Source organism: Streptomyces sp. LZ34 (assembly GCF_053890475.1).
The window spans coordinates 6981204-7035308 of the sequence record NZ_CM132680.1; the positions used below are offsets into that span (position 1 = coordinate 6981204).

The window sequence follows — 54105 nt, forward strand, 5'->3', positions numbered from 1 at the left end:
CGGGTCACAAAGCCGTCGCCGTTGGCCACGTGCTTGAGCAGGGTGCCGAACCGATCGACCAGCGCCTCCTGGTCCTCGCTGTCCCGCAGCCCGACGCCCGGGCCCTCGATCTCGATGGCGGCGGTGACGGTGCGGCGGTCGGCGTGCAGGAGCACCGCGATCTCGTCCGGGCCGAACGGGGCCGCCAGCCAGTTGATCCTGCCGATGCCGGGCGGCGGGCCGACCTCGACCTCACGGCCGTCGAGGCGGGTGCCGGCCTCGGCGGTGGTGGAGCGGTAGGCGGCGCCGTTGCGCACGATGCGCTTGTAGGAGCGGTTGATTTCGAACCACCTGTAGAAGGTGCGGCCGTTGTACGGGACGTAGACGGCGGCCAGCGCGAGGGTCGGGAAGCCCACCAGGGTGACGATGCGCAGCATCAGCACCGGGACCAGCAGCCCGCACATCATGCCGAGGAACGCGCCCCCGATGATCAACGCGATCTCGCCGGTCTCGCGGTTCTTGCCGACGATCGCGCTGGGGCGGGCGCGCCCGATCAGATATGTGCGGCGAGGCGCGATGTGAGACGGGGCCTCGATCGTCACCGCCGGTCACCTCCGGGGTTGTTGCTGGAACCACGGTTCTGCGCGCGGGCCGCGGAGGCGGCCCCGCCGCCTCCGCCACCGGCGCTGCTGGGGCGTGCGGCGCCGCCCCCGCCTCCGCCGCCTTGACCGCCCCCGCCTCCGCCGCGGGAGCCGTGCGCGGCGACGCCGCCGGAGACCGGGTTGGCGGGCTTTGCCTGCGTGGGGCCGGACGCGCCGCCCCCGCCTCCGCCGTCGCCTCCGCGGGCGCTGTGGGTGTTGATGCCCTGCTTCACCAGGGCGGCCGGAGAGCTGATGATGGCGGCGGCCTGGCGGGACGCCGGGTCCGCGCTGGCGCTGCGGGCCTTGACGATCTCATCGCCGAAGCCGGGCACGAAGCGGTAGATCATCGCGCTCGCGAAGATGGCGAGGATGATGATCGCGAGGCCGGAGACAACGGCCGAGAAGGCGTCAGGTCCCTTGTCGGACGCGGACAGCGCCCCGGCCAGGGCGAGCACTATGACGACCACCGGCTTGACGAGAATCACCGCGATCATGATCCCCGCCCAGCGGCGTACATGCCCCCACATGTTCTTGTCGACCAGGCCCGAGTAGACGGCGGTGCCCAGCAGCGCGCCGACGTAGAGGAGGGCGGCGCGGATGACGAGCTCGAGGCAGAGCACGCCGGCGGCGAGGATGGTCACCAGCGACACGACGATGAGCATGATCGGCCCGCCGCCGATGTCCTCGTCCCTCTTCAGGGCCTGGGCGAACGAACCGAAGAAGGCGTCGTTGTCCGCGCCGGTGCCCGAGGCGATGGCCTTGGTGACGGCGTCGGTCGCCGTGACGACCGTATAGAGGATGAGCGGCGTGAAGGCGGAGGCCAGGACCGTCAGCCACAGGAAACCTATGGCCTCGGACAGCGCCTCGCCGAGCGGAACCCCGCGGATGGCGCGCTTGGCGACGGCGAGCAGCCAGAGGATGAGGGTGAGGACGGTCGAGGCGGCGAAGACGACGGCGTACTGGCGGAGGAAGGCCTCGTTGGTGAAGTCGACGGTCGCGGTCTCTTTGACGAGGTCGGAGAGTTTGCCGACGAGCCAGGAGGCGGCGTTGGCGCAGCCGCGGGCGAGGGAGGCGGCGGGGTCGAGGGGGGAGGTGGGGTCGGAAGTGCCGCCCCCGTCACTGTTGCCGTCACACAGATCGCTGTACTGGCCGTCAAGTCCGCAGTCGTCACTGCCGGAGGGGGTTGGGGTGGGCGACGGGGCGGCGGCAGCGTGACTCGCGAGAAGGACGACTGCGGCTTGGATGACTGCCGCTGCGGAACTGATCAAGAGGGCGCGACGGCGGTTAGCGGGCATATGTGAACCCTCCGAAACCTTTTACAGCGTTCGCCATGTCCTCGGCGGAGGCGGCGGCTTGGTCGCGGCCGACAGGTGCCGGGCCGTCCTTCTGGGTGTACTTGGTTACCTTCCAGTCACCCTTGATCCATTGCAGTTCGAACGTGTCCGTGTACCAGCCCTCGGAGACAGGTTTGGTCGACCCTTCACCTGCGATGCCGAAGAGGAGGGATTGCCATACCGCGATTTGGGCCGTGTCGCCCTTGAATTTCTCCACCTTGGTGCCCACCGGGTTGGCACGGGATACGAATGTCATGCCGTCCGGAGGGTTGCCGTTGGAATCAAGGCCTGCGCTCGGCAAGATCTTGGTACCCGAGAAGGCCTTGTCGAGGCGCTTCAGTCGGGCGGTCGCGGCGTCCGGGGCATAGATCGCGCTCACGATCTGCCGCCGACTGGCGGTCTTGAACATGTCGGCCGACCCCAGCGCCACCGCGTAATTCGCCGCCGCACTCTGCGCCCCCTGCTCCGTCTTGGCGAACCCCGACGCGATCCCCGTCGCGTCGTTCTTCCCCTCCACGGGCCGCTCCCCCGTCGGGGCTGTCGCCCGGCTGTGCGTGCTGGTGCCGGAGTCGTTGTTGGTGTCGCCGTCGGAGGAGCTCTTTCCGCCGCCGCGGTTGGCGAAGGCGATGGCCGCGATGAGGAGCACGACGACGCCCACCACGGTGACCAGGTTCCGGCTGGGCTTGCCGGGGCGGGTGGCGCCTCGGCGGGGTGGGGCGAAGGGGTCGTCGTCGCCTTCGGGGAGGCGGGTGCGCGTCAGGTGGCCTCTGGAGGACGCGCCGCCCGTACGGATCGGGTCCTGGCCGTAGTCGCCGCCGTATCCGTCATCGCCGCCCAGACTCATCGCACGTACGCCCCTTCAAACGTGTCAACCGAGACAGCCTCGCCCCTATACGACGGTAGCGGCGCGGACTGACTCTGGAGCGCGACGGTGTGAGTGGACATCAAGCTGACACGACCTCAAGGGGCGAAGCGGGCATCAGGAAGCAGCCTCGGTGGGGGAGGGGACCGGTAGGGGGCTCGGGGGCGGAGGCTTGGGGACGGGGGTGCGCCGCGCGTGGGGGGTCGGCTGTGTGAGCGGGTGGTGCGCTAGACGGCCATGCCGTACACGATCGTGAAGACAGTGCCCAGTGAGCCGATGATGAACACACCGGTCAGCCCGGCGACGATCAGACCCTTGCCCTGTTCGGCGCTGAAGGTGTCGCGCAGCGCGGTCGCGCCGATCCGCTGCTTGGCCGCGCCCCAGATGGCGATGCCGAAGCAGAGCAGCAGGGCTACGGCCATCACCACCTCGATCATGACGCGGGCCTCGCCGCCCAGGTCGCCGAAGGGGCCCCAGTCTGGGGCGATTCCGCCGATGATGGTGTTGATATCGCCCTTGTCGGCCGCTAGAAACATTAGAACTCACCGCCCCTTATGGGTAGTTGTGTGCCATCGTCGGTTGGCACATGCCAGCCTCTATCTTCGCTGACGATCCCGCTTCCGCATGTCGACTTGGCGGCATTTCTTGGCGGATCTCGTACGTGTTGTGGACCACGATGACCTGACCGGCGTACAAAAGCGTCAACGTAGGGCTCTCTGGTCACTGTGTGTATCACGCACGTGGGCGCTGGGCAACGATCAGTGGCGGGGGCCGGAGATCGGCGAGCCCCTCGCCGCTCGCGCTCCGCCCCGGCTCTCTCGCCGCTCGCGCCGCCTTACTCCTCCGCGAAGTCGTCGAACTCGCCGGCCTTGACCCCCTTGATGAACGCCTCCCACTTCGCCTGGGTCGTCACCACGATGTTGTCGGGGTCGTTGCTCTCGCGCATGTAGATCCGGCCATCGGGGCCCGCGGCCACCTCCAGATAGGCCTCCTGCTCTCCGTCCTCCGGGGTCGCGGCCCGCTGCCAGTCGAGCTGTGTCATCGCAATGGTCCTTAAGGAGTGTGAGGTGCTCGGACGCGCCGGACTTTACGCGCTTCGTGCCCGTACGGGAGGCGGTCGAGGGGTGGGGCCGGGCGTACCGGGGGCAGGGGTGGGGCGCAGAGGTGGGGAGGGCCGGGGCATGCGGTGCGGCGGCCCTGCCCCGTCCGTATGGTTTCGGCTGGCGGGCGGCGGATTTTCGCCGTACGTGCGGAAACACGTTCGTATGACGGGCTGATGGGGGAGGATGGGCGGGTGCGTAAGGTCTGGCTGGGCGTCAGTGTCGGTCTCGGGGTTTCCTTTTCCTTCGTCGCGCTCCTCGTCGTCGGTACGTACATGGTCGCCGCGGACCTCGCGGGCGGTAACAGCGGTACGACGGTCGGGCTGGCCAGGGGTGCCGTCCCCGCCGCGTACCAGCCGCTGGTCCAGAAGTGGGGGAATCTGTGCCCCGCGATCAACCCCGCCCTGCTCGCCGCGCAGCTGTACCAGGAGAGTGGCTGGAACCCGACGGCGCAGAGCCCGGCGAACGCCAAGGGGATCGCGCAGTTCATCCCGAGCACCTGGGCGGCCCATGGCGTGGACGGCGACAAGGACGGCGACCGGGACATCCTGGACCCGAATGACGCGATCCCGTCGGCGGCCGCCTATGACTGCTCGCTCGCGAAGTACGTGAAGGACGTCCCGGGCGATCCGACGCACAACATGCTGGCCTCCTACAACGCGGGCGCGTACGCGGTGATCAAGTACTCCGGCGTGCCGCCGTACCGGGAGACCCAGAACTATGTGAAGACCATCACCACCCTGGCCAAGAGCTTCGCGGCGCCCGTCCAGAAGGTGCGGCCCTCGCGGCAGTCGGCCGGGGCGATCTACTTCGCGCAGAAGCAGCTCGGGAAGCCGTATCTGTGGGGCGGTAACGGGACCCCGGAGGACGGCGGGCGGTTCGACTGCTCCGGGCTGACGAAGGCGGCGTACAAGACCGTCGGGATCGAACTGCCGCGGGTCGCCAACGATCAGTGGAACGCCGGGCCGCATCCCAAGCGGGACGAGCTGCTCCCGGGTGACCTGGTCTTCTTCGCGTACAACCTCAACGACCCGAGATCCATCCACCACGTGGGGATCTACGTCGGCGGCGGGCAAATGATCAACGCCCCGTACACTGGGGCGGTGATCCGGTTCGACAAGATCGACACGCCGGACTACATCGGTGCGACGCGGGTGACCAAAGATGGCGCAAAAGCGTTGCCGACGGCGAACTCCGCGTAAAGGCTCCGCGCTGAGCTGCGACGATGGGTCACCCTTCGATAACGTCCTGGTGATCGTTGGGTAGAGAGCGGAACGCCTCGCTCGATGAGGGCGTTTCCTGGAAGTGGATCGGCAGCGGACACAATCGGCATCGATCGCGTTCACCAACGGGGGCCGGCAGCCGCATGTAGCGACAGGCAAGAGATAAGGGGCCACGGCACATGGCTGGACTCGCACTGGACGGGTCGAACCCTGATGTCAGCCTGCTCTACGACATCAATGGACTCGCCAAGGACGCTCCGCACTGGTTCGACCGCGTCATGGAGTTCGTCGGCGAGTACGGGATCATCATCGGGCTGGTCCTGGTCCTGCTCGGCGCCTGGTGGAGCGTGCGCAAGCGCCCGCAGGACGCGCCGTCGGCCGTCGCCGGGCTGGTGTGGGCGCCGCTGGCCGCCGGTCTCGCGCTGCTCGCCAATATCCCGATCAGGGAGTTCGTGGAGCGGCCGCGGCCTTTCAAGGACCACCAGGGGCTGGACGTCCTGGTGGCGGGCAAGTCCGACTTCTCCTTCGTCAGCGACCACGCGACGCTGACCATGGCGATCGCCGTGGGCGTGTTCATGGCCAGCCGGACCTACGGAGTGGCCGCGATCGGCCTCGCGCTGCTCGAAGGGTTCTGCCGCGTCTATATGGGCGTGCACTACCCGACGGACGTCATCGGCGGGTTCGCGCTGGGCACGGCGGTCGCGCTGCTGCTGGCCCCGCTCGCGATGATGCTGCTGACCCCGCTGACGACGGCCATCGCGGGCTCACGGGCGGGCTGGCTGGTCCGGGCCGGCGCGGCCCCCGCGGCAGGGGAGGCCGCGGAGGAGGACGTGCCGGAGCTGTCCGGGCCCCGCTCCTCGGGCGGCGGCAGCGAGTGCCGCGGCAAGGACCTGGCGGCCTGAAGTAGTCCTAATGGCCCCAAATGGGGCGATGGGCCTCAGGGGCCTGAGGGCCCCAGCGCTCACAGCGCCTGCGGGAAGTCGAACAGCCGGTTCGGGTCGTAACGTTTCTTCAGCTTGGTCAGCCGGTCCGCGGCCGACCCGTAGTACGCGGTGCGCCAGTCCTTGAGGGACGCGTCCGTGTAGTTCTGGTACGCCGCCCCCGACGCATGGCGCCGCATCGCCGTATGGGCGCCGTCGAGCCAGGAGAGCTGTGCTGTCCCGGCCCCGCCGGCCGCCCAGGAGGCGGTGTACTGCGCCAGGAAGCGCGAGCGGCGGTGTACGAAGGCGGTGGCCAGCGGCGCGACGCGGTTGACGGCCCCGCCGAGCGCGGTGAGCGCGATGCTGACCCCGCCCCCGCCGCCCGTACGGCGCCCGTACGCCTCCACCTGGCCGAGCATCGCGCGCACGCCCGCCTCGCTCAGGGACCGGGCGTAGAAGTCGGAGCGGGCCGCGTAGGTCTCCCGCTGGAGGACGCCGGACGAACTGCGGCCCGGCGTGCTGCCCGGGAGGTGGCACTGGGTGGTGCCGGTGTCGCCGCATCCGGCGTACATCCGCATCGCCTCCACATAGCCGCGCCGGCGCAGCGTGACTCTCGAGGCGGGGCCGGGCCCGCCCGGGCCGTCGGCGAGCCGGTCGACGGCGTTCTGCAGCTCGCCGTACGTGCCGAGCGAGAAGCAGCTCACCGAGACGGTCGGGGTGCGTCCGGGGGAGGCATCCAGGTGGAGCGCCGACCAGATCTCGTCCGGCTGGTCCGGGCCCCACTTCTGCCAGGCCCGCAGCACCGTCGCCGCCTTGGCCCACGGCCAGGTCATATAGCAGGTGACGCCGTCGGCGGCCCGGTGGGTGCGGAAGCGGAGCTCGGTGACGACGCCGAAGTTGCCGTTGCCGGCGCCGCGCAGGGCCCAGAACAGATCGGCCTCGCGGTCCTTGGACACCTGGAGGGTCCGGCCGTCGGCGGTGACGACGCTGGCGCCGGTGAGGTTGTCGGAGGTGAGCCCGTATGCCCGGGAGACGACGCCGTGGCCGCCGCCGAGGGTCAGACCGGAGATGCCCACGGTGGGGCAGGAGCCGCCGGGTACGGTCACGCCCGACGCGCCCAGGGTGGTGTAGACATCGATGAGCTTGGCGCCCGCGCCGATCCGGGCCTCGCCGGAGGAGGTACGGATCGACTTGAGCGCGGAGACGTCGATGACGAGGCGGCCGTCGCCGCTGGACCAACCGGCGTAGCTGTGGCCCCCGTTGCGGATGGCGACGGGGGTGCCGTGGCGGCGGGCGAAGTCCAGGCACTCGGAGATGTCCGAGGTGTTGGCGATGTAGGCGACGGCGGCGGGCCGCAGCCGGTCGAAGCGGGTGTTGTAGAGCTGGCGGGCGGTGGCGTAGTCGGAGTCGCCGGGGCGTATCAGATCGCCCTGTAGGCCCTTGCCCAGCGCGGTCCAGTCGGCGGCCCGCGGTTTGCCGTCGGAGCCGCCGGCGGAGGCCGAGGCGGAAGCAGAAGCGGAGGACGAGCGGGTGGACGGGTCGTCGTCGGCCGCCGCCTGTCCCGAGTCCTTGTCACACGCTGTGGCCCACGCCCCCGTGGTCGCCAGTGCCGTGCCCGCTGCCAGTAGTGTCCGCCGGTTCATGGCGGCCTCCCGTCCCACTTGACGCTGCTGCCCCACCAGTTGGCCGGGCGGTCGCGCGCAGGCCCGGTCCCCTACTCAGAGGGCGAGGCGGTGCATCCGGTTCCGTTGGCATGGCCGGCCGCGTCGGTGCGGGCCTTGTCCCGGGACCGGCGGGCGGGGCCGTGCCAGCCGCAGGAGCAGCGGGCGGTGCAGAAGGAACCCTTTTCCACAGTGGTGGTGCGGTGTTGGTCGGGACGGGAAAAGCCGGAGTCGAGCACATGACCACGCTACCCGGCCGTGACGGGCCCTAGGGGCGAGTCGTTAAACGAACAAGTACCAAGGCGTGGACGAGCGTGGCCAGGGGGTCGGCGGTCGATGGAAATCCAGCGGCGTACGGGCGGTGCCCGGACGAGGCGCATGGCGGCCGCCGTGGCGGGCGCGCTGCTGGCCGGGCTGATGGCGACCACGACCATGGCGACCTTGACCGGCTGTTCCGCCGAGACGGCCGCCGACGAGCTCCCCGGCGGCGAATCGCGCGCGGCCGCGGTCGCCGCGCTGCACCACGCCGCCGATGTGCTGGTCCGGTCGGGCAGTTCCCGGGTCCGTACGACCATGGAGACGGCGACGGGCGGCACGCGCGTGTCGATCCGGGGCAGCGGCGCGTACGACTTCGTCAGGCGGATGGGGCGGCTGCGGCTGGTGCTGCCCAGGGACGCGATGGGGGCCGCCGAGCATGAGCCGATCACCGAACTGCTGGCCTCGGGCGCGCTGTTCATGCGGAACCGGGGCGCGGGCATTCCGCCGGACAAGTGGGTCCGGGTGGACACGGCCGGCATCCCGGACGGAAATCTGGTCACGGGCGGGGCGACCGATCCGCTGGCCGCCGCCGAGCTGCTGCGCGGGGCGCGGCGCGTGAGCCTGGTGGGTGAGGAGGGGCTGGGCGGGACGGTGGTGCGGCACTATCGCGGGACGACCGACATCGGGCGGGCCGCGCGGGTCGCGTCGCCGGGCGTGCGGGGCCCGTTGGCAGCCGCCGCTCGGGGGTTCACCGAACACGCGGTGCCCTTTGACGCCTATCTCGACCGGCAGGGGCGGCTGCGCGAGGTGCGGCACCACTTCACGGTGACCAGAGAGGCCAGCGGTCAGGGCGGTCAGGGCCGTCAGTCCGGTCAGGGCGGTCGGGACGGTCAGTCTGGTCAGGACAGCCAGGGCAGTCAGTCCGGTCAGTCCGGTCAGTCCGGTCAGGACAGCGCAACCGGAACCGGAACCGGAGGCGGGACCGCAAACGGAAGCGGGAGCGGCACTGGACGACCGGGGCAGGGCGCTCCGGGACACCCGAGCACCCCCGGCCCCCAGGGCGTACGGCGCACGCTGGGGGTGGCCTCCACCATCGAGCTGTACGACTTCGGCGCACCGGCCGCCGTAACGCTCCCCAAATCATCGGATATTTACACAGGAAGGGTTGGATCCCCCCAGACCTAGCCAGCGCATGCCGTTCAGCCCCGTGAAATGGTCCATCCGTGCCATGCGCGGAGTGTGTGCCGATCCCTACGCTGGGAAGCCGCTGCTCGGAAGTGCTCGCAGATGCTCGCAGGAGGAGGTGAAACACGTGGTTGCGCGTCGCGGCTCGTCGGGCCCGGACCCCGTGGCCCTCGTCGAGATCGATCTCTACGGTGAGTTGATGATCGCTGCGTCCAGCGCGGACGAGGAAAGGCTCAGTCCGGACCGTATCGACGAGGTGCTCCAGGTGGCGGAGGACCGATCAAATCCAGCCGAGGGCGACGGCGAGGGCGCCCGGCCGTAGCGCCGGCGGCGGCGGTCGTCCGCCGACGAGGGCCGGAGGGTCGGCAGGCCCAGAGGCCCGGCGGGCCGGAGGGGCGGGGGCCCAGCGGGTCGGAGGGGCGGGCGGGTGGCGTCGTCAGGTCCGCAGCAGGCGGGCGATGGCGGCGGTGGCCTCGGCGACCTTGGCGTCGACCTCTTCGCCGCCCTTGACGGCGGCCGCCGCCACGCAGTGGCGCAGGTGCTCCTCCAGGAGCTGCAGTGCGAAGGACTGGAGCGCCTTGGTGCTCGCGGAGACCTGGGTGAGTATGTCGATGCAGTAGACGTCCTCCTCGACCATCCGCTGCAGGCCCCGGACCTGGCCCTCGATGCGGCGCAGTCGCTTGAGGTGCTGGTCCTTCTGCTTGGCGTAGCCGTGGCCGGTGTGCTCGGCGAGGGGGGCCTCCGCCCCGGGCTCGGACGCCTGGCTCCGCTCCTCGCCCTCGGTGGGGGCGGTGCTGTCGGCTGCCGTGGTCGTCATGGCGTCCTCCCGTTGTTCGCACTATATCCGCATATACCCCAGCTGGGTATATGGTACCGGGTCTGCCTGGTTGGACCGGGTCCCTGTGATAAGCACTCTGCCCTATGGGTCACACTGGGGAACGCCGGTTACCGTGGCCGGATGATGCACCTAGCATCAACGAGACAGACCCCGATGCATTCCGAGGATCCCCAGTGCGCTTTCGTCTGACCCCCAGGGAGACGAGCTTCTACGACATGTTCGCGGCTTCCGCGGACAACATCGTTACCGGCTCGAAACTCCTGATGGAACTGCTCGGGGCGGACTCCTCCGCTCGTACCGAGATCGCCGAACGCATGCGGGCCGCGGAGCACGCGGGGGACGACGCGACACACGCGATCTTCCACCAGCTGAACTCCTCCTTCATCACGCCGTTCGACCGCGAGGACATCTACTCCCTCGCCTCCTGCCTCGACGACATCATGGACTTCATGGAGGAGGCCGTCGACCTGGTCGTCCTCTACCAGATAGAAGAGCTGCCCAAGGGGGTCGAGCAGCAGATCGAGGTACTGGCGCGGGCCGCGGAGCTGACCGCTGAGGCGATGCCGAACCTGCGCACCATGACGAACCTCACCGAGTACTGGATCGAGGTCAACCGTCTCGAGAACCAGGCGGACCAGATCCACCGCAAGCTCCTGGCGCACCTGTTCAACGGCAAGTACGACGCCATCGAGGTGCTCAAGCTCAAGCAGATCGTGGATGTGCTCGAAGAGGCGGCCGACGCCTTCGAGCACGTGGCCAACACGGTCGAGACGATCGCCGTCAAGGAGTCCTGAGCCTCGGCATGGACACCTTCGCGCTTGTCGTGACCATTGCGGTCGCGCTCTTCTTCACGTACACCAACGGCTTCCACGACTCGGCGAACGCCATCGCCACCTCCGTCTCGACCCGGGCGCTGACCCCGCGGGCGGCGCTCGCGATGGCCGCGGTGATGAACCTCGCGGGTGCCTTCCTGGGCAGCGGGGTCGCCAAGACCGTCAGCGAGGGCCTGATAGCCACCCCCACCGGCAAACAAGGCATGATGATCTTGTTCGCCGCGCTGGTGGGCGCGATCACCTGGAACATGGTGACCTGGTATTTCGGTCTTCCGTCGTCTTCCTCGCACGCCCTGTTCGGCGGCTTGGTGGGGGCGGCCCTCGCCGGGTCCAGCACCGTCCACTGGAGCGGGGTGGTGGAGAAGGTCGTCATTCCGATGTTCCTGTCGCCCGTCGTGGGCATGGTGCTGGGCTACTTCGTCATGGTGGCCATCCTGTGGATGTTCCGGAACGCCAACCCGCACAAGGCCAAGCGCGGCTTCCGCATAGCCCAGACCGTGTCCGCGGCGGCCATGGCGCTCGGCCACGGTCTGCAGGACGCCCAGAAGACCATGGGCGTCGTGGTGATGGCCCTGGTCATCGCGGGTGTGGAGGACGAGAGCGACGCGATCCCGGTATGGGTGAAGATCGCCTGCGCCGCGATGCTCTCGCTCGGTACGTACGCGGGCGGCTGGCGCATCATGCGCACGCTGGGCCGGCGGATCATCGAGCTCGACCCGCCGCAGGGGTTCGCGGCGGAGACCACGGCGGCCTCGGTCATGTACAGCGCGTCGTTCATGTTCCAGGCGCCGATCTCCACGACCCATGTCATCACCTCGGCGATCATGGGCGTCGGCGCGACCAAGCGGGTGAACGCGGTGCGCTGGGGCGTGGCGAAGAACATCATCCTCGGCTGGTTCATCACCATGCCCGCGGCGGGCGGTGTCGCCGCGCTCAGCTACTGGATCGTCAACCTGGCCTTCGGCTGACGGCGGTACGCACTACACAAAAACACACCGCACAAACGCGGCGGGCCCGCCCCCTGAGTGATCGGGGGGCGGGCCCTTCGTCCTGTGGTGGCACCGCCATGCAGCACCACAGGACGTTCCTCGTCCGCGCCGGCGCACCGGCGCGGGAGGCGGTGGGTCAGCCGAAGCGGCCCGAGATGTAGTCCTCGGTCGCCTGGACGGACGGGTTGGAGAAGATCCGCTCGGTCTCGTCGATCTCGATGAGCTTGCCCGGCTGGCCGACGCCCGCCAGGTTGAAGAAGGCCGTGCGGTCCGAGACGCGCGCCGCCTGCTGCATGTTGTGCGTCACGATGACGATCGTGAAGCGCTCCTTCAGCTCACCGATCAGGTCCTCGATGGCGAGCGTGGAGATCGGGTCGAGCGCCGAGCACGGCTCGTCCATCAGCAGCACCTGCGGCTCGACCGCGATGGCACGCGCGATGCACAGCCGCTGCTGCTGGCCGCCGGACAGGCCCGCGCCCGGCTTGTTCAGCCGGTCCTTGACCTCGTTCCACAGGTTGGCGCCCTTGAGGGACTTCTCGACGACGCCCTCCAGCTCGCTCTTCTTGTACGAGCCGTTCAGCTTCAGCCCCGCCGCGACGTTCTCGAAGATCGACATCGTGGGGAAGGGGTTCGGGCGCTGGAAGACCATGCCGACCGTACGCCGCACGGACACCGGGTCGACGCCCGTGCCGTACAGATTCTCGTCGTCCAGCATCACCTTGCCCTCGACCCGGCCACCGGGGGTGACCTCGTGCATCCGGTTCAGGGTGCGCAGGAAGGTGGACTTGCCGCAGCCGGACGGGCCGATGAAGGCCGTCACCGAGCGGGGCTCGACGGTCATCGAGATGTCCTCGATGGCCTTGTGGCTGCCGTAGTAGGCGGTCAGGCCGCTGACGTCGATGCGCTTGGCCATGTGAATCACTTCTCTTCTTCGTGGCGTGGCCTCAGCGGCCGGTCTTCGGGGCCTTCCAGCGGGCGATGCCGCGGGCGAGCAGGTTGAGGATCATGACGAAGGCGATCAGGACGAGCGCCGCCGCCCAGGCCCGGTTGTACGAGGCGTCGTTGCCGAGTTGCCACTGCTCGTACACGTAGTACGGGAGCGAGGACTGCGCCCCGTCGAAGGGGTTGTTGTTGATCCCCTGGGCGCCGAACACCAGCAGCACGATCGGGGCCGACTCACCGGCGATACGGGCGACCGCGAGCATCACACCCGTGATGATGCCGCCGATCGCGGTGGGCAGCACCACCTTGAGGATGGTGCGCCACTTGGGCACGCCCAGCGCGAGGGAGGCCTCGCGCAGCTCGTTCGGGACGAGCTTGAGCATCTCCTCCGTCGAGCGGACGACGATCGGCATCATCAGGATGGCCAGGGCCATCGCGCCCGCGAAGCCGGAGTAGTCGAAGTCCAGGATGATGATCCAGAAGGTGAGGATGAACAGACCGGCGACGATCGAGGGGACGCCGGTCATGACGTCCACGAAGAAGGTCACGGCCTTGGCGAGCCGGCCACGCCCGTACTCCACCAGGTAGACGGCGGTCAGCAGGCCGATCGGGGCCGCGATGACGGTGGCGATGAGGACCTGCTCCAGCGTGCCGATGATCGCGTGGTACGCGCCGCCGCCGGGGAGGATCGTCTGCACGCCCTCCATGGAGTGGCCGAGGAAGTAGCCGTCGAGGACCTTGCTGCCCCGGTCGATGGTCTCCCAGATCAGCGAGATCAGCGGGATCACCGCCGCCAGGAAGGAGACCCAGATCATGCTGGTGGCCAGCCGGTCCTTGGCCTGGCGGGAGCCCTCGACCCTGGCGGTCAGAACGAAGGAGATCAGGACGAACAGCAGCGCGGCGATCAGGCCCCACTGGACCTTGCTGCTCAGATCGCCGGCGACGCCGATGCCGATGCCCAGGCCGGCCGAGAGCAGCGCCAGGGCGATCGGGGCCCACTTGGGCAGCCGGGGCTGCTGGAGGGCCGGACGCGGCGCGTCCCCGGCCACCTGGCTTTTGTCGATGACTGCGTTACTCATGCGCCGCCCCTTTCGTTCGCCCCGCTGCGGCAGCAGCTGCTCGTTCCATCAGCGGCTCCGCCGCGGGCACTGTCGCCCGCGCGGCGCAGAGGCGCGGCTTTCGCGGTCGTCTGCGGCCCGGCGGCCGCGCGTGCGTCGCTCACGCCGCGGCTCCCGAGTACTCCTTGCGGCGGGCGATGATCAGCCGCGCGGCGCCGTTCACCAGCAGGGTGATGACGAACAGCACCAGACCGGAGGCGATCAGCGCGTCACGCGCGGGGCCGTCGGCCTCCTTGAAATGGCTGGCGATGTTCTGGGCGAAGGTGCCGCCGCCCGGGTCCAGCAGGCTGGGGATGATCTCGTAGTTGGGGGAGAGCACGGTGGCCACGGCCATCGTCTCGCCCAGCGCGCGGCCCAGGCCCAGCATGGAGGCGCTGATGATGCCGGAGCGGCCGAAGGGGAGGACCGACATCCGGATGACTTCCCAGCGGGTCGCGCCGAGCGCGAGCGCGGCCTCCTCGTGCATCTGCGGGACCTGGCGGAAGACCTCGCGGCTGACGCTGGTGACGATCGGGATGATCATGATCGCCAGCAGGATGCCGATGGTGAACAGGGAGCGCGCGGCGCCGTCGTTGTACTCGAAGATCTTGGTCCAGCCCAGGTAGTCGTCGAGCCACTTGTACAGGCCGGTCAGGTGCGGGACGAGGAAGAGCGCCCCCCACAGGCCGTAGACGATGCTGGGGACCGCCGCGAGCAGGTCGATGACGTAGGCGACCGGGGTGGCCAGCCGGCGCGGCGCGTAGTGCGAGATGAACAGTGCGATGCCGACCGCGACCGGGACGGCGATCAGCATCGCGATGATCGAGCTGACGACCGTGCCGTAGGCGAGGACGGCGATGCCGAAGACCATCGGGCGGCTGCTGGTGTTCCACTCGAAGGTGGTCAGGAAGTTGCCGTGGTCCTCGGAGATGGCAGAAACCGCGCGCACGGTGAGGAAGACCGCGATGGCGGCCATGATCACCAGCAGCAGTATGCCGGAGCCCCGGGAGAGGCCGAGGAAGATCTTGTCGCCGAAGCGGCCGGTGCTGCGAGACCTGGCCTGAGCCGGCGGCTCTGTGGGGGATGTGGGTTCTATGTCCGTTTCCATGGGTTCTCCGGTCTGCGGAGCCGGTGGGGCGTGGCTCCTTGCGCGGCGGTGCACCGGACGGTGCGGCCGGCTCCGTGTCGTCGGAGCCGGCCGCACTCAGATCAGGAGAGGCTCGCGACGCTCTCGCGGACCTTCGTGGCGATCTCGGTCGGCAGCGGGGCGTAGCCCAGGTCCTTCAGAGAGGCCTGGCCGTCCTCGCTCGAGACGTAGGTCAGGAACGACTTGGTGGCGGCGAGGGTGTCGGACTTGTTGCCCTTGTCACAGGCGATCTCGTACGTCACCAGCGTAATCGGGTACGCGCCCTCTGCCTTGGTGTCATATGCCAGGTCGAGGGCGAGGTCCTTGCCGGTGCCCTTGACCTTGGCCGCGGAGATGGCCTTGGAGGCGTTGTCGACGGTGGCCTGGACCGGGGCGGAGGCGCCGGTGTTCAGGTCCACGGTCTTGATGCTACTGGCGGTCGCGTACGACAGCTCGAAGTAGGAGATGGCACCGGAGTTCTGCTTCACCTGCGAGGAGACGCCGGCGGAGCCGTCCGCGGCCTGGCCGCCGTCGCCCTCCCAGGCCTTGCCCGGCTCGTGCGGCCACGACTGGGGGGCGGCGGCCTTGAGGTACTTGGTGAAGTTGTCGGTGGTGCCGGAGTCGTCCGAGCGGTGGAAGGCCTGGATCTTGAGGCTCGGCAGGCTGACGCCCTTGTTGAGCTTCTTGATCGCCTCGTCGTTCCAGTTCTTGATCTTGTTGTCGAAGATCAGGGCGAGGGTCTTGGCGTCGAGGGTCAGCTTGTCCACGCCGGGAACGTTGAAGCCGACGGCGATCGGGCCGCCGACCATCGGCAGGTTGATGCCCTGGCCGCCGCCCTTGCACATCTTCTTGGAGGAGGCGACCTCTTCGGGCTTGAGCGCCGAGTCGGAGCCCGCGAAGGCGGTCTTGCCCTGCAGCCACTCCTGGATGCCCGCGCCGGAGCCGGTGGCCTTGTAGTTGATCTTGACGTCCTTGCAGGCGCCGCCGTAGTTCTTGACCCACAGGTCCATGGCGTTCTTCTGGGCGGACGACCCGGACGCCAGCAGCTGGCCCTTGCCCTCGCACTTGATGTTGCTGGCGTCGGCCTTGGTGCCGCCGCCACCGCTCGAGGAACCGCTGTTGTCGTCAGAGCCGCAGGCGGTGAGGACCAGGGCGCCGGAGACGGCAAGGGCACCGGCGGCAATGGCGCGAAGCCGGTTGTTGCGCTGAAGCTTCACTTTCGGGTTTTCCTTCCAGAAGCCGCCGGTGGGGACGGCGCACGAAGAGGTAGGTGTTGCGCGTTACTGGTTGTGCTCAGACGCGCGCCGGTCGTGCCAAGGGCGCGGCCAGCACTCTGTAGGGCCGAAATTAGGCAGATCAGGTGAAGCAGCTGAAGGGCATGGGTGAACGGGGGGTGAACCTCGGCCGTCAGGGTGGTGGCCCAGGGAGGCACTGATTCCGGTTGGGTGGGGGTGATGGGGAAGGCGATCGGCGCGTGACTCTGTCGGATTGCGGTACGGCATGTCACTATCCGTCCCTACGTACCGGTAAGTCAGCTCAGGCACGCGGGTTACGCGACGGCTCGTGGAGGTCCGCAGGTGATGAGGAAGCGGAAGGTGCGGCGGGACGGCAGGGGAGGGGGCGCGGGCGTCGCCGCGGCCACCGCGTTCGTCTGCGCCGTGGGGATGTCGGTGGGAGCGGAGCGGGCGCAGGCCGCCCCGCGCGAGCCCACGCCCGGGGCGGGGACGGAGTCGGGGACGGGGGCGGGGTCGGGGTCGGGGTCGGGGTCGGAAGGGGCCGCGGGCGCCGGGTCCGGGAGCGGCACCCTGCAAGAGGTGCACAAAAAGGTGGAGAGCCTCTACCGCAAGGCCGAGGCGGCCACCGACGCGTACAACCTGGCGCGCGAGAAACAGGCCCGCCAGGAGAAGCGGATCGTGAAGATCGCGCAGGCCGTGGTCAAGGCACAGAAGCGGATGGCGGGCCTGCGGAAGCGGGCCGGGGCGGTGGCCCGGGCCCAGTACCGCAACGGCGGAATTCCGCCAGAGGCGCAGCTGCTCCTCGGCGACGACCCGGACAGGTTCCTCGACGACGTCACGCTGGCGCGCAAGGGCCAGCACGCGACCCGGGGTCTGATGAACCAGCTGGAGAAGACGCAGGCCACGCTCGACCGCTATGCGAAGGCGGCCTCCCGGGAGTGGGAGCGGCTCGACTCCAGCCGCGCGAAGAAGGCCGCGGCGCGCAAGGAGATCCGGGCGAAGCTCACCCGGGCCAGGCAGCTGGAGTCCCGGCTCCGGGCGAAGGAGCGGGAGCGGCTGCGGCAGCTGGAGGAGGAGCAGCAGCGCCGGGCGCAGACGACCTGGCTGGGCTCCGGGATACTGCGGAAGGTCGGAGGAAAGGGCACCTCGCAGGGGCGGCGGGCGGTGGACTTCGCGACGGCGCAGCTCGGCAAGGACTATGTGTGGGGCGCGGAGGGCCCCGACACCTACGACTGCTCGGGGCTGACGCAGAAGGCCTGGGCCGCGGGCGGCCGCTCGATCCCGCGCACCTCGCAGGAACAGTGGCGGCAGCTGCCGAAGGTGGGCGTCGAGCGGATGCGGCCGGGGGACCTGATCATCTACTTCAAGGACGCGAGTCATGTGGGGATGTACGTAGGGGACGGCGCGATCATCCACGCGCCGCGCCCCGGGCGGCAGATCACGGTCGCCGGGGCGGGCTCGATGCCGATCCTCGGTGTCGTACGCCCGGAAGGGGGTTGAGGCGGGGGTTGAGGCCGGGGACCGACGTTGAGGGCTGAGGGCTGAGGGCTGAGGGCTGAGGGCTGAGGCAGCGGCAGGGGTCGCGGCCGGAAGCTGAGCGGCTATTCGGTCATTTCGCCCTACGCTGGCGTGATGTTTGTCATCCCGCCGTCAGGCCTCGGCGTGTCAACTCCCCGTCTTGCTTTGGCATATGACAAAAGTGGCTGTCCGAAGGTCATTCCGCTGGGGCCTGCCCTAGCGCTATGGTCGCCTCTTCAGTGTCCGGCGCTGGGTCGTTGAAAACGGCCGTGGAGCGCCGCGCTCCCGGGGGGAGGGAAGGAATCGAGCGATGTCCGTACCCGCGACCGGGCAGCTGGAGGCGCCGGCCACCGAGGCCCTGCCCGCCGCGCCGCCCGACAACGGGCTCACCCTGCTGGTGATCGGGGAAGACCCCGCCGGCTCCTTCACCGTCCCCGAATTGCTGGACACCGAGGGGAACCGGGTCCGCATCCGCATGGCTCGCAATCTCACCGAGGCCGAGCGGCTGCTCACCGATGACGTCCAGTGCATCCTGCTGGACCTGGCCCTGCCCGGCCCCTGCAAGAAGGCGGAGGACGAACTCGACGCCCTGCGCGCGGTGCTGCGGCTCGCGCCCGCCCACGCGGTCCTCGTGCTGACCGCCGTGGAGGACGGGGAGCGCGCCGCCGAGGCCGTACGGGTCGGCGCCCAGGACTTCCTCTTCCGCGACGAGCTGGACGGACGGCTGCTCAGCCGCGCCATCCGCTACGCCGTCGAGCGCAAACGCTCCGACCTCGCCCAGCGCCAACTGACCGAGTCCCGGCTGCGCGCCCAGGAGAACGCCCGGCTGGAGCGCGGGCTGCTGCCCACCCCGCTGTTGCAGGGCTCGGGCCTGCGCTTCGCCGCCCGCTACCGGCCCGGCCGCAGCCGCGCCCTGCTGGGCGGCGACTTCTACGACACGGTCCGCACCCCGGACGGCACCGTGCACGCGATGATCGGCGACGTCTGCGGACACGGCCCCGACGAGGCCGCCCTCGGCGTCGAGCTGCGCATCGCCTGGCGCGCCCTGACCTTCGCCGGGCTCTGCGGCGACCAACTGCTCGGCACCCTGCAGCAGGTCCTGGAGAACGAGCGCGCCGACGAAGAGATCTTCGCCACCCTGTGCACCGTCGACATCGCGCCGGACGGGCGGCGGGCCGGGGTGTGCCTGGCCGGCCACCCCGCACCCCTGGCGGTACGCCCCGGGCGGGCGCCCCGGCTGCTGCCCGCCGACGACAACGGCCCGGCACTCGGGCTGCTGCCGGGCGCCCGCTGGCCGCGCCGGGAGATCGAGCTCGGCGGCTCCTGGAGCCTGATGATGTACACCGACGGGCTCATCGAGGGGCGCGTCGGGAAGGGCGTGCAGCGGCTGGGCCAGGAGGGGATGGTCGAGATCGTGGCCCGCGGGCTGACGGCGGGGCTGCGCGGCGAGGAGTTGCTGGACAACACCGTCACCGAGGTGCGGGCGCTCAACGGCGGGGAGCTGACGGACGACCTGGCCGTGCTGCTCCTCGACCGCGGCTGACACCGCCGACCAGGCTGACACCCCCGGCCAGGCTGACACCCTCCGGCCAGATCGCTCGCCGGCCAGACCGCTCGCGCGCGCCGCGCCGCTCAGCGGCCGTTGAAGGGCCCGTACGGGCCGTCGGAGCTGGAACCACGGCCGCGCGGCCAGTTGCGGCCGCCGCCGGAGACCTGCCGGAGCGCGGGCCGCACATCGACGAAGTACACGATGGTCGCGATGAGCCCGAGGATCGGCAGGAAGTCGAGGATCCCCATGAAGAAGTTCACCGCGGCGGCGATCCCCAGGATGATCAGCCAGAAGGGCTTGTTCTGCTTGTCCGCGGCCCGGTAGGCGTCCTCGCGGCGGATCGCGGCGTCGACGAAGGCGAACAGGCTGAACAGGAGCAGCCCCCAGGAGACCCAGTACAACAACTGGTTGAAACCTTGTACCAGCACGCCGTCCACCGCCTAGACCACCTAGAAGATATGTATGGGAAGCGTTCCATCGGCCACCGTACCCGCTGCCAGGGCCGGGCACGCAGTGCGTACCCGGCCCTAGGTGTGCTCTCCGGGCGGACGCCCGTCCCTCAGCCCTGAGGCTTCGGCGGCGTCTTCTTCGCGCCGGGGGCGGGAGCGGGGGCCGGCTTGCGGGCCGGGGCCTTCTTGGCGACGGGCGCCGGCTTGACCGCGGTCTTCGTCGCGTCCTTGGACGACTCGCCCGAGACCGGGACCGGCTCCTCCTTCGGCTCGATGGCGCTGGCCACCTCGACCATCTCGTCGGCCGCCTCGCCGCGCCAGGTCTTCACGACCTCCTGGCCGTGCTCGGCCACCTCGTCGTACCGCTCCCGCGCCTTGACGGCCAGCTCGGCGGCGCGGCCCACGCCCTGGAGCGCCAGGTCCTGCGCCGTGTCGCGGAGCTTCTTCAGGTCGGTGTCGAGCGTGCCCAGCAGCTCGGTGAGCTTCTCCTGGGCCTCCTTCGCCTGCTGGGTGACCCGGTCCTGGACGGCCTTCGGGTCGGTGTTCTTCACGGCTGCCAAGCGCTCGGGGGCCTCGGCGACGATCTTCTCGACCAGCGACGGCACCTCCTTGAGCTTCTGGGCGGCAAGGTCGGCCGTGCCCGCCACGAAGTACAGGGGGGTCGGGTCGGTGAGCGTCTTACGCACATCGTCGGTGATGGCCATGCTGATGGTCCTCCCGGATCAAATCGAGGGTTCGGCGTCGTCGTCGGCGCTGCCGGAGGGGGTGCCCGAGGGGGTGCCCGATGGGGTGTCGCCCGCGGCGGGGTCGGGTGCGTTCTCCTTGCGGAACGACTCGTAGATCTGCAGCAGCACCTGCTTCTGCCGCTCGTTGATCGACGGATCGGCCAGTATCACACTGCGCGTCTCCGTCTCGTCCCGGTCCCGCTCATCGAGAATCCCGGCCTGCACATAGAGGGTCTCGGCGGATATCCGCAGCGCCTTCGCGAGCTGCTGGAGGATCTCCGCGCTCGGCTTGCGCAGCCCGCGCTCGATCTGGCTCAGATACGGATTGGACACCCCGGCAGCGTCGGCGAGCTGGCGCAGCGAAAGCTGCGCGCTGCGTCTCTGCTCACGCAGAAACTCACCGAGGGTGCCGACGTTCAGTGATGCCATGCCTCCATGCTGCCGCACTGATGCTAACTATTGCAAGCATTTGCTTGCAGTCGTACGTCTGGGGCTCCCTGTGGACCCCCACCGCCGGGTTCAGGGGCTTCGGCTGGACGACGTCGAGCGTGAGCACTGGCGCAGGCGGCCAGCACGCCGCGGGACTGAAACGGGTCAACCACCCGCAGGTCGGGCGCATGGACCTCGTCTACGAGAACCTGTACCCGGCCGGCGACAACGATCTGTCCATCCTCACATTCAGTGCGGAACCGGACGGTCACTCCTGTGATCGCATGGCAGGTCTGCATCATCTCGCCCACGCACAGACGGCCTGACCTCGACGGACGTCGGGCTGGACGTGGGGGTCACTCGGCGTGACTCCCTCACGGAGGGGCGGCTCCTTGGCGAGCGGGACATCCGGGTCGCGGACGTCCCGGGCCCTCAGCTGGCCGCCGGGCCGGACGCCCGTCGGCCGGATGTTCGCCACGAACGGCGGAGTCCGCGCTGGCATGGCGCCGGTCCGCGCCTACCTCGAAGCACTCCCGCCCGACGTCCTCTCCGGAGCGATCCAGCCCGGCAAGGTGTTCGACGCCGAGGTCGCCCTCGACAACATCGCCGAGGGCTACCGCGCCATGGACGAACGCCGCGCCATCAAGGTCCTCGTCCGCCCCAACCGACCGACCGACCGACCGAGCGCCGCGGCGGCAGCCCGCCGCCGCGGCGGAGAAATGAGTGCGATGCGCTACCGCCGCTTGGGCAACTCCGACCTCGAAGTCTCCGAGCCCGCCCTCGCCACCGCCGCCACCCCCGGCATCACCCGCCGCACCCAGGCGCGGCGCTGAGAGACGTGGCACCAAGTCTTTCCGGAAGCAGTTGCCCGCTGCCGGGACAGCGGAGCGGCAGGGGCTTATCTGGCGAGTTCGGCCGGTTCGTCCAGTCGTGTCAGCTTCTGTGGGTTTCGCACCACGTAGATCCGGGTGACCTGCCCGTTCTCCACCGCGAGGCTCACGGCGGCCGGTTCGCCGTCGAAGGCGATCCGGCCCGCAGGCTCGCCGTTGAGCCATACGGTCGTCGTCTCGAGCGCGGTCACCACCCGGTTCGCGCGCGCCAGCAGCGGCGCCACCAGTTCGGCCCCGTGGATCGGAGCCAGAGCGGCGGCCACGAGCCCGCCGCCATCGGCGATCAGGACCACGTCGGGTGCCATGATCTCCATCAGCTCCTGCAACTGCCCGGTGCGCAGCGCGATCAGGAACCGCTCCACCACGGCCTGTTGTTCCGACCGGCTCACCCGTACCCGGGGGCGTCGGGCCGCCACATGCTCGCGTGCCCGCCGGGCGATCTGGCGTACCGTGGCCGTGGATTTTCCGATGGCTTCGGCGATCTCGCCGTAGGGTAGTTCGAAGACCTCGCGGAGTACGAACACGGCCCGTTCTGCCGGGCCGAGTGTTTCCAGCACGGTCAGCATCGCGATCGAGACGCTCTCCGCGAGTTCGATGTCCTCGGCGACATCGGGGCTGGTCAGCAGCGGTTCCGGCAGCCACTCGCCTACGTATTCCTCGCGGCTGCGTGAGAGGGTTCGCAGGCGGTTGAGCGCTTGCCGGGTGACGGTCCGGATGAGGTATGCCCGTGGGTCGCGCACCTGTGCGTGGTCGACGTCGGCCCACCGCAGCCAGGATTCCTGCAGCACGTCCTCCGCGTCGGCCGCCGAGCCGAGCATCTCGTAGGCGACGGTGAACAGCAGGCTGCGGTGGGCGACGAACGGGTCCTCGGTCATGCCGTCGACGCTACGCGGGACGTCTCAGGACGCGCGGCGAGCGGTATCTCGCAGGCATCGGAGTAGCCCTGCGACGTGACTCCGTTCGCGTTGTTGTTCCTGGTCGCCATGTTGACGAAGGCGATGTACGCGGTGAGCTCGACCATCGCCGCCGGGCCGAGCCGGTCGAGCAGGCTCGCGTACAGCTCGTCGGTGACGGTCGGCGGCGTGTTCGTCATGGCCTCGGCGTACTCCAGGACATCCCGCTCCAGCGGGGTGAACACCTCCGACTCCCGCCAGCGCGGCACCTGGCTCGCCTTGGCCAGGTCCAGGTTCTGGTTCAGCGCCTGGAAGTAGCCGACGTCGAGGCACCAACTGCAGCCGACCTGCGCCGCGACGGCCATGTGCGCGAACGACTTGAGACTCGCGTCGGCCGCGTTCCACTCGGCCAGCTTGGCCGAGAACTCCAGGTTGTCCGTGGCGACGTCGGGGTTGTTGAACACCACCTCGACGGGCTCGGGCACGGCACCGAGCTGCTTGATCATGTTTTCGCTGAGCTCGGTGGGGAGCTCGGCCTTCGGGACGCGTAGCGCCATGGTGTCCTCCGTGTACGTGTGCGTGTTTGGCATGAAGACACCGCCGGGCCCGCGAATGTGACAACCACCGACACCGCGCATGGAGCGTCAGCGCGTGATGCTCCGCTCGCTCTCCTACCGGTTCTTGCTCAGCCACGCCTCGAGGGTCAGCAGCTCCGGGTACCGCTCGCGGAGGGCGGCGGTATCGGCCTGGTAGCCCTTCTCGTTGAGCCAGTCGAACATGTTCGCCACCTCCTCGGCCTCGGCCCGCAGCTGCTCGATCGGCTGCCGCCCGAAGCGGGTCGGGACGCCGTCGACCCTGGTGAACACCTCGGCGACCTGCCGCACCGTCAGCTCGTCACCGGCGATCTCGATCTTCTTGCCGATGAACTCGGCCGGCTTGTCGAACGCGTCCGCGGTGATCCGGCCGATATCGGCCAGCGCGATCATCTGCAGCGAGGTGTCCGCGTCCAGCGCGATCGAACCGACCCGCTCACCGTTCTCCGCCTCCGGCACCATGTACGGCCAGTTCTCCATGAAGAACACCGGCCGCAGCACCGTCGCGGGCACCCCGATGGCATCGATGTGCGCCTCGATCTCCGCCTTGGACTCGAAGTGCGCGACGCCGGACTTGCGCTGGGCGCCGCCAACGGAGCTGTAGACCATGTGCGCGACGCCCGCGGCCTTGGCCGCGTCGGCGACGTTCTTGCCCTGCCGCACCTCGGCCTCGGGGTGTGGGTCGGTCAAGTCGGCGGGCTGCACGCTGAAGACGCCGTGCACGCCCTGCGCTGCCGCGCGCAGCGACTCCGGGTCGTCGAGGTCGCCGGTGACCAGTTCCGCGCCGAGCGCATTGAGCTCCTTGGCCCCCGGCTTGTCCGGGTCACGGACGAGGGCGCGCACCGCCCAGCCGTTGTCGAGCAGCCTGCGGGCGACGGCGCCACCCTGGCCGCCGGTCGCGCCCGTGACCAGGACGGTCTTCGTGTTCGGCACTGCGAGATCCTTCCGACGAGGTGTCATTTTTGGGTGAGGCCGCAGTACGGACGTGTGAGCGAGCGGGCGCCGGCAGCTGTCCCGCGACGATCGCGGCGAGTGAGAGTCCGAACCCCGCGAGTTGGATCGGACCGAATGTCTGGCCGAGCAGGACGGCGCCGAGAACCGCGGCGACCAGGGGCGAGAGCAGGACGAGAACCGCGACAGAGGTGACGGGCAATGTGGTGATGCCGCGGAACCACAGGACGTAGGCGATCAGACCGCCGACCAGACCCAGCCAGAGGTAGCCGAGGGCGGCGGTGGGGCTTACTGAGGGAGGCGGCCCCTCGACGAGAAAGGTGACAGGCACCAGGGCGAGGCCTCCCGCGGTGAGTTGCCAGCCGGCGAAAGCGGTGGGGCTGGCCTCGGCGGGACGTCCCCAGCGTTTGGTGAGCGTCACCCCGAGCGCCATTGCGGCCGCGCTGCCGAGGCCCGCCACGATCCCGACGAGGTCGAGTGCCGCGTTCGGCCCGATCACCACCAGGCCGACGCCGAAGACGCCGGCCACTCCCCAGGCGATGCGCCAGGCGGAGGGGCGCTCGTGCAGGACGGTCACGGCCAGAGCGGCGACGATGAGCGGCTGGGCCGCCGCCAAGGTGGCGGCAACGCCCCCCGGCAGGCGCTCGGCCGCGGTGAACAGCAGCGGGAAGCACAGGCCGATATTCAGCACCCCGAGCGCCGCGGCCTTCCCCCACCAGGCTCCGCGCGGCAGCGTCCGGGTGATCGCCAGCGCGATCAGACCGGCGGGCAGCGCACGCAGGAGCCCGGCGAACAGTGGATGCCCGGGCGGGAGAAGCTCGGTGGTGACGACGTATGTCGTGCCCCACGCCACGGGCGGGAGCGCCGTCAGGGCGGTGCGAGACAGATTTCCTCGGGGAACACCGCTTTCTCGGGGGACACCGCTGTCGGCTCCGCCGGAAACCCTCTGTGCTGCTGGACTTGTCATGCTCGCAGTCTCAGCTGGCAGCGATCAATGAGTCCAACACATGTTTGTCACCTCATTGATCTCGATACACGATAGATCCATGGAGCTCCAGCAGATGCGCTACGTGATCGCCGTCGCCGAGACGAACAGCTTCACCCGGGCCGCCGAACGATGTCTGGTTGTCCAGTCCGCCCTCAGCCACCAAATCGCGCGTCTGGAACGGGAACTGGGCGCGAGACTCTTCGAGCGCACCAGCCGCCGGGTGCGGCTGACGCCGGCCGGCGCGGCGTTCCTCCCCGCCGCCCGCCAGTGTCTGGACGCCGCCGAGCGCGCAGCCGCCGAGGTCGCCGCGGCTGTCGGAGAGGTACGCGGACGGCTCGCCGTGGGCCTGATCCCTACCGTCGCCGCGGTCGATATCCCCGGTGCGCTGCGCGACTTCCGCCAGCAGTACCCGCACGTGCGCATCGGCCTGCGGGTGGGCGCGAGCGAGGACCTGGTCGAGCAGGTCAAGGAAGGAGCCATCGACGTGGCTTTCCTCGGGCTGCCGACCACAACGCGACCTCAGGGCGTCGCCGCCCACGAACTCGCCCGTGACCGACTCGTCGCCGTGGTCGCGCCGGACCATCCACTCGCCGACGAACCAGCGGTCAACCTTCGCAGGCTCTCCTCCGAGGTGTTCGTGGACCTTCCGGCCGGGACGGCCGGACGCGCCCAATCCGACCAAGCCTTCTCAGCGGCTGGTCTCAGCCGCGACGTCGCCTTCGAAGTGACCACCGCGGACTTCATCGCTCGACTGGTCGGGCAGGGCCTCGCCATCGCCATGCTTCCCTCCGCCTATGTGCCTCAGCTCACCGGCGTCACCACCATCGAGGTCACTGACGCGCCGGCCCGCGTCGAATACGTCATCTGGAGCCCCGTCAGCCGCCCACCCGCGGCGACCGCCTTCCTCGCCATTCTTGACATCCCAGCCACGCTCGGCGCGGACTGAAACCAGCAGCTCAGGCGTCATCGCGGTTTGCGGGCCAGGAAGGTGGCGATCTTCCTCTTCATCCCTTCCTCGGGCTCCTGCACGAGTCGCGTGGTGACGACCAGCCCGGCTCGGTGCAGCAGTTCGGCGATCCGGTCTGCCGGCAGCAGGTAGGACTCGTAGGACACCGGATGGTCGCCGTAGGCCCGGGTCGGGCGCACATGCTCGTCGTTTCCCACGTAGCCGGCCAGCATCAGATGGCCACCGGGCGCGAGCGTGCGGTGGAACTCGGAGAAGACGGCCGGCAGCCACCGCGGCGGTGTGTGGTGGGTGGAGTAGTAGGCCAGAATGCCGCCGAGCTCGTCGTTCCCGATCGTCAGCGCGGTCATCGAGCCCACGGTGAACCGCAGGCTGGGGTAGGCCTGTCGGGCGTGTTTGATCATCTCCGGCGACAGGTCGACGCCGAATGCGGACAACCCCAGTTCAGCCAGGTGAGCCGTCACCCGGCCGGGGCCGCAGCCCAGGTCCGCGACCGGCCCCCGGCCGTCGGCCTGAACGAGTTCGGCGAACGCGGCCAGCATCGCGCGTGACAAGGGATCCAACTCGGCGGGAGTCTTGACGCGTGCGACGTATTCAGCGGCGACGGTGTCGTACGACTCGCGAACGGCGGTCAGATAGGAGGCCTCGGTCACGCCGCGAATCTAACGAAGGGCACTGACAGCGGGCACTGACAGCGGGCACTGACAGCGGGCACTGACAGGAGCTCGAACGGGAGTCGGTCGAGAGTCACCTGCCCCGCAGGGCCGTGATCGCGACGGGTTCGCCGACCTGACCGCTTCGGCCGCCTCCCTCCGGCGGCTCATCGCCGCGGCCGCGTCTGACGTGGCTGGGACCTGCGCGGTGCACACCGCCGGCATCACCGAACGGTCCGCCGGCTTGCCGCCGATCAGGTTGCCGACCGAGCCGCCGATGCCGAAGAGCAGCAGCAGTGTTGACCTTGACCTTGGGGGAGGCCACAGCATCGAGAGGCCGGGCGAGGCGCCCGGGGTGAGGAGGCGCGGGCATGGGTCTGCTGACCATCGGGGCGTTCGCGAAGGCGTCCCGGCTGTCGCCGAAGGCACTGCGGCTCTACGACGAGCTGGGGCTGCTGGCCCCGGCCCGCGTCGACCCGGCGACGGGCTATCGGCTCTACGCGCCGGAGCAGCTCGAACGGGCCCGGCTGGTGGCCTGGCTGCGCCGGCTGGGCATGCCGCTGGCCCGTATCAGCGAAGTCTGTGAGCTGTGTGAGCTGGACGCGGACGCGGCGGCGCGGGAGGTCCGGGCCTTCTGGGCCCGGGTCGAGGCCGAGACCGCCGCCCGGCGGGACCTGGCCGCCTTCCTCATCGACCATCTGTCATGGAAGGACCCTGTCATGTCCTCGACCGTCCAGCCCCTGAAAATCCGTTACGCCGCGCTGTCCGACACCGGCCTGGTCCGCGAGAGCAATCAGGACACCGCCTACGCCGGGCCCCGCCTGCTCGCCGTCGCCGACGGCTTCGGCGCGGGTGGAGCCCCGGCCGGCGCGGCCGCCGTCCAGGTGCTCAAACGCCTCGACGCAGAGGACGTCGGTTCCGGCGTCCCGGCGGGCGACCTCCTCAACGTGTTGGAGGACGCCGTCGAGCAGGCGGGCCGGGCCGTGCGCGACATCGCCGGATCCGGCCCCGCGCCGCATGAGGTGGGCACGACGCTCACCGCGATGCTGTGGACCGGATCCCAGCCGGCCCTGGTGCACATCGGCGACTCCCGCGCCTACCTGCTGCGGGACGGTGGGCTCTTCCAGATCACCCACGACCACACCCTCGTGCAGTCGATGGTCGACGAAGGGCGCCTCAGCCCGGAGGAGGCCACCTCCCACCCGCAGCGCTCGTTGCTCCTGCGGGCCCTGACGGGAGGGGCCGGAGGTACTGGGGGCACCGGGGGCACCGCCGACATACGGCTGCACGACGCCCGGCCGGGGGACCGCTACCTGCTCTGCTCCGACGGGCTGTCCGCCGTGGTGCCGACCGAGGACGTACGGCAGGTCCTCACCTCGGCCGACGACCCCGAGCGGGCGGTGCGCGAGCTCATCGCCCTGGCCAACCGCGCGGGCGGCCCCGACAACGTCAGCTGCGTGGTCGCCGACGTCCTGGAGCCCGGCCAGAAGAAGGAGAAGCCGCCTGTCACATCTCCGCGCCCCGATCCGTCAGAGAAGTGAAAGCGACAGAGCAGTGAAAGCGACGGACAGACAGGCGAAGGAGAGCGACGATGCACGCACGCATGAAGAACCCGGCCGTGGTCATCCCCGAGGCCATGCCGGCGATCCAGAGTGTGATCGCGGCCGCGAGGAAGGGGGGCGTTCCCGAGAGCACACTGGAGCTGGTCCACCTGCGCGCGAGCCAGATCAACGGCTGTGGGTTCTGCGTGGACCTGGGCGCGCGCACCGCCCGTAAGAACGGCGAGACCGAGGAGCGGCTGTTCGCGGTGGCGGCCTGGCGGGAGGCCCCCTACTTCACCGAAGCCGAGCGCGCCGCGCTCGCCCTGACCGAGGCCGCCACCCGCCTCGCCGACCAGGCGGATCCGGTGCCGGACGAGATCTGGGACGAGGCGGCGGACCACTTCGACGAGAAGCAGCTCGCGTCCATCATCCTCATGATCGGTGTGACCAACCTGTTCAACCGGCTCAACGCCACCATCAAGCAGCCGGCGGGGGCGAGCTGGGCGCAGTGAGCGGGTCCGAGCCGGTCAGCTGCTCAGGTCGCGCAGCGCGGCGGCGACGGTGTCCCAGTCCGCGGGCATGGGCGGGTAGGCGCGGGTGCCGGTGGCGCTGTCCTTGAAGCCGCTGGAGGTGGCGACGCACACCACGGGGCCCGAGGCGTCGCGCGGGCGGTCGGGGCCCTCCCGACGGGCGCGCAGCGCGGCCAGCCCCGCGGCGGAGGACAGCTCGACCCACATGCCCTGGGCGGCGAGTTCGGCGCGGGCGGCGGCCATCTGCTCATCGGTGACGGTCAGCGCCGCGCCGCCGCTCTCGCGCACGGCGACCACCCCGCGGTAGCTGCCCACGGGGCAGGAGATCGCGTACGCCTCGGTCGGCCCGACCGGAACCTCCGCGGCGGGGCGGCCGGTGCGGATCGCGGTGGCCAGCGCGCCCGCAGCGGCGGGCTCGCACGCGTACAGCCGCGGGGTGCGGTCGGCCAGGCCGAGCAGGGTCAGCTCGTGGAAGCCCTTCCAGACGCCGAAGAGCAGTTCGCCGTAGCCGGTGGGCACATACACCGCCTCGGGTGTCTCGCCGAGGTCCAGGAAGATCTCGTACGCGATGGTCTTGTAGCCCTCGGGGCCGAAGGGGTGGCCGGTGTGGGCGGAGTCGGTGAAGCTGCTGACGGGGTGGTAGCCGAACTCCTCCACCACGCGCCGCGCCAGCGCACGCACCGACTCGCGGGGGACGGTGAGCACCACGGCCCCGTAGGCGCGTAGGAACGAGGCGACGGCGGGCGGGGCGAAGGGGGAGGCGAACACGGCGCACGGCAGCCCGGCGCGGGCCGCGTAGGCCGCGGCGGCGGCGCCGTGGTTGCCGGACGAGGACACCACGACGCCGCGCGCACCGCTCGCCTTCGCCGCGCTGACGGCGACGCGGTTGAGCCGGTCCTTGTGGCTCCAGGTGGGGTTGCGCGACTCGTCCTTGACGTAGACGCCGTCGGTGAGTCGGACCAGGGGCGTGTTCCCCTCGCCGAGCCCGGGGGCGGCCAGCGGCGGGAGCAGCGGGGCCCAGCGCTCGAGGCCGTGTGCGGCGGGGCGTCCGAACAGGTCGGCGGGCGCCTGGTCGTAGGCGTAGTCGACCTCCAGCGGATACGCGACGGCGTCGGTGGAGGTGCGCGGGCAGCCGTTGGTGAGCGGCGGCCACAGGGGGTAGTGGACCGCGGGATCCCCCAGCGACCGCTGACCGGTCGCGAGCGACCGCGGCCGCTGCGTGGTGCGCTGTGGGTCGGGGCGCTGTGGGTCGGGGCGCCGGGTGTTGGGCTGGGCGGGCTGGGAGGTGGGCTGTGTGGGACGGGAGTTGGGCTGTGCGCGCTGGTAGTTGGGCCGTGCGGGCTGGGAGTTGGGCGGCTGCATGGGCGGATCATGTCAGGCCGTAGCTGCCCGGCGTGGGCGCGGAGCTCCTCGGTGGAGACCCGGCCCGCGCCGGTGGGCCTCGTACGGGGTCAGCCCTGGTACGGGCGGGCCGCGCGGCCCTCGCGCAGCGCCCGTGCCCACCACACCAGCTGGTCGAGCATGGTCTCGGCGGCCGCCTCGGGACCCTTCGGCTCCTTCAGCGTGCCGTCCGCGCCAAAGAGATCCCCGGCGTTGTGGAAGCTCACCGTGTCGCGCACGGTGACCGCGTGCAGCTCGGCGAAGACCAGCCGCAGGTGCTCGACCGCGCGCAGGCCGCCGGAGATCCCGCCGTACGAGACGAAGCCGACGGGCTTGGCCTGCCAGGGCTTGTGGTGCCAGTCGATGGCGTTCTTGAGGGAGGCCGGGTAGCTGTGGTTGTACTCGGGAGTGATCACGACGAACGCGTCGGCGGCCTCCAGCCGGGGCGTCACTGCCGCCAGGGCCTTGGCGTCCTCGGGGCCCGGCCGGTAGCTGAGGGTCCCGGGCAGAGGCGTCTCGGCCAGGTCGACGACGTCGGTGCGCAGCTCCGCGCGGGATGCGGTGCGACTGGTGAACCAGTCGGCGACCTTCGGGGCGAAGCGGCCCTCGCGGGTGCTGCCGACGATGACGGCGAGGCGGATGGGGTCAGTGGCTGCGTTGTTGGCGGTAACCATGACCACAGCCTCGGACTTAAACATTGGTTGAAGTCAAGCTACTCTCGTTTCCCATGAGCCATATGTCGTGGAAGACCCATGAACTCACGGTCGGCGACCTGTCCCAGCGCAGCGGCGTCCCCGCCTCCGCACTGCGCTTCTACGAGCGCGAAGGGCTCATCCACAGCCGCCGCACCTCCGGGAACCAGCGCCGCTACACCCGCGACACGCTGCGCCGGGTCGCCTTCGTGCGCTCCTCGCAGCGTGTCGGCATCCCGCTGGCCAGGATCCGGGAGGTCCTCTCGCTCTTCCCCGAGGACCACGTCCTCACCAAGGAGGACTGGGCCCGGATCTCGGAGTGCTGGCGTGCCGACCTCACCGAGCGGATCGAGCAGATGCAGAATCTGCGCGACAGTCTCACCGACTGCATCGGCTGCGGCTGCCTGTCGATCGACAAGTGCGCGCTCGCGAACCCGTACGACCGGCTCGGCGAGCAGGGCCCGGGTGCGCGGCGGCTGCTGAAGTCCTGCTCCGATTCGGAGGAGCCGGGTGTCTGCGGCCCCTCCGCTCAGGACGTGGCCAGCCCGGCCAGCAAGGAGAGCGTGCGCGCCTGTTCCTCGGGCGTGCCGACAAGTGCGGCGATGAACTCGGTCGCCCCCGCGTCGACCAGCTCCCGCAACCCCTGCTCGACGGTGGACTCGTCGCCCAGGATGGCGGTGTCCTGCGGGCCGGCCGAGCCGTCGCGGTCCAGCACGGCGCGGTAGTGCGGGATCTGGTCGACCTGGTTGAACTGTTCGGCCAGCGCCGCACGGTGCGCCTCCGGATCCACGGTCACACCCACGGCCTTGAAGACGACGACGCGCGGCGCCGGCCGCCCCGTACGGGCCGCCGCCTCGGTGATCGTGGGCACGATGTGGTCCGCGAGGGCGGCCCTGCCCGCCCAGACGGCGATGGTGCCGTCGGCCAGCTCGCCCGCCACCTTGAGCATGGCCGGACCGAGCGCGCCGACCAGCAGCGCCGGCGGCTCGGCGCCGGGCGCGGTCACCGCGCCGACGGCCTTGAGGGTCTCGCCCTCGTACGTCACGCTCTCGCCGCGCAGCAAGGGCACCAGCGCGGACAGGTATTCCCGCAGATGGCGGGCGGGCCGGTCGAAGGAGTGGCCGAACTGCCCCTCGATGATGTGCCGGTGGCTGACGCCCACGCCGAGGGTGAGCCGGTTGCCGGTGGCCGCCTGCGCGGTCAGCGCCTGGGCGGCGAGCGTCAGCGGGTGGCGCGGATAGGTCGGGACCACGGATGTGCCCAGCGCCAGCCCGGGCACCTGGGGGCCGAGGGCGGCGGCCGTGGTCAGGGCGTCCCAGGCGCCCATCTCGGGCAGCCAGGCCGTGCCGAGGCCGGACGTGGCGATCTCGCGCGCCTGCTCGACGACCGTGTCGAACGGGGTGCCCAGGAGGTTCAGGAGGAGTCCGATGCGCATGGGGTGCCTTTCACCGTGTCGTAGCGGGCGTCGTAGCGGGCGTCGTGACGGGTTCGGTGGCCGGGTCGGTGGAGCGGGTGGCGGTGGGTTCCGTGGCGGGGGCGGCGATGTCGAGTACGGCCTTGCCCGGCACGCGCCGCCCGAGCAGCGCGTCGGCCGCGTCCGTGACCCGCTCCCAGGAGCCGCGCCAGCCGATCTCCGGTGACAGCTCGCCGCGCGCGAGGAGGCCGACGAGGGCGGCGAGGTCCGGGCCGGGGTGGGAGGGGTCGGCGAATGAGTGCAGGGACTTGGCGGGGCCGAGCGAGAAGATGCTGTTCGGCGGGAACACCGCGGGCTGGTCGTGGGCGGCCCAGCCGATGCTCTGCAGATTGCCGCCGGGCGCCAGCAAGCCCCACGCGGCGACGAGCTGAAGCCCGCCGACGTTCTCCAGGACCACGTCCACGGGCTCTTCGATCGGCTCCAGGCCGACCACGACCTCGTCGGCGCCGAGCTCCTTCAGCCCCTCGCCGCGCGCGGGGGAGCCCACCGAGGCGATGACGTACGCCCCGGCCCGCCGGGCCAGCTGAACGGCCAGCCGCCCGACGCCGCCCGAGGCGCCGGTGATCAGCACCCGCTTGCCCAGGACGTTCCCGGCCGCGCGCAGCGTACGCAGGGCGGTGATACCGACCAGCGGAAGTGCGGCGGCGTCGGCCAGGTCGACGGAGTCGGGCAGCTCGGCGAGGCCGTCGCTCGCGAAGGCCGCGCGCTCGCTCCACGCGCCGGGGCCGAAGGCGACCACGCGGCTGCCCGCCGCCGGTCCGGAACCGTCGGCCGCCGCGCGGAGCACGACACCCGCCGCGTCATAGCCCATGACGGAGCCGGGCGACTGATGGGCGGCCCACCGGACCTCCCCGTAGTTCATCGACGCGTGCCGCACCTCGACCAGCGCCTCGCCGGGCCCCGGCTGGGGCTCCGGTACGTCCGCGAAGCGCAGGGACCCCGGAGCCTCGGGATCGACGATCAGCGCGCGCATGGTGGCTGTGCTGCTGCTCATGGCTGCCTCCCCAGGGCAGACGGGTGAACCGGACCAGCAGTCCGGTTGGTCTGGGGTGGATACTATGGGGACCAGCGGTCCGGTTACAACCGTCGACCGGACGGGACCGGATGGGAGGAGGGGGCCGTGAGCGAGGCCACGGCAGTGCGCGGCGAGCGCGCCGACGCCGCGCGCAACCGGCGCGCGATCCTGCGCGCCACCGAGGAGTTGCTGGCGGAGTGCGGCGCCGAGCATGTGTCCCTCGACCGGGTGGCGGCCGCCGCGGGGGTCGGCAAGGGCACCGTCTTCCGCCGCTTCGGCAGCCGTACCGGTCTGTTCCAGGCGCTGCTGGCCGACCGCGCGGCCCGGCTGCTGGAGGCCATCCACGAGGAAGCGGCGCCGCTGGGCACCGCCGCCGCCCCGTGCGAGCGGCTGCTGGCCTTCCTCGACGCGCTGGCCGACATCTCCCAGCGCCACCTGTCCCTGATCGCCGCGCACGAACGCGCCTGCGGCGACGACAAGTTCGACGACCCCACCTACCGGGGGTGGCACGACCATGTCTCCGCGCTGGTCCGGGAGCTCAGGCCGGGCCTCGACGCCGAATTCGTGGCCCACATGCTGCTGGCCGCGTTCGACGGGGAGCTGGTGCGACGGCTGACGGCGGGCGGGGACTGGACGCGGTTCCGTCAGTCGGTCAGGGACCTGGCCGACCTGCTGGTCGGCCAGGGCAAGTAACGCCGGTCCCCATTCAGCAGGGCCTTGCTCAGAAGATGTCCGGGCACCAAGGGCGGCGCGGGGTGCGCAGCAGGAGGTCCGCCAGCGCCGCGGCACCCGCGCGCTCCTCGGCGACCCGCCCCAGCGCGGCCAGCCGGACCGCGGACTCGTCACCCAGCCACAGCGTCCCCAACTCGCCGATGTCCATGGTCAGGTCGGCGGACCGGGTGGTCGGCGCGCAGGTGGCGCCGTCGGGTCCGGCGTCCAGCAGATAGCGGCCGCCGGCCAGGCCCGCGCGGTCGGACAGCTCCAGGACCAGCGAGCCCGGGACGGGGTACGTACGGGCCTCGAGCAGCCGGGGGACGTCCAGTGGCCGCAGCCACAGGAAGTCGGCGTACGTCGTGACCTGGGCCGCCCGCGGGTCGCCCAGCAGCAGCGGCAGCACGTCGTCCGGCGGGCGGTGGCCGGTGGCGACGTGGGTGACCCAGTCGACGGAGAACAGGAAGTGCCACAGCGCGCGCTCGGCGGCCGGGGTGACCGCGAGCATCCCGAGCACCTTGGCGGTGTCGTGGGGGCGCTTGCCCTCCCACTTGTCGTCGCTGGTGTAGGCGAGCAGACCGTCCACGGAGCCGTCGGGGGAGCGGTACAGGACGTAGAACGGCTCCGTCCACGGCTGGTTGGGGTGGGGCAGCAGGCCGGTGTTCACCCGCCACCACAGCTCGCGACGGTCGATCATGCCGTGCTGCCGGGCGCGCAGCCGCTCGTGCAGCGCGGGGCCCAGCTCCCGTACCTCGGCGCCGTCCGCGAAGTCCACCCGGCCGCCGCACGCGGGCCCGGAGTAGCGCGCGTCGAGCCCGGCGCGGGCGACGTCCACCCGCCACTCGGTGACCCAGGTGGCCGGGCCGAAGCCGTACCGCCCGTAGATCGGGTACTCGGCGGCGGTCAGGGACGCCACCACCTCGCCGCGCTCCTTGGCCGCGCGCAGATCGCGGTCCATCATCCGGCTGAGCAGCCCCTGGCGGCGGTGCGTGGGCGAGACCGTGACGTTGCTGATGGCGTCGGCCGCCACCTCGGCCCCGCCGACCGCCGTCAGCCGCTGCGCGAAGCTGCGGAAGGTGCCCACACAGCGGCCCCGGTCGAAGGCCCCCTGCACACGGTCCAGTTCGGAACCGATGTGCGCCCGCCCGATGTCGACCTCTTCCTTGCTCGTCTCCGGGGGCCGCAGAAATCCGGTGTGGAGCGCGCGGGTCCAGTCGGTGAGGTCGGAGTCGGCGACTGTACGGATCTCTGAGGCCATGGACCCCACGGTAGGCGGCCGGTGCGGCGGGGCGCACCTGGATATCACCCGCGCCCGTACGGGCCGGCGGGACCGTACGGGCGCGGAGGGCTTACGGCCGCGGAGGGCTTACGAGAGAAGGTCGTCCACGTGTGCTTCCCCTTCACGGTACCTTCGGGTGATTTCCGCACCGCAATCGTCCGCCGTGCGCTGTAGCTCCCGCCGCCGCCGCGAGACCTGCCGCTCGTAGCCGACGAGACGGCCCATCGCGCCGCTCAACTCCTCGTCCGTACGCGCCTGGAGGTCGGACAGGCCGACCTCGGCCAGCATCTCCTCGGCCAGCCGCCGGGACTCCGCGCCCTGCGGAGTGCCGAGCGTCACATGCCGGGCCGAGGAGCGGTGCCCTGACGGGCCGTCGACGAGGATCTCCGGCAGCAGGTCCACCAGCGCGGCCGGAGGGCGGTCCTCCGCCGCCGCCACCGGCGAGTCGGGGGCCGAGCGGCGGTTCAGCTCGGCGCGCAGGATGTCGATCCGGCCCTGGAGCAGCCTGCGCACATAGCTCAGATCCGCCTCCTCGTTCTGGGCCGAGCGGCGCAGCCCCCGCAGCTCCGGCAGCCGCAGCCCGGCCAGCTCCCGCGCCGCCGAGGCGGGTGCTGAGCCGGGCGCCGAGCTGGGTACCGCGCTGGGTGCCGCGCTGGGTGCCGCGCTGGGTGCCGAGCCGGGCGTCGAGTCGGCCTGCCGGCCGCCGCGCTGGCTCGGCGGCCGTGGCGGCTGCACTCCGGGCAGCCCGGGCAGTCCCGGCTGCTTCAGGTCCGTCGGCTGGAATCCCGGCTGCTGGAGCGCCTCGGTGGCCGCCTGGAGCAGGTCGCCGTCTTCCAGGCGCGTCGGTGCGGGCCCGGGCGGCTGCCCGGTGCCGGATGTGATCATGCGGTTTCCGTCCCCTCCATGCGGTGCGACGCGAGCTGATCGCGTTGTGCCCATTGCGCACCGCTTGCACGCATCGTGCCACTGTGTACGGTCCGTCCGCAGCGGGCTTCCACCCGATCGGCCCCGGAAGGAGGCAGGGCATGATGGACCGTATGCGTGCTGTGGTACAGAGGGTGAACGGGGCGAGCGTCGTCGTGGACGGCGAGACGGTCGGGGAGATCGTCGGCCAGGGGCTGTGCGTCCTGGTCGGAGTGACTCACGACGACACTGCTGAGAAAGCGGCGCAGCTGGCCCGCAAGCTGTGGTCCGTACGCATCCTGGAGGGCGAGAAGTCCTGCTCGGACCTGGGCGCCCCGCTGCTGGTCATCAGCCAGTTCACGCTCTACGGCGACGCGCGCAAGGGGCGCCGGCCCACCTGGAACGCGGCCGCGCCGGGCGAGGTCGCCGAGCCGCTGGTGGACGAGGTCGTGGCGCGGCTGCGGGAGCTGGGCGCGCATGTGGAGACGGGCCGGTTCGCGGCGGACATGAAAGTCTCGCTCACGAACGACGGCCCGTTCACGGTGATCGTCGAGGTCTGAGGCCCCGCCTACGTCTTCCTCTACGGCTCGACGACGACCTCTTGCGCCGCGGCCGTCGTATCCACGATCAGCGCCGCGTCTACGGGCACGTTCCGCTTCACCAGCGCCAGGGCGATCGGCCCCAGCTCGTGGTGGCGGGCCGATGTCGTCACAAAGCCCAGCGGGCGTCCCGCCGTGCCCTCCGAGGCGAGCCGTACGGGCGCGCCGTGGCCGGGCAATGTCACCTCACTGCCGTCCAGGTGGAGGAAGACCAGCCGGCGGGGCGGCTTGCCCAGGTTCTCCACCCGGGCGACGGTCTCCTGGCCGCGGTAGCAGCCCTTGTGGAGGTGTACGGCGCTGCCGATCAAGCCCAGCTCGTGGGGGATCGTCCGGTGGTCGGTCTCCAGGCCGAGCCGCGGGCGGTGCGCCTCGACGCGCAGCGCCTCGTACGCCAGCAGACCGGCCGGCGGGCCGCTCGCCGCGGCGAAGGACTCCAGGTCGGCGCGGGGCAGGAACAGGTCCCGGCCGTACGGGGTCTCGCGGACGACGGCGCCCTCGGGGGCCTCGGCGATGCTGCCCGCCGGGAGGTGGACGACCGCGAACTCCTCGGTGCGGTCGGCGACCTCCACCCGGTAGAAGAACTTCATGCTCTCCAGGTACGCGAGCAGGTCGCCCTGGGTGCCGGGCTCCACATGGGCCCAGGTGGTCTCGCCGTCGTCGACTATGTAGAGCACGTGTTCGATGTGGCCGTGCGGGGAGAGGATCAGCGCCTCCGTGGCCTGACCGGCCGGGAGTTCGCTCATGTGCTGGGTGAGCAGCAGGTGCAGCCAGGTCAGCCGGTCCGGGCCGCCGACCGTGACCACGCCACGGTGCGAGAGGTCCACGAAACCGGAGCCGTCGGCGAGTGCGCGCTGCTCGCGGAACAGGTCGCCGTAGTGCGCGGCGACGCCTTCGTCGGGGCCCTCGCCGGGGACGGCGCCGGGCAGCGACAGCAAAGGGCTCTTCATGAGCTCAGCCTACGACTCGGCCCGGTCAAGGACGCGACCCAGGACTCGGCCAACGGCCCCTCGGCTCAGGTCACGGCCCTGGCCTGGGACACGGTTCAGGACCCGGCCTAGGACCCGGCCTCGGTCGTGCGGCCCTTGTCGCGGCCCTTGCCGCGGCCCTTTTCGGAGTCGTCGCCCGCTCGATTGGCCGAGCACTTGGCACAGCGGCCGAAGATCGCGAAGTGCTTCATGTCGGTGTCGAAGCCGAAGTTCGCCCGCAGCTGCCGGACGAACGGCTCGGCCACCGACAGATCGGCCTCGATCACATCCGTGCAGTCCCGGCAGACCATGTGGATGTGGTGGTGCCGGTCGGCCAGGTGGTACGTGGGGGCGCCGTGGCCGAGGTGGGCATGGCTGACCAGCCCCAGCTCCTCCAGCAGCTCCAGGGTGCGGTACACCGTGGAGATGTTGACGCCGCTGGCGGTGCGGCGCACCTCGGTCAGGATCTCGTCCGGGGTGGCGTGCTCGAGGTGGTCGACAGCCTCGAGCACGAGCTGGCGCTGCGGCGTCAGGCGATAGCCGCGCTCCCGCAGATCTGTCTTCCAGTCGATGGTCGCCACGGAGCCCAGTGTAGGCGTGGGCCCGGGCGCCCGTGGGCCGGCGGGAGGTCAGGGGGAAGTCGGCGGGAGGTCAGCGGCCGGTCAGCGGAAGAAGGCGATGCCGTCGTCCGGGAGGTCCTTGAGGTCCTTGGCCCATTCGCGCGGGTCCACGACCTTCTTCAGGTGCGCGGACATGTACGGCCGCAGCGGCACCTCGGGGGTGGCCTTCTCGCCGACCCACATGAGATCGCTCTTGACGTAGCCGTAGAGCCGCTTGCCGCCGGAGTACGGGCCGGAGGCCGCGGTACGGGCCACGGCGTCCGTCACCACGTCGATCTGCGGTTTGCCCTCCGCCAGCTCGCCGTACCAGACCTCGACGACGCCCTGGTCGCGGATCATGACGATCTCGACCTTGCGGTCCTTGTCGATCCGCCAGAAGCCGTACTCGCTCTCCAGCGGGCGGACCTTCTTGCCGTCGCCGTCGAGCACCCATGTGTGCGAGATGTACTCCAGAAAGTCGCGTCCGTCGTGGGTGAAGGTCACTTCCTGCCCGAAGTTGCACTTCTCGGTCTCCGGGAAGTCATAGACGCCCGCGCCCTCCCAGTTGCCGAGGAGGAAGACGAGCGGCACGAGGTCCGGGTGGAGGTCGGACGGGATCTCGATCATGGATTCAGGCGATCTGTGGGGAGGGGAGTGGACGGGGTGCCGGGTGGCAGGGGAGTGGCGGGGGAGAGGAAGGTCAGCGCTGGCCCTGGTACAGCTTCTTCCAGGTCAGTGCGGCGAAGCCGAGGACGGCGACGACGACCAGGATCAGCAGGGTGGTGAAGACTGCCTCAAGCACGAGCGCGCTCCTTGGAGGAGTGGGGTGTTCCGGTGGGACTCGCGGAACGGTCATGGACCGGGGCCGAGTCTAGTCGCCGGTGTGGTGGTCGGCTCTTCGAGGTCTCCCATGAGGGGAGGCCGCGGGGGAGGCATCCGGCCCGGTCTTAGGCTGGCCGTATGGCGAAGAAGCTGGTGATCAAGGTGACGGCGGGCGCGGACGCGCCCGAGCGGTGCTCCCAGGCGTTCACGGTGGCGGCGGTGGCCGCGGCGAGCGGCGTGGAGGTCTCGCTGTGGCTGACGGGGGAGTCGGCCTGGTTCGCGCTCCCGGGACGCGCGGCGGAGTTCGAGCTGCCGCACGCCGCGCCGCTGCCGGAGCTGATCGACGGCATCCTCGCGGGCGGCACGATCACCGTGTGCTCGCAGTGCGCGGCCCGGCGGGACATCGAGGAGAAGGACCTCATGGAGGGCGCCCGGATCGCGGGGGCGCAGGTGTTCGTCAGCGAGATCATGCCGGACGGCGTACAGGCGCTCGTCTACTGAGCGGGGGGCTGCTGACCGAAGATCGCGTCAGCGGCGGTGGTTGTACTCGTCCAGCTCCCGCCACCAGCGGTCGGACTCCGCGTCGCCCGACTCGTCCCACCACCGGTCGTCCGGGCCCCTGCGGTTGGCCACGATGGCGGCCAGCGGCGGGATCACCATGGCGATGACGCACATCACGACGGCGGCCGGGACGGACCACAGGCGCACGAATCCCCATGCCGAGATGAAGAGCGTCAGACACGCGCCCATCAGGATGAAGTATGCGTGGCGGCGTCGCGCGTACATATCCCCAGGATACGTCCGGGGGCGCCGCCCGGACAGGCTTGAGACGGCCCCGAACAGCCCGGAGGGCCGCACCCCGCCGAGGTGTCCAACCCCGGGGTGCGGCCCTCCGGCCGTGCCTGTCCGTCCACGCGCGGAGGGCGTCAGACGGCGATGGCGACCTCCGCCAGGCCACCCTTCTGGGCGACGACGGTGCGGTCCGCGGTCGCGCCCGGGACCAGGGCGCGCACGGTCCACGTGCCCTCGGCCGCGTAGAAGCGGAACTGTCCGGTCGCCGAGGTGGGGACCTCGGCGGTGAACTCGCCGGTGCTGTCCAGCAGCCGGACGTAGCCGGTGACCGGCTCGCCGTCACGGGTTACCGACCCCTGGATGGTGGTCTCGCCGGGCTTGATGGTCGACGCGTCGGGGCCGCCGGCCGTTGCTCCACACATGGGTGACTGTCCTTACGTTTCGGGGAGAGGGAGGGGAGGGAGGGTCAGCTGTTGGCGCCCAGCTCGATCGGCACGCCGACGAGGGAGCCGTACTCGGTCCAGGAGCCGTCGTAGTTCTTGACGTTGGTCTGGCCGAGCAGCTCGTGCAGGACGAACCAGGTGTGAGCGGAACGCTCACCGATGCGGCAGTAGGCGATGGTGTCCTTCGCCAGGTCGACGCCCTCGCCCTCGTAGAGCTCCTTGAGCTCGTCGTCGGACTTGAAGGTGCCGTCGTCGTTGGCGGACTTCGACCAGGGGATGTTGCGGGCGCTCGGGACGTGGCCCGGCCGCTGCGACTGCTCCTGCGGGAGGTGCGCGGGGGCGAGCAGCTTGCCGGAGAACTCGTCGGGGGAGCGGACGTCCACCAGGTTCAGCGAGCCGATGGCCGCCACGACGTCGTCGCGGAAGGCGCGGATCGCGGTGTCCTGGGCCTTGGCCTTGTACTCGGTCTGCGGCCGGGACGGGACCTCGGCGACCAGGTCGCGGGAGTCGAGCTCCCACTTCTTGCGGCCGCCGTCGAGGAGCTTGACGTCCTGGTGTCCGTAGAGCTTGAAGTACCAGTAGGCATAAGCCGCGAACCAGTTGTTGTTGCCGCCGTAGAGCACGACCGTGTCGTCGTTGGCGATGCCCTTCTCGGACAGCAGCTTCTCGAAGCCCGCCTGGTCGACGAAGTCGCGGCGCACCGGGTCCTGGAGGTCCTGCTTCCAGTCGATGCGGATGGCGTTCGTGATGTGGTTCTTCTCGTAGGCAGAGGTGTCCTCGTCGACCTCCACGATGACCGTCTTGGGGTCATCGATGCGGGCCTGTACCCAGTCGGCGTCCACCAGGACGTCACTGCGGCTCATGTTTCTCTCCTCCGGGGCAGTTGCGGCGGTACGGGTACGCGTCGGAACGCGGGCTACGCGCGGTTCGGTAGCGAGCGTACGAACGGAGTGCGGGCGGGCTCGGCTGACGGGCCGATAGGAGCGGGGCCGTGAGGTCAAGGAGCGGGCCGCGCGTCCTCGTCAGGCGGCGCGACAGAGCATGGCGGCCACGCGGCAAAGGTCTACTGCCCGCCGCTTCGTGAGATCCGCCTGTCGCTTCATGCGTCCGATCGTAGGGACGGATCGGCGGGCATGTCACCGGCGTGTCGGATGGTGAGACGAGATTGTCCGCGATGTGAAACGCGAGAGCGCCCGGCGCCCCGCGGAGTGGTCGGCGGGGCGTCGGGCGCCCGTGAATGTCTGTCATCGCGGACGAGATCGTCTCAGCGGATGGACACAGCGTATGGAGATAAGGAACGGCCTGAGGGAAGGGACGTGGGGGACGGCCGCAAGGGGAGGGCGGCGGGGTGATCAGCCCGCCAGCTCGACGTTCTTACCCGTGACCGACACGTCTATGCCTTCCTTGTTCGTCTCCACCTTGTCGAGCCGCATGCCCGCCGGCAGGCCGTCGATCTTCCGGTCCATGTCCGTGCGCTCGCGCACCTTCTCCTCCCACCGGGGGACGCTGCTGCCCGGGACGGACTCGGCGTGCAGCCGGATGGTGTCGCCATTGACGATGGTGACCGTGGAGTACGTGCTGAGGCTGAAGCCCAGCACCTGCCCGGTGATCTTGACGCGGCTGCGGCCCGACTCGTCCTTCCCGGCGTAGCCGACCGTGATGCCCTGACCCGCGGCCGTGGACAGGTCCGCGTAGCTGATGTGCGCGGACCCGGAGGCGCTGTCGGCGGTGGCGGACGAGAAGCTGCTGGATATCCGGACATTGTGCAGCGTGGCGCTGAGCTTGGTGACGCGCACCGTACGGCCGCCCCCCGCGTCCGTGGTCAGCCCGTCCATGCCGATCTCGACCTCGTCCAGCTCCTTGCCGGCGACCTGGGTCAGAAACGGGAAACCCTTGATCGAGACATCGGGGGTGCTGGTCAGCCCCTGACTGGTCTTGATCTTGTCGGCGGCCTCGGATTCCGCGAAATACACCGCCAGGCGGTCGGCGGCGACGAACAGAATGCCGAGTACGACGAAGACGATCAGCGTGATTCGCAGTGCGCGCATTGCGTTGGGTCCCCCATGTTCTGGCTCAGGCCCACGCCTGAGGCTGCGAGCCTAACCGCAGCGGTCTGGGCGTTGCCGGGCGGCGAGGCCTGGATCACACCAGCGCGCGGCCGATCACATAGACAGCCGGGGCCGCGGCGGCGAGGGGGAGGGCGACGCCCGCGGTCATATGGACGAAGCGGGACGGATAGTCGTAGCTGGCCACGCGCAGTCCGATCAGCGCGCACACCCCCGCCGCCAGGCCCAGCAGCACGCCGCTGGTGGTGCCGGTGTCGGTCACCCGGGTGGCCGCCAGGCCCGCGCCCGCGGACGCCAGCAGCGCCAGCACCGCCGAGGCTGCGCCAGGCAGCGGCAGGGCGCGCACGAGCGCCGCCACGGCGACGGCGGCCGCCCCCACCACGACGGCGTCCGAGGACTCGGCGACCGCGGCCAGGTGCCCGGCCGCGATCACGGTGACCGCGGTCGAGGCGACGGTCGCCGTCAGGCCGTACAGGCGCTCGTCGGGCGAGGCGTGGCTGCGCAGCTGGAGGATCAGCACCAGCAGCAGCCAGACGCCGAGGGTGCCCATGATCACCGTCGGGGCGTGGGCGCGCTCGGTGGTCAGCAGGCCGATGTCCGCGGCCAGTCCGCCCGCGAAGGCCAGCGCGATGCCCTGCCGGGCGGGCCACATTCCGTTGAGCCGGAACCAGCCGGCCGCGGTGACCGCCTGTAGCAGCGCCACGACGACGGCGACGGCGGGCCGGGCCAGCGGCGCGGTGGCCGCGAGGAGGGCGGCGAGCACGGCGGTCAGGGCGGCGGGCGTCAGCCCCGGCGCGATGATCGGCGAGCGGCCCTCGGCGCGGGCCCGCTGGGCGGCGGTGAGCGGCTGGGCGGCGGGCTCGGCGGGCTCGGCGGATGTGGTGGGGCGCTCCGTGGGAGCCGAGGGTGAGGGCGCGGCGGCGGTCCGGGACGCGGGCCCGGCCTGGGCCGGGGTGCGCGGCGCGCGGCCGGGCTGGGTCTGGGGCTGAGGCTGGGAGGGGTGTGTGGCGGCCGTGAACCGCATGGTGTCCGCCGTCGTGTGGCCGGCCGGGGCGTGCTGCCGCTGACCGTCCCAGGTGGAGGCGTACGGCTCCTGGTACCCCTGGCCTTCCTGCTGCCCCTGGTGCGCCTGGCCCTGGTACGTCTGCCCCTGGTGCGCTTGGCCCTGGTATCCCTGGCTCGGGTAGGCCTGCTCCTGATATCCCTGGCCCTGGTATCCGCCCTGGCCGTCCTGATATCCCCCCTGGCCGGCCTGGTGGTACCCCTGCTGTGCGTGCCCCTGCTGTGGGTACCCCTGCTCCGGGTATGCCTGCTGCTGCGGGTGCTGGTACGCGGCCTGCTGCCCGTCGTACCCGGACGGTCCGACGTACGCGGCTCCGTCGTACGCGGACCCGTCGTGCCCCTGCCAGGAGGCGGGCGGCTGCCCGTGTGGGTCGTACTGCCCGCGCGGGTCGTACTGCCCATGCGGGTCGTAGGACCCGTACGTGCCCTGCTGCCCCTGCCCCTCGTAACCCTCGTATCCTTCGTAGCCCTGATACGGCGGCTCGGCTGACCCGTTCGGCCCATAAGGGTCGTACGGATCATTCCCGGGATGCTGCGGCTGGTTGCTCATGACGTCGGGGTCACCCTCCTGCGAACGGCGGGAGCACCTCGACCGTGCCGCCCTCGGCCAGTTGGACCGTCTTGTGATCACGGGTGCCGACGGGGCTGCCGTCGACCAGGAACGAACAGCGCCGCAGCACCCGCGCGAACTCCGGCCGCGCGGCGTGCCGCTGCCGGGCGGCGTCCAGGGCCTCGGCGAGCGTCGCCGCGGCGTACGGCTCCTCGGCGGTGCCTGCGGCCGCCTTGGCCGCGGCCCAGTACCGGATGGTGCCGGCCGGCGGTCCCGCCGTGTTCTTCATCGCCATCGCGATCCCTCTCCCGTCATCTGCCGCCCCCCATGATGACGGGGTCCGGCGGCAGACCGGTAAATCCAGGGGCACGCCCTAAGACCCTCGCTTAGGGTTCCGGTGTGCTGGTCCGACTTATACGGGCGTACTTGAGGCCCTACACCCAATCGATTGCCTTGATCGTCGCGCTGCAACTGGTGCAGACGCTGGCGACGCTCTATTTGCCGACCCTCAACGCCGACATCATCGACGACGGTGTCGTGAAGGGTGATACCGGTTACATCCTGCAGGTCGGCGGTGTGATGATCGCCATCACGCTGGCGCAGATCGTCTGCTCCATCGGCGCCGTCTACTACGGCGCCCGGACGGCGAGCGCACTCGGCCGCGATGTGCGCGCGGCCGTCTTCGACCGTGTGCAGTCCTTCTCGGCGCGCGAGGTGGGCCACTTCGGTGCGCCCTCCCTCATCACCCGTACCACCAACGACGTGCAGCAGGTCCAGATGCTGGCCCTGATGTCGTTCACCTTGATGGTCTCGGCGCCGATCATGTGTGTGGGCGGCATCATCATGGCGCTCAACCAGGACGTCCCGCTCTCCGGGCTGCTGCTGCTCATCGTCCCGACCCTGGGCATCATCGTCTCGCTGATCGTCCGGCAGATGCGCCCGCTGTTCCGCGGCGTCCAGGAGAGCATCGACACCGTCAACCGGGTGCTGCGCGAGCAGATCACCGGTATCCGCGTCATCCGGGCCTTCGTCCGTGACGAGCACGAGCGGGAGCGCTTCGCCGGGGCCAACACCGAGCTGCTCGACGTGTCGATGAAGGCCGGCCGGCTGATGGCGCTGATGTTCCCGGCCGTGATGATGGTGGTGAACCTCTCCAGCGTCGCAGTCGTCTGGTTCGGTGGGCACCGCATCGACAGCGAGGACATGCAGATCGGGGCGCTGACCGCGTTCCTCAGCTATCTGATGCAGATTCTGATGGCTGTGATGATGGCCACCTTCATGTTCATGATGGTGCCCCGTGCCGAGGTGTGCGCCGAGCGCATCCAGGAGGTGCTGGACACCGAGACCAGCGTCCCCCCGCCGCTGAAGCCCGCCCCGCCCCTGGAGCGCCGGGGCCTGCTGGAGCTGCGCGGCGTGGAGTTCCGCTATCCGGGCGCCGAGGAGCCCGTGCTGCGCGACGTCTCACTCGTCGCCAGGCCCGGCCAGACCACGGCCGTCATCGGCTCCACCGGAAGCGGCAAGTCCACCCTGCTGGGCCTGGTGCCCCGCCTGTTCGACGCGACCGACGGCAGTGTGCACCTCGACGGGGTCGACGTGCGCGACATGGACCCGGTGTTGATGGCCGAGTCCATCGGCCTGGTGCCGCAGAAGCCGTACCTCTTCTCCGGCACGGTCGCCTCGAACCTGCGGTACGGAAAGCCGGACGCGACCGACGAGGAGCTGTGGCAGGCCCTGGAGATCGCCCAGGCACGTGACTTCGTCGAGCGCATGGAGGGCGGGCTCGAGGCCCCCATCGCGCAGGGCGGCGGCAATGTGTCCGGCGGCCAGCGGCAGCGGCTGGCGATCGCCCGCGCGCTGGTCCGCAAGCCGGCCGTCTATCTCTTCGACGACTCCTTCTCGGCCCTGGACTACGCCACGGACGCGCGGCTGCGGGCCGCGCTGGTGGGGGAGACGGAGGACGTGACGGTGGTCATCGTCGCCCAGCGGGTGTCCACCATCCGGGGCGCGGACCGGATCGTGGTCCTCGACGAGGGGCGGGTGGTCGGCGCCGGCACCCACACCGAACTGATGGAGAACAACCAGACCTACCGGGAGATCGTGCTCTCCCAGCTCACTGAGCAGGAGGCAGCGTGAGCGTGTCTTGGCGCGCTGCGCGGGCTGGACTGAGGAGCCGCGCAGCGACGGAGGAGCGAGCAGTGACGAGGGAAGCCCGCGCGTTGGAGCGCGCCAGGACTGAGCGGGAGGGAGGGGCGTGAGCGAGAGGAGCGCCCCGGCGTCCAAGGCCCCGGCGTCCGGCACCGCGGCACCCCGGAGAGGCCCCGCGCCCGCGGCCGGCCCCGCGCGCTTCATGGGCGGCCAGCCGACCGAGCGCTCCATGGACTTCAGTGGCTCCAGCCGCCGGCTGCTGGCGACGCTGCGGCCCGAGCGCGGCCTGGCGCTGGTGGTGCTCGCGCTGTGCACGGTCAGCGTCGGGCTGTCGGTGCTCGGCCCGAAGATCCTCGGCCAGGCCACGGACCTGATCTTCGCGGGCATCATCGGGCGGCAGCTGTCCGCCGACGAGACCAAGGCGGAGGCGGTCGAGGGGCTGCGGCGGTCGGGCCAGGACACGGTGGCCGACATGATCACGTCCATGGACGTGGTCCCCGGCCAGGGCATCGACTTCGGCGCGGTCGGGACCGTGCTGATGTGGGTGACCGTGATCTACGCCTTCTCCTCGCTGCTCAACCTCTTCCAGGCGCGCGTCGCCACGGTCGTGGTGCAGCGCGCGGTCTTCCGGATGCGCGAGGACGTCGAACACAAGCTGGCCCGGCTGCCGCTGTCGTACTTCGACAAGCAGCAGCGCGGCGAGGTGCTGTCGCGGGCCACCAACGACATCGACAACGTCCAGCAGACGCTCCAGCAGACCCTCAGCCAGATCATGGCCTCGCTGCTGACCATCGTGGGCGTGCTGGCCATGATGTTCTGGATCTCGCCGCTGCTGGCGCTGGTCGCGCTGGTGACCGTGCCGGTCTCGGTGGTGGTCGCGACGCGGGTCGGCAAGCGGGCGCAGCCGCAGTTCGTGCAGCAGTGGAAGACCACCGGCAAGCTCAACGCCCACATCGAGGAGATGTACACCGGCCACTCGCTGGTGAAGGTCTTCGGCCGGCAGAAGGAGTCGGCCGAGCTCTTCCGGGCGCAGAACGAGAAGCTGTACGAGGCGGGCTTCCGCGCGCAGTTCATCTCCGGGATCATCCAGCCCGCGATGATGTTCATCGGCAACCTCAACTATGTGCTGGTCGCCGTGGTCGGCGGGTTGCGCGTGGCCGGCGGGGCGCTGTCGATCGGTGACGTCCAGGCCTTCGTCCAGTACTCGCGCCAGTTCAGCCAGCCGCTCACCCAGGTCGCTTCGATGGCCAACCTGGTCCAGTCGGGCATCGCGTCCGCCGAGCGGGTCTTCGAGCTGCTGGACGCGCCGGAGCAGGAGCCGGACGCGGCCCAGCCGGTGCGGCCGGAGCGGGTGCGCGGCCGGGTCGAGTTCGAGGACGTCGCCTTCCGCTACGACCCCGACAAGCCGCTGATCGAGGACCTGTCGCTGGCGGTGCGGCCGGGCCAGACGGTGGCCATCGTCGGCCCGACCGGCGCGGGCAAGACCACCCTGGTCAATCTGCTGATGCGGTTCTACGAGGTCAGCGGTGGGCGGATCACGCTGGACGGGGTGGACATCGCCGCCATGTCCCGGGAGGAGCTGCGCTCCAACATCGGCATGGTGCTCCAGGACACCTGGCTCTTCGGCGGGACGATCGCGGACAACATCGCGTACGGGGCGGAGGGCGCTTCGTTCGACAAGATCGTGGAGGCGGCCAAGGCCACGCACGTCGACCGCTTCGTACGGACCCTGCCGGACGGCTACGACACGGTGATCGACGACGAGGGTTCCAACATCAGCGTCGGCGAGAAGCAGCTGATCACCATCGCCCGGGCGTTTCTGGCGGAACCGGCGATCCTGGTCCTGGACGAGGCGACGAGCTCGGTCGACACCCGTACGGAGGTGCTGATCCAGCACGCGATGGCCTCCCTCCGGTCCGGCCGCACCAGCTTTGTGATCGCCCACCGTCTGTCGACGATCCGTGACGCGGACGTGATCCTCGTGATGGAGGCGGGGCGGATCGTGGAGCAGGGCACGCATGAGTCGCTGCGGGCGGCGGGCGGAGCCTATGCGCGGCTGTACGAGGCGCAGTTCGCGGAGCCGGTGGCCGAGACGGAGTGAGCTGCCCCGGTCGGGTGTGGCCGGTCGGGTGTGGCCGGGCGAGACCGCCCCGGCCAGGTCTGGCCGGTCAGGTCTGGCCGGTCAGGTGTGGGCCGTCGCCCAGGCGGCGATCCGGTTCAGCAGGGTGGCGTCGGCCGCGTTCTCCGCGTGGCCGAAGCCCGGCTCGATCCACAGCTCTGTGGACGACGGGTCCGCCGCGTCCGCGAGCGTCCGTGGGTGGTCCAGCGGGAAGTAGGGGTCCCGGTCGCCGTGGACGATCAGCAGGGGCGTGGGGGCGATCAGCGGCGCGGCGGCGACCGGCGAGAGCGGTTCGGGGTCCCAGCCGCGGGAGTCGATGCGGGTGCGCAGCCCGTAGCGGGAGACCAGGCGCCCGGCCGGCTGGGTGATCGCCCAGTGCACGCGGCGCATCGGGGCGGTCCCCCGGTAGTACCAGCGGGCCGCCGCGCTCACCGCGACGGCGGCGTCGGTGTGCGCCTCTTTGTGCGCCCCTGCGCCCGCTTTCGCCTCAAGAGCCCCCGTGCCTGTTTTTCCCTCCGGTTCCCCCTTCCCCTCCGGGGTCCCCGCCCCGTACAGCGCCGCGTGCCGCAGCACTACCGAACCGCCCATCGAGAACCCGACCGTGGCGACGCGCCGGTGCCCGAGGCGGCGCGCCCACCGCACCGCGGCGGCCAGGTCCAGGACCTCGCGGTCGCCGACCGTGGAGCGCCCGCCGGAGCGTCCATGCCCCCGGAAGGAGAAGGTGACCACGGCCGCGTGCCGCCCCAGCGCCGCCGCGGCACGCCGCAGCGCGGGGCGCTCCAACGCGCCCGTGAAGCCGTGCGCGACCACGATCGCCAGAGCCGGATCCGGGCCCGGCTCCGGCCCCGGACGGCCCGTGTCCGGCCCCGGTCCGTACGGCTGGAACGGCTCGTACGCGGCCTCGATCGCCACCCCGTCGTCTGTCAACAGCCTGGCCCGCCGCCCGCGCTCCGTGATCAAGGAAACAGGATGCGGCGCGGACGCGGCCTTAATCCCACGTGTCATGTGGGTTATTCTTCTGGGAAGAGGATCCGGGCAAAGCAGCCCCCGGGTCCTTTTGTGCTTTCAGGCGCGTTCCGCGCGTTTGAGCGCACACGCGCTCCAGGGCGCGGAGCCGCAGCCAGCACAGAGTGGTGCCAAGCCGCGTAAAGCAGTACACACGAAGCAGTACGTGTACGAAGCGGTGCACGGAAAAGCAGTACGAGTCAGCCAGGTACGAAGCAGTAGCCGCATACTCCCCCAGGCCGGGCCTGGGAGGTGCCCCCTCTCGCAGGGACCGAGGAGGAACCGACGTAATGGGCGAGCGAAGCGTGCACGACCGTAGGACGACAGCCAGGGCGGGTGATCACCGATGAGCTCCCTCCTCCTGCTGACCAACGCGCTGCAGCCTTCGACGGAGGTGCTCCCCGCGCTCGGACTGCTGCTGCACAGCGTGCGGGTGGCCCCGGCCGAGGGGCCGGCCCTGGTCGACACCCCCGGCGCCGATGTGATTCTCATCGACGGCCGCCGTGATCTGCCCCAGGTGCGCAGCCTGTGCCAGTTGCTGCGCTCCACCGGACCGGGCTGTCCGCTGATCCTCGTGGTGACCGAGGGCGGCCTCGCCGCGGTCACCGCGGACTGGGGCATCGACGACGTCCTGCTCGACACCGCGGGCCCGGCCGAGGTCGAGGCCCGGCTGCGGCTGGCGATGGGCCGCCAGCAGATCACGACGGACGACAGCCCGATGGAGATCCGCAACGGCGACCTGTCGGTCGACGAGGCCACGTACAGCGCGAAGCTCAAGGGCCGTGTGCTGGATCTCACATTCAAGGAGTTCGAGCTCCTCAAGTACCTGGCGCAGCACCCCGGCCGGGTGTTCACCCGGGCGCAGCTGCTGCAGGAGGTCTGGGGCTACGACTACTTCGGCGGCACCCGCACGGTCGATGTGCACGTACGGCGGCTCCGGGCCAAACTCGGCCCGGAACATGAGTCCTTGATCGGCACCGTGCGGAATGTGGGCTACCGATTCGTCTCGCCGGAGAAGGGCGATCGCGGCACCGAAGGAGCCAAGCTCAGGTCGGACACCGCGAGGGCGGCGCGCGAGGAGGCTCCGGGCGACGGGGCGCCGGGCGCGGAGAACGTGAAAACCGGCGCCGCACGCCCGGCCAACACGTAGCTGGACCCGCGTAGACTGCCGCGCGTGGCCAAGGTGACGCGGGATGATGTGGCAAGGCTGGCGGGAACTTCCACGGCGGTCGTCAGTTACGTCATCAATAACGGACCAAGGCCGGTTGCCCCGGCCACGCGCGAGCGGGTACTCGCCGCGATCAAGGAGCTCGGCTACCGGCCGGACCGGGTCGCGCAGGCGATGGCCAGCCGACGGACCGACCTCATAGGGCTGATCGTGCCGGACGCGCGCCAGCCGTTCTTCGGCGAGATGGCGCACGCCGTCGAGCAGGCCGCCTCCGAGCGCGGAAAGATGGTGCTGGTCGGCAACTCCGACTACCTCGACGAGCGCGAGGTGCACTATCTGCGCGCCTTCCTGGGCATGCGGGTGTCCGGGCTGATCCTCATCAGCCAGGGCCTGAGCGAGAACGCCGCCGCCGAGATCGAGGCCTGGGACGCCCGCGTCGTGCTGCTGCACGAGCGCCCCGAGGCGATCGACGACGTGGCGGTGGTGCTGGACGACACAGGCGGCGCGCAGCTGGCCGTGCGGCACCTGCTGGAGCACGGGTACGAGTACGTGGCGTGCATCGGCGGCATGGAGATCACCCCGACCGTCGGCGACCCGGTCACCGACCACGTCGAGGGCTGGCGCCGGGCGATGATGGAAGCCGGGCGGTCCACGGAGGGGCGGCTCTTCCAGGCCCCGTACAACCGGTACGACGCCTACAAGGTCGCCCTGGGCCTGCTGTCCGGCCCCGACCGGCCGCCGGCCATCTTCTGCGCGACGGACGACCAGGCGATCGGCGTGCTGCGGGCGGCGCGCGAGCTGCGCATCGATGTGCCCGGGGAGCTGGCGGTCGCCGGCTTCGACGACGTGAAGGAGGCGGCGCTGACCGACCCGCCGCTGACGACGGTCGCCTCCGACCGGCCCGCGATGGCGCGCGCGGCGGTCGACCTGGTGCTGGATGACGCGGTGCGGCCCGCGTCGTCGCGGCGGGAGCGGGTGCGGCAGTTCCCGTCGGCGTTGGTGGTGCGGCGGTCCTGCGGCTGCGCGTGACGCGCGGCTGTTCCCCCGCATCCGGCTTTCCCCGCATCCGGCCGTGGGCTTCCTTATGTCGGGCATACCGACTTCTGCCGGGCTTCTCAGCGAGCACTCAGGAAGTTCTCATATTCGCTGAGCACAGTCATAGACATGACGGAGAACACGCCCCGCAGCGGCGATCACGAGCCCCCGCAGTCCCCGCAGCCCCCGTATGGCGGGCACCCGCACGGCGCCTGGTCCGGCTACCCCACGCCGCCCGCGTACCAACCCCAGGAACCCGTCACCACCCCCTCGGGGGTCACCGTGTGGCCCGGGAGCGGCGGCGCGGACGGGGGCTCGGGTGACCCCGCGGCCGTTCCGCAGCCCGGTGGCAGGCGCCGCAAGCGGCGCGTCTCCAAGTCCTCCCTGCTGATCGCGGCGGTGGCGGTGGTCTCGGCGCTCGTGGGCGGCGGGGCGGCGGCGCTGGTCACGAACGCGGCCCAGAAGTCGGACAGCTCCACCACGACCACCGTCGTCAACGCCACCTCCAGCAAGGTCGGCGGGGTCAGCGCCGTCGCGACGGCGGTCAGCCCGAGCATCGTGGAGATCAGCGCCACGTCCGGCAGCGGTCAGTCCACCGGCTCCGGCGTGGTCATCACCAGCGGCGGCGAGATCATCACCAACAACCACGTCATCGCCGGCGCCGACACCATCAAGGTCACCTTCAGCGACGGCAGCACGAAGAGCGCGACCGTGGTCGGCACGGACAAGGGCAAGGACCTGGCCCTGATCAAGGTCTCCGGCGCGAGCGGGCTCAAGCCCGCCACGCTCGGCGACTCCAGCGGGGTCCAGGTCGGCGACCAGGTCGTGGCCATCGGCTCGCCCGAGGGGCTGACCGGCACCGTCACCAGCGGCATCGTCTCCGCGCTCGACCGTGATGTGACCGTCTCGGCGGACGAGAGCCAGGGGCAGGAGCAGGGGCCGGGCGGCGGCCGTGGGCAGTGGCCGTTCGAGTTCGGCGGCGGCCAGTACAACGGTGACGTCGGCTCCTCGACCACCACCTACAAGGCCATCCAGACGGACGCCTCGCTCAACCCCGGCAATTCCGGCGGCGCCCTCATCAACATGAAGGGCCAGATCATCGGGATCAACTCCGCGATGTACTCGTCCGCCGCGGACCAGGGCTCCAGCAGCGCGGGCAGTATCGGCCTGGGCTTCTCCATCCCCGTCAACACCGTCAAGGCCGACCTCGACAACCTGCGCAACGGCGGCAGCGACAGCAGCGGAGGCACCAGTAACAGCTGACCGGCCCGCCGCCTGGGATCATCAGGCCCGTGCCCGTCCGCCCGTGCGAGGCTGAAGGCAGCGGATCCACCGCCCTGCCGTCGCCGCCTTCCGCCGGCGCGTTTCGTCGACTCCGAGTGAGGAACCCGTTCCATGAGCCCCGCCGAGCACGGCGACCAGCCCGCCCGCATCCTGATCGTCGACGACGAGCCGGCCGTCCGCGAGGCCCTCCAGCGCAGCCTCGCCTTCGAGGGCTATGCGACCGAGACGGCCCTGGACGGGCTCGACGCGCTGGAGAAGGTCGGGGCGTACGACCCCGAGCTGATCGTGCTCGATGTGCTCATGCCCCGTATGGACGGGCTGACCGCCGCCCGGCGGCTGCGCGCCACCCAGGTGACCGTGCCCATCCTGATGCTCACCGCGCGCGACACGGTCGGCGACCGGGTCACCGGGCTCGACGCGGGCGCCGACGACTACCTCGTCAAGCCGTTCGAGCTGGACGAGCTGCTGGCCCGGATCCGCGCCCTGCTGCGCCGCAGCTCGTACGTCACGACCGCGGGGGCCGTCCCGGACACCGGCGGAGACGAACTGACCTTCGCCGATCTGCGGATGAACCTCGCCACGCGCGAGGTGACCCGGGGTGGGCGCGGGGTCGAGCTGACCCGCACCGAGTTCACGCTGCTGGAGATGTTCCTCGCCCACCCCCGCCAGGTCCTCACCCGCGAACAGATACTCAAGGCCGTCTGGGGCTTCGACTTCGAGCCGTCGTCCAACTCGCTGGACGTGTATGTGATGTACCTGCGCCGCAAGACCGAGGCGGGCGGCGAACCGCGGCTCGTGCACACCGTGCGCGGCGTCGGCTATGTGCTGCGCACGGCCGAGGGCGGTACGACGCCGTGACGAGTCGGTTCCGTAAGCTGCCGCTCCGCTCGCGGCTGGCGCTGCTGACCGCGGTGGCGGTGGCGGTCGCGGTGGCGGCGGCGGCGTTCGCGTGCTGGTTCCTCACCCGCCAGGAGCTGACCAGCGCGCTGGACCAGAAGCTGCGCGACAGCGTGTCCCCGGACCGTATCGAGCGCCTGCTCGGCCTGCCTTGTTCGGCCAAGCCGCAGACCAATGACCGCCTGGGCCCCGACCCCGCGGGCC

General features: G+C 70.7%; 60 protein-coding genes and 1 pseudogene (2 of these 61 running past the window's edge). 24 read left to right on the forward strand and 37 right to left on the reverse strand.

Annotated features, from left to right (window positions below):
* The 5 genes from ACWY4P_RS28650 to ACWY4P_RS28670 all read right to left on the reverse strand — a co-directional run.
* A protein-coding gene (locus ACWY4P_RS28650; RefSeq protein ID WP_456213086.1) for an SCO6880 family protein crosses the window boundary here: on the reverse strand, positions 1 to 575 show its beginning. Its footprint begins 976 nt before the window's first position; the window shows 575 of its 1551 coding nt (coding positions 1–575); its start codon is at positions 573 to 575; the stop codon falls past the left edge of the window.
* Between the two features lie 2 nt (positions 576 to 577).
* Positions 578 to 1915, reverse strand: a complete 1338-nt coding sequence (locus ACWY4P_RS28655) for a hypothetical protein (RefSeq protein ID WP_456203211.1) — start codon at positions 1913 to 1915, stop codon at positions 578 to 580.
* Entirely contained in the window at positions 1905 to 2798 is an 894-nt protein-coding gene (locus tag ACWY4P_RS28660; protein WP_456203212.1) for a hypothetical protein, read from the reverse strand. Before ACWY4P_RS28660 ends, ACWY4P_RS28655 begins: the two co-directional genes overlap by 11 nt.
* Positions 2799 to 3043: 245 nt before the next feature.
* On the reverse strand, positions 3044 to 3352 hold the full coding sequence (locus ACWY4P_RS28665; RefSeq protein ID WP_311724613.1) for a hypothetical protein: 309 nt from the start codon (positions 3350 to 3352) through the stop codon (positions 3044 to 3046).
* A gap of 299 nt (positions 3353 to 3651) precedes the next feature.
* Positions 3652 to 3858, reverse strand: coding sequence for a DUF397 domain-containing protein (locus ACWY4P_RS28670; RefSeq protein ID WP_319700945.1), 207 nt, complete (start codon positions 3856 to 3858; stop codon positions 3652 to 3654).
* 252 nt (positions 3859 to 4110) lie between these two features.
* Between ACWY4P_RS28670 and ACWY4P_RS28675 the strand changes: the two genes are divergently transcribed.
* Both ACWY4P_RS28675 and ACWY4P_RS28680 read left to right on the forward strand, forming a co-directional pair.
* Positions 4111 to 5118 (forward strand): C40 family peptidase, encoded by a 1008-nt coding sequence (locus ACWY4P_RS28675; protein ID WP_456203213.1) that lies wholly within the window; start codon positions 4111 to 4113, stop codon positions 5116 to 5118.
* Positions 5119 to 5318: 200 nt separating this feature from the next.
* The gene (locus ACWY4P_RS28680) at positions 5319 to 6041 is read left to right on the forward strand and encodes a phosphatase PAP2 family protein (protein WP_456203214.1); all 723 of its coding nucleotides are present in this window, start codon (positions 5319 to 5321) and stop codon (positions 6039 to 6041) included.
* A 59-nt stretch (positions 6042 to 6100) separates the two neighbouring features.
* Here ACWY4P_RS28680 and ACWY4P_RS28685 read toward each other — a convergent pair whose 3' ends face one another.
* Both ACWY4P_RS28685 and ACWY4P_RS28690 read right to left on the reverse strand, forming a co-directional pair.
* Positions 6101 to 7702: an FAD-binding oxidoreductase gene (locus ACWY4P_RS28685; RefSeq protein ID WP_456203215.1), complete on the reverse strand. Its 1602-nt coding sequence runs from the start codon at positions 7700 to 7702 to the stop codon at positions 6101 to 6103.
* A 71-nt stretch (positions 7703 to 7773) separates the two neighbouring features.
* The gene (locus ACWY4P_RS28690; RefSeq protein ID WP_456203216.1) at positions 7774 to 7959 is read right to left on the reverse strand and encodes a hypothetical protein; all 186 of its coding nucleotides are present in this window, start codon (positions 7957 to 7959) and stop codon (positions 7774 to 7776) included.
* Positions 7960 to 8056: 97 nt separating this feature from the next.
* Between ACWY4P_RS28690 and ACWY4P_RS28695 the strand changes: the two genes are divergently transcribed.
* Together ACWY4P_RS28695 and ACWY4P_RS28700 are read left to right on the forward strand one after the other, a co-directional pair.
* Complete coding sequence (locus ACWY4P_RS28695; RefSeq protein WP_456203217.1) at positions 8057 to 9163, forward strand: hypothetical protein; 1107 nt, start codon at positions 8057 to 8059, stop codon at positions 9161 to 9163.
* Positions 9164 to 9290: 127 nt separating this feature from the next.
* On the forward strand, positions 9291 to 9485 hold the full coding sequence (locus ACWY4P_RS28700; RefSeq protein ID WP_456203218.1) for a hypothetical protein: 195 nt from the start codon (positions 9291 to 9293) through the stop codon (positions 9483 to 9485).
* 114 nt (positions 9486 to 9599) lie between these two features.
* Here ACWY4P_RS28700 and ACWY4P_RS28705 read toward each other — a convergent pair whose 3' ends face one another.
* Complete coding sequence (locus ACWY4P_RS28705; protein WP_456203219.1) at positions 9600 to 9980, reverse strand: metal-sensitive transcriptional regulator; 381 nt, start codon at positions 9978 to 9980, stop codon at positions 9600 to 9602.
* 194 nt (positions 9981 to 10174) lie between these two features.
* On the opposite strand from ACWY4P_RS28705, the gene ACWY4P_RS28710 reads away from it, so the two are divergent.
* Both ACWY4P_RS28710 and ACWY4P_RS28715 read left to right on the forward strand, forming a co-directional pair.
* Complete coding sequence (locus ACWY4P_RS28710; protein WP_456203220.1) at positions 10175 to 10795, forward strand: DUF47 domain-containing protein; 621 nt, start codon at positions 10175 to 10177, stop codon at positions 10793 to 10795.
* 8 nt (positions 10796 to 10803) lie between these two features.
* A complete protein-coding gene (locus tag ACWY4P_RS28715; protein WP_456203221.1) occupies positions 10804 to 11802 on the forward strand; it encodes an anion permease in 999 nt (332 codons plus the stop codon).
* A 157-nt stretch (positions 11803 to 11959) separates the two neighbouring features.
* On the opposite strand, the gene pstB is transcribed toward ACWY4P_RS28715, so the two are convergent.
* The 4 genes from pstB to pstS form a co-directional block, all read right to left on the reverse strand.
* Positions 11960 to 12736: a phosphate ABC transporter ATP-binding protein PstB gene (pstB, locus tag ACWY4P_RS28720; protein WP_456203222.1), complete on the reverse strand. Its 777-nt coding sequence runs from the start codon at positions 12734 to 12736 to the stop codon at positions 11960 to 11962.
* Positions 12737 to 12767: 31 nt separating this feature from the next.
* Positions 12768 to 13844 carry a phosphate ABC transporter permease PstA gene (pstA, locus tag ACWY4P_RS28725; RefSeq protein WP_456203223.1) on the reverse strand — a complete coding sequence of 359 codons (1077 nt, stop codon included), beginning with the start codon at positions 13842 to 13844 and terminating at the stop codon, positions 12768 to 12770.
* Between the two features lie 139 nt (positions 13845 to 13983).
* Positions 13984 to 14970, reverse strand: a complete 987-nt coding sequence (gene pstC / locus ACWY4P_RS28730; protein WP_456203224.1) for a phosphate ABC transporter permease subunit PstC — start codon at positions 14968 to 14970, stop codon at positions 13984 to 13986.
* Positions 14971 to 15071: 101 nt separating this feature from the next.
* Positions 15072 to 16205: a phosphate ABC transporter substrate-binding protein PstS gene (pstS, locus tag ACWY4P_RS28735; protein ID WP_456203225.1), complete on the reverse strand. Its 1134-nt coding sequence runs from the start codon at positions 16203 to 16205 to the stop codon at positions 15072 to 15074.
* 363 nt (positions 16206 to 16568) lie between these two features.
* Between pstS and ACWY4P_RS28740 the strand changes: the two genes are divergently transcribed.
* Both ACWY4P_RS28740 and ACWY4P_RS28745 read left to right on the forward strand, forming a co-directional pair.
* Entirely contained in the window at positions 16569 to 17723 is a 1155-nt protein-coding gene (locus ACWY4P_RS28740) for an NlpC/P60 family protein (RefSeq protein ID WP_456203226.1), read from the forward strand.
* 328 nt (positions 17724 to 18051) lie between these two features.
* On the forward strand, positions 18052 to 19284 hold the full coding sequence (locus ACWY4P_RS28745; RefSeq protein ID WP_456203227.1) for a PP2C family protein-serine/threonine phosphatase: 1233 nt from the start codon (positions 18052 to 18054) through the stop codon (positions 19282 to 19284).
* An 89-nt stretch (positions 19285 to 19373) separates the two neighbouring features.
* Here ACWY4P_RS28745 and ACWY4P_RS28750 read toward each other — a convergent pair whose 3' ends face one another.
* The 3 genes from ACWY4P_RS28750 to ACWY4P_RS28760 form a co-directional block, all read right to left on the reverse strand.
* Positions 19374 to 19718, reverse strand: coding sequence for a DUF2516 family protein (locus ACWY4P_RS28750; protein WP_456203228.1), 345 nt, complete (start codon positions 19716 to 19718; stop codon positions 19374 to 19376).
* Between the two features lie 131 nt (positions 19719 to 19849).
* Positions 19850 to 20443 carry a hypothetical protein gene (locus ACWY4P_RS28755; protein WP_456203229.1) on the reverse strand — a complete coding sequence of 198 codons (594 nt, stop codon included), beginning with the start codon at positions 20441 to 20443 and terminating at the stop codon, positions 19850 to 19852.
* An 18-nt stretch (positions 20444 to 20461) separates the two neighbouring features.
* On the reverse strand, positions 20462 to 20893 hold the full coding sequence (locus ACWY4P_RS28760) for a helix-turn-helix domain-containing protein (protein ID WP_456203230.1): 432 nt from the start codon (positions 20891 to 20893) through the stop codon (positions 20462 to 20464).
* Positions 20894 to 21012: 119 nt separating this feature from the next.
* Between ACWY4P_RS28760 and ACWY4P_RS28765 the strand changes: the two genes are divergently transcribed.
* Positions 21013 to 21219 carry an MmyB family transcriptional regulator gene (locus tag ACWY4P_RS28765; protein ID WP_456203231.1) on the forward strand — a complete coding sequence of 69 codons (207 nt, stop codon included), beginning with the start codon at positions 21013 to 21015 and terminating at the stop codon, positions 21217 to 21219.
* Positions 21220 to 21393: 174 nt separating this feature from the next.
* Positions 21394 to 21726, forward strand: coding sequence for a hypothetical protein (locus ACWY4P_RS28770; protein WP_456203232.1), 333 nt, complete (start codon positions 21394 to 21396; stop codon positions 21724 to 21726).
* Positions 21727 to 21791: 65 nt separating this feature from the next.
* Here ACWY4P_RS28770 and ACWY4P_RS28775 read toward each other — a convergent pair whose 3' ends face one another.
* The 4 genes from ACWY4P_RS28775 to ACWY4P_RS28790 all read right to left on the reverse strand — a co-directional run bounded on the left by ACWY4P_RS28775 (position 21792) and on the right by ACWY4P_RS28790 (position 25187).
* Positions 21792 to 22658: an RNA polymerase sigma-70 factor gene (locus tag ACWY4P_RS28775; RefSeq protein WP_456203233.1), complete on the reverse strand. Its 867-nt coding sequence runs from the start codon at positions 22656 to 22658 to the stop codon at positions 21792 to 21794.
* Complete coding sequence (locus ACWY4P_RS28780) at positions 22655 to 23233, reverse strand: carboxymuconolactone decarboxylase family protein (protein ID WP_456213087.1); 579 nt, start codon at positions 23231 to 23233, stop codon at positions 22655 to 22657. Before ACWY4P_RS28780 ends, ACWY4P_RS28775 begins: the two co-directional genes overlap by 4 nt.
* Positions 23234 to 23347: 114 nt before the next feature.
* A complete protein-coding gene (locus ACWY4P_RS28785) occupies positions 23348 to 24202 on the reverse strand; it encodes an NmrA/HSCARG family protein (RefSeq protein ID WP_456203234.1) in 855 nt (284 codons plus the stop codon).
* Entirely contained in the window at positions 24093 to 25187 is a 1095-nt protein-coding gene (locus tag ACWY4P_RS28790) for an EamA family transporter (RefSeq protein ID WP_456203235.1), read from the reverse strand. Before ACWY4P_RS28790 ends, ACWY4P_RS28785 begins: the two co-directional genes overlap by 110 nt.
* Before the next feature lie 79 nt (positions 25188 to 25266).
* Between ACWY4P_RS28790 and ACWY4P_RS28795 the strand changes: the two genes are divergently transcribed.
* Positions 25267 to 26154, forward strand: a complete 888-nt coding sequence (locus ACWY4P_RS28795; protein WP_456203236.1) for a LysR family transcriptional regulator — start codon at positions 25267 to 25269, stop codon at positions 26152 to 26154.
* A 17-nt stretch (positions 26155 to 26171) separates the two neighbouring features.
* Here ACWY4P_RS28795 and ACWY4P_RS28800 read toward each other — a convergent pair whose 3' ends face one another.
* Entirely contained in the window at positions 26172 to 26825 is a 654-nt protein-coding gene (locus ACWY4P_RS28800) for a class I SAM-dependent methyltransferase (protein ID WP_456203237.1), read from the reverse strand.
* A gap of 371 nt (positions 26826 to 27196) precedes the next feature.
* On the opposite strand from ACWY4P_RS28800, the gene ACWY4P_RS28805 reads away from it, so the two are divergent.
* Entirely contained in the window at positions 27197 to 28366 is a 1170-nt protein-coding gene (locus ACWY4P_RS28805; protein ID WP_456203238.1) for a MerR family transcriptional regulator, read from the forward strand.
* A gap of 50 nt (positions 28367 to 28416) precedes the next feature.
* Positions 28417 to 28878, forward strand: coding sequence for a carboxymuconolactone decarboxylase family protein (locus tag ACWY4P_RS28810; protein ID WP_456203239.1), 462 nt, complete (start codon positions 28417 to 28419; stop codon positions 28876 to 28878).
* Between the two features lie 15 nt (positions 28879 to 28893).
* On the opposite strand, the gene ACWY4P_RS28815 is transcribed toward ACWY4P_RS28810, so the two are convergent.
* Positions 28894 to 30258 carry a threonine synthase gene (locus tag ACWY4P_RS28815; RefSeq protein WP_456203240.1) on the reverse strand — a complete coding sequence of 455 codons (1365 nt, stop codon included), beginning with the start codon at positions 30256 to 30258 and terminating at the stop codon, positions 28894 to 28896.
* Between the two features lie 89 nt (positions 30259 to 30347).
* Positions 30348 to 30950 carry an NADPH-dependent FMN reductase gene (locus tag ACWY4P_RS28820; protein ID WP_456203241.1) on the reverse strand — a complete coding sequence of 201 codons (603 nt, stop codon included), beginning with the start codon at positions 30948 to 30950 and terminating at the stop codon, positions 30348 to 30350.
* Between the two features lie 53 nt (positions 30951 to 31003).
* Here ACWY4P_RS28820 and soxR point away from each other — a divergent pair.
* Positions 31004 to 31453 (forward strand): annotated as a pseudogene (soxR, locus tag ACWY4P_RS28825) (redox-sensitive transcriptional activator SoxR); the annotation flags it as partial.
* Positions 31454 to 31497: 44 nt separating this feature from the next.
* Here the strand turns inward: soxR and ACWY4P_RS28830 are convergent.
* Complete coding sequence (locus tag ACWY4P_RS28830; protein WP_456203242.1) at positions 31498 to 32403, reverse strand: TIGR03564 family F420-dependent LLM class oxidoreductase; 906 nt, start codon at positions 32401 to 32403, stop codon at positions 31498 to 31500.
* A gap of 10 nt (positions 32404 to 32413) precedes the next feature.
* Positions 32414 to 33436 carry a zinc-binding dehydrogenase gene (locus ACWY4P_RS28835; RefSeq protein ID WP_456203243.1) on the reverse strand — a complete coding sequence of 341 codons (1023 nt, stop codon included), beginning with the start codon at positions 33434 to 33436 and terminating at the stop codon, positions 32414 to 32416.
* A 126-nt stretch (positions 33437 to 33562) separates the two neighbouring features.
* Between ACWY4P_RS28835 and ACWY4P_RS28840 the strand changes: the two genes are divergently transcribed.
* On the forward strand, positions 33563 to 34150 hold the full coding sequence (locus ACWY4P_RS28840; RefSeq protein WP_456203244.1) for a TetR/AcrR family transcriptional regulator: 588 nt from the start codon (positions 33563 to 33565) through the stop codon (positions 34148 to 34150).
* 28 nt (positions 34151 to 34178) lie between these two features.
* Here the strand turns inward: ACWY4P_RS28840 and ACWY4P_RS28845 are convergent, their stop codons facing one another.
* On the reverse strand, positions 34179 to 35426 hold the full coding sequence (locus tag ACWY4P_RS28845; RefSeq protein WP_456203245.1) for a GNAT family N-acetyltransferase: 1248 nt from the start codon (positions 35424 to 35426) through the stop codon (positions 34179 to 34181).
* Between the two features lie 108 nt (positions 35427 to 35534).
* On the reverse strand, positions 35535 to 36332 hold the full coding sequence (locus ACWY4P_RS28850; RefSeq protein ID WP_456203246.1) for an RsiG family protein: 798 nt from the start codon (positions 36330 to 36332) through the stop codon (positions 35535 to 35537).
* Positions 36333 to 36484: 152 nt separating this feature from the next.
* On the opposite strand from ACWY4P_RS28850, the gene dtd reads away from it, so the two are divergent.
* Positions 36485 to 36910 carry a D-aminoacyl-tRNA deacylase gene (gene dtd, locus ACWY4P_RS28855; protein WP_456203247.1) on the forward strand — a complete coding sequence of 142 codons (426 nt, stop codon included), beginning with the start codon at positions 36485 to 36487 and terminating at the stop codon, positions 36908 to 36910.
* Positions 36911 to 36930: 20 nt separating this feature from the next.
* On the opposite strand, the gene ygfZ is transcribed toward dtd, so the two are convergent.
* The 3 genes from ygfZ to ACWY4P_RS28870 all read right to left on the reverse strand — a co-directional run bounded on the left by ygfZ (position 36931) and on the right by ACWY4P_RS28870 (position 39140).
* On the reverse strand, positions 36931 to 37896 hold the full coding sequence (gene ygfZ / locus ACWY4P_RS28860) for a CAF17-like 4Fe-4S cluster assembly/insertion protein YgfZ (protein WP_456203248.1): 966 nt from the start codon (positions 37894 to 37896) through the stop codon (positions 36931 to 36933).
* Positions 37897 to 38003: 107 nt separating this feature from the next.
* Complete coding sequence (locus ACWY4P_RS28865; protein WP_456203249.1) at positions 38004 to 38495, reverse strand: Fur family transcriptional regulator; 492 nt, start codon at positions 38493 to 38495, stop codon at positions 38004 to 38006.
* Between the two features lie 81 nt (positions 38496 to 38576).
* Positions 38577 to 39140 carry an FABP family protein gene (locus ACWY4P_RS28870; protein ID WP_456203250.1) on the reverse strand — a complete coding sequence of 188 codons (564 nt, stop codon included), beginning with the start codon at positions 39138 to 39140 and terminating at the stop codon, positions 38577 to 38579.
* 333 nt (positions 39141 to 39473) lie between these two features.
* On the opposite strand from ACWY4P_RS28870, the gene ACWY4P_RS28875 reads away from it, so the two are divergent.
* The gene (locus ACWY4P_RS28875) at positions 39474 to 39836 is read left to right on the forward strand and encodes a DsrE family protein (protein ID WP_456203251.1); all 363 of its coding nucleotides are present in this window, start codon (positions 39474 to 39476) and stop codon (positions 39834 to 39836) included.
* A 27-nt stretch (positions 39837 to 39863) separates the two neighbouring features.
* Here ACWY4P_RS28875 and ACWY4P_RS28880 read toward each other — a convergent pair whose 3' ends face one another.
* The 7 genes from ACWY4P_RS28880 to ACWY4P_RS28910 all read right to left on the reverse strand — a co-directional run bounded on the left by ACWY4P_RS28880 (position 39864) and on the right by ACWY4P_RS28910 (position 44543).
* Complete coding sequence (locus ACWY4P_RS28880; protein ID WP_456203252.1) at positions 39864 to 40121, reverse strand: DUF3099 domain-containing protein; 258 nt, start codon at positions 40119 to 40121, stop codon at positions 39864 to 39866.
* 140 nt (positions 40122 to 40261) lie between these two features.
* On the reverse strand, positions 40262 to 40549 hold the full coding sequence (locus ACWY4P_RS28885) for a DUF1416 domain-containing protein (protein WP_014177646.1): 288 nt from the start codon (positions 40547 to 40549) through the stop codon (positions 40262 to 40264).
* Between the two features lie 44 nt (positions 40550 to 40593).
* Positions 40594 to 41433, reverse strand: coding sequence for a sulfurtransferase (locus ACWY4P_RS28890; protein WP_456203253.1), 840 nt, complete (start codon positions 41431 to 41433; stop codon positions 40594 to 40596).
* Positions 41434 to 41592: 159 nt separating this feature from the next.
* Positions 41593 to 41673 (reverse strand): putative leader peptide, encoded by an 81-nt coding sequence (locus ACWY4P_RS28895; protein WP_352133573.1) that lies wholly within the window; start codon positions 41671 to 41673, stop codon positions 41593 to 41595.
* Between the two features lie 249 nt (positions 41674 to 41922).
* Complete coding sequence (locus ACWY4P_RS28900; RefSeq protein WP_456203254.1) at positions 41923 to 42618, reverse strand: LmeA family phospholipid-binding protein; 696 nt, start codon at positions 42616 to 42618, stop codon at positions 41923 to 41925.
* A gap of 94 nt (positions 42619 to 42712) precedes the next feature.
* Positions 42713 to 44248: a hypothetical protein gene (locus ACWY4P_RS28905; protein WP_456203255.1), complete on the reverse strand. Its 1536-nt coding sequence runs from the start codon at positions 44246 to 44248 to the stop codon at positions 42713 to 42715.
* A 10-nt stretch (positions 44249 to 44258) separates the two neighbouring features.
* Positions 44259 to 44543, reverse strand: a complete 285-nt coding sequence (locus tag ACWY4P_RS28910) for a MoaD/ThiS family protein (protein ID WP_456203256.1) — start codon at positions 44541 to 44543, stop codon at positions 44259 to 44261.
* 104 nt (positions 44544 to 44647) lie between these two features.
* On the opposite strand from ACWY4P_RS28910, the gene ACWY4P_RS28915 reads away from it, so the two are divergent.
* Both ACWY4P_RS28915 and ACWY4P_RS28920 read left to right on the forward strand, forming a co-directional pair.
* Positions 44648 to 46381, forward strand: coding sequence for an ABC transporter ATP-binding protein (locus tag ACWY4P_RS28915; protein WP_456203257.1), 1734 nt, complete (start codon positions 44648 to 44650; stop codon positions 46379 to 46381).
* 214 nt (positions 46382 to 46595) lie between these two features.
* Positions 46596 to 48494, forward strand: a complete 1899-nt coding sequence (locus ACWY4P_RS28920) for an ABC transporter ATP-binding protein (protein ID WP_456213088.1) — start codon at positions 46596 to 46598, stop codon at positions 48492 to 48494.
* An 81-nt stretch (positions 48495 to 48575) separates the two neighbouring features.
* Here ACWY4P_RS28920 and ACWY4P_RS28925 read toward each other — a convergent pair whose 3' ends face one another.
* Positions 48576 to 49517 (reverse strand): alpha/beta hydrolase, encoded by a 942-nt coding sequence (locus ACWY4P_RS28925; protein WP_456203258.1) that lies wholly within the window; start codon positions 49515 to 49517, stop codon positions 48576 to 48578.
* A 346-nt stretch (positions 49518 to 49863) separates the two neighbouring features.
* On the opposite strand from ACWY4P_RS28925, the gene ACWY4P_RS28930 reads away from it, so the two are divergent.
* From ACWY4P_RS28930 to ACWY4P_RS28950, 5 genes are all read left to right on the forward strand, one after another.
* Entirely contained in the window at positions 49864 to 50667 is an 804-nt protein-coding gene (locus tag ACWY4P_RS28930) for a response regulator transcription factor (protein WP_456203259.1), read from the forward strand.
* A gap of 24 nt (positions 50668 to 50691) precedes the next feature.
* Positions 50692 to 51714 carry a LacI family DNA-binding transcriptional regulator gene (locus tag ACWY4P_RS28935; RefSeq protein WP_456203260.1) on the forward strand — a complete coding sequence of 341 codons (1023 nt, stop codon included), beginning with the start codon at positions 50692 to 50694 and terminating at the stop codon, positions 51712 to 51714.
* A 135-nt stretch (positions 51715 to 51849) separates the two neighbouring features.
* Positions 51850 to 52983 carry a S1C family serine protease gene (locus ACWY4P_RS28940; protein ID WP_456203261.1) on the forward strand — a complete coding sequence of 378 codons (1134 nt, stop codon included), beginning with the start codon at positions 51850 to 51852 and terminating at the stop codon, positions 52981 to 52983.
* A gap of 132 nt (positions 52984 to 53115) precedes the next feature.
* Positions 53116 to 53862, forward strand: a complete 747-nt coding sequence (locus ACWY4P_RS28945) for a response regulator transcription factor (RefSeq protein WP_456203262.1) — start codon at positions 53116 to 53118, stop codon at positions 53860 to 53862.
* Positions 53859 to 54105, forward strand: the 5' portion of a protein-coding gene (locus ACWY4P_RS28950; RefSeq protein ID WP_456203263.1) for a sensor histidine kinase. 1163 nt of this gene lie beyond the right edge of the window; 247 of the gene's 1410 nt are visible here — the first part of the coding sequence; it begins with the start codon at positions 53859 to 53861; its stop codon lies beyond the right edge, outside the window. Before ACWY4P_RS28945 ends, ACWY4P_RS28950 begins: the two co-directional genes overlap by 4 nt.

Coding starts and splice junctions, on each gene's coding strand:
- ACWY4P_RS28875 (WP_456203251.1), top strand. CDS start 39,474: ATGGCGAAGAAGCTGGTGATCAAGGTGACGGCGGGCGCGGACGCGCCC.
- ACWY4P_RS28920 (WP_456213088.1), top strand. CDS start 46,596: ATGGGCGGCCAGCCGACCGAGCGCTCCATGGACTTCAGTGGCTCCAGC.
- pstA (WP_456203223.1), bottom strand. CDS start 13,844: ATGAGTAACGCAGTCATCGACAAAAGCCAGGTGGCCGGGGACGCGCCG.
- ACWY4P_RS28845 (WP_456203245.1), bottom strand. CDS start 35,426: ATGGCCTCAGAGATCCGTACAGTCGCCGACTCCGACCTCACCGACTGG.
- ACWY4P_RS28895 (WP_352133573.1), bottom strand. CDS start 41,673: ATGAAGCGACAGGCGGATCTCACGAAGCGGCGGGCAGTAGACCTTTGC.
- ACWY4P_RS28680 (WP_456203214.1), top strand. CDS start 5,319: ATGGCTGGACTCGCACTGGACGGGTCGAACCCTGATGTCAGCCTGCTC.
- ACWY4P_RS28795 (WP_456203236.1), top strand. CDS start 25,267: ATGGAGCTCCAGCAGATGCGCTACGTGATCGCCGTCGCCGAGACGAAC.
- ACWY4P_RS28885 (WP_014177646.1), bottom strand. CDS start 40,549: ATGTGTGGAGCAACGGCCGGCGGCCCCGACGCGTCGACCATCAAGCCC.
- ACWY4P_RS28880 (WP_456203252.1), bottom strand. CDS start 40,121: ATGTACGCGCGACGCCGCCACGCATACTTCATCCTGATGGGCGCGTGT.
- ACWY4P_RS28790 (WP_456203235.1), bottom strand. CDS start 25,187: ATGACAAGTCCAGCAGCACAGAGGGTTTCCGGCGGAGCCGACAGCGGT.
- dtd (WP_456203247.1), top strand. CDS start 36,485: ATGCGTGCTGTGGTACAGAGGGTGAACGGGGCGAGCGTCGTCGTGGAC.
- ACWY4P_RS28685 (WP_456203215.1), bottom strand. CDS start 7,702: ATGAACCGGCGGACACTACTGGCAGCGGGCACGGCACTGGCGACCACG.
- ACWY4P_RS28810 (WP_456203239.1), top strand. CDS start 28,417: ATGCACGCACGCATGAAGAACCCGGCCGTGGTCATCCCCGAGGCCATG.
- ACWY4P_RS28805 (WP_456203238.1), top strand. CDS start 27,197: ATGGGTCTGCTGACCATCGGGGCGTTCGCGAAGGCGTCCCGGCTGTCG.
- ACWY4P_RS28780 (WP_456213087.1), bottom strand. CDS start 23,233: ATGGCGCTACGCGTCCCGAAGGCCGAGCTCCCCACCGAGCTCAGCGAA.
- ACWY4P_RS28830 (WP_456203242.1), bottom strand. CDS start 32,403: ATGCGCATCGGACTCCTCCTGAACCTCCTGGGCACCCCGTTCGACACG.
- ACWY4P_RS28910 (WP_456203256.1), bottom strand. CDS start 44,543: ATGGCGATGAAGAACACGGCGGGACCGCCGGCCGGCACCATCCGGTAC.
- ACWY4P_RS28770 (WP_456203232.1), top strand. CDS start 21,394: ATGGCGCCGGTCCGCGCCTACCTCGAAGCACTCCCGCCCGACGTCCTC.
- ACWY4P_RS28930 (WP_456203259.1), top strand. CDS start 49,864: ATGAGCTCCCTCCTCCTGCTGACCAACGCGCTGCAGCCTTCGACGGAG.
- ACWY4P_RS28665 (WP_311724613.1), bottom strand. CDS start 3,352: ATGTTTCTAGCGGCCGACAAGGGCGATATCAACACCATCATCGGCGGA.
- ACWY4P_RS28660 (WP_456203212.1), bottom strand. CDS start 2,798: ATGAGTCTGGGCGGCGATGACGGATACGGCGGCGACTACGGCCAGGAC.
- ACWY4P_RS28815 (WP_456203240.1), bottom strand. CDS start 30,258: ATGCAGCCGCCCAACTCCCAGCCCGCACGGCCCAACTACCAGCGCGCA.
- ACWY4P_RS28695 (WP_456203217.1), top strand. CDS start 8,057: ATGGAAATCCAGCGGCGTACGGGCGGTGCCCGGACGAGGCGCATGGCG.
- ACWY4P_RS28755 (WP_456203229.1), bottom strand. CDS start 20,443: ATGGCCATCACCGACGATGTGCGTAAGACGCTCACCGACCCGACCCCC.
- ACWY4P_RS28900 (WP_456203254.1), bottom strand. CDS start 42,618: ATGCGCGCACTGCGAATCACGCTGATCGTCTTCGTCGTACTCGGCATT.
- ACWY4P_RS28740 (WP_456203226.1), top strand. CDS start 16,569: ATGAGGAAGCGGAAGGTGCGGCGGGACGGCAGGGGAGGGGGCGCGGGC.
- ACWY4P_RS28760 (WP_456203230.1), bottom strand. CDS start 20,893: ATGGCATCACTGAACGTCGGCACCCTCGGTGAGTTTCTGCGTGAGCAG.
- ACWY4P_RS28890 (WP_456203253.1), bottom strand. CDS start 41,433: ATGAGCCGCAGTGACGTCCTGGTGGACGCCGACTGGGTACAGGCCCGC.
- pstB (WP_456203222.1), bottom strand. CDS start 12,736: ATGGCCAAGCGCATCGACGTCAGCGGCCTGACCGCCTACTACGGCAGC.
- ACWY4P_RS28905 (WP_456203255.1), bottom strand. CDS start 44,248: ATGAGCAACCAGCCGCAGCATCCCGGGAATGATCCGTACGACCCTTAT.
- ACWY4P_RS28835 (WP_456203243.1), bottom strand. CDS start 33,436: ATGAGCAGCAGCACAGCCACCATGCGCGCGCTGATCGTCGATCCCGAG.
- ACWY4P_RS28655 (WP_456203211.1), bottom strand. CDS start 1,915: ATGCCCGCTAACCGCCGTCGCGCCCTCTTGATCAGTTCCGCAGCGGCA.
- ACWY4P_RS28870 (WP_456203250.1), bottom strand. CDS start 39,140: ATGATCGAGATCCCGTCCGACCTCCACCCGGACCTCGTGCCGCTCGTC.
- ACWY4P_RS28820 (WP_456203241.1), bottom strand. CDS start 30,950: ATGGTTACCGCCAACAACGCAGCCACTGACCCCATCCGCCTCGCCGTC.
- ACWY4P_RS28850 (WP_456203246.1), bottom strand. CDS start 36,332: ATGATCACATCCGGCACCGGGCAGCCGCCCGGGCCCGCACCGACGCGC.
- ACWY4P_RS28745 (WP_456203227.1), top strand. CDS start 18,052: ATGTCCGTACCCGCGACCGGGCAGCTGGAGGCGCCGGCCACCGAGGCC.
- ACWY4P_RS28925 (WP_456203258.1), bottom strand. CDS start 49,517: ATGACACGTGGGATTAAGGCCGCGTCCGCGCCGCATCCTGTTTCCTTG.
- ACWY4P_RS28775 (WP_456203233.1), bottom strand. CDS start 22,658: ATGACCGAGGACCCGTTCGTCGCCCACCGCAGCCTGCTGTTCACCGTC.
- ACWY4P_RS28670 (WP_319700945.1), bottom strand. CDS start 3,858: ATGACACAGCTCGACTGGCAGCGGGCCGCGACCCCGGAGGACGGAGAG.
- ygfZ (WP_456203248.1), bottom strand. CDS start 37,896: ATGAAGAGCCCTTTGCTGTCGCTGCCCGGCGCCGTCCCCGGCGAGGGC.
- ACWY4P_RS28940 (WP_456203261.1), top strand. CDS start 51,850: ATGACGGAGAACACGCCCCGCAGCGGCGATCACGAGCCCCCGCAGTCC.
- pstC (WP_456203224.1), bottom strand. CDS start 14,970: ATGGAAACGGACATAGAACCCACATCCCCCACAGAGCCGCCGGCTCAG.
- ACWY4P_RS28705 (WP_456203219.1), bottom strand. CDS start 9,980: ATGACGACCACGGCAGCCGACAGCACCGCCCCCACCGAGGGCGAGGAG.
- ACWY4P_RS28945 (WP_456203262.1), top strand. CDS start 53,116: ATGAGCCCCGCCGAGCACGGCGACCAGCCCGCCCGCATCCTGATCGTC.
- ACWY4P_RS28715 (WP_456203221.1), top strand. CDS start 10,804: ATGGACACCTTCGCGCTTGTCGTGACCATTGCGGTCGCGCTCTTCTTC.